This is a genomic window from Cupriavidus plantarum, assembly GCF_905397285.1.
Taxonomy (GTDB): domain Bacteria; phylum Pseudomonadota; class Gammaproteobacteria; order Burkholderiales; family Burkholderiaceae; genus Cupriavidus; species Cupriavidus plantarum.
Genome location: NZ_CAJPUX010000014.1, coordinates 1 through 55,091, shown reverse-complemented (window position 1 = coordinate 55,091; position 55,091 = coordinate 1). Strand labels below are relative to the sequence as shown.

Sequence of the window (55,091 nt, the reverse complement as noted above, 5' to 3'; positions counted from 1 at the left end):
CTGCTGCGTCACGATCGTATTGAAGCTGCCCTTGTACGCCTCGGTCAGCCACGCGCCCAGCACGTTGATGTCATACACCTTCCAGCCTTCGGGCGTCTTCTCGAGGCGGTAATCCATCTGGATCGGCTCGCCCTTGTTGATCACCTGCGTGCGGATGGTGGCGTCGGTGTCGTCGGCGTTGCCGCGGTACGGACGGTATTGCACCGCCTGGTCGCGAATCTGCGCGATCGCGCCGGCGTAGGTACGGATCAGCAGCGTCTTGAACTGCTCGGTGATGGCCTTCTGCTGCTCCGGCGAAGCCTTCGACCAGTTACGGCCCATCGCGATCTGCGTGGTCTTCTCGAAATTCGCGTGCGGGAGGATCTTCTGCTCGACGAGTTGCGTGATCTTGCCGATGTTGCCGGACTGCATGTCCTTGTCGCTCTTGACGGTGTTCATCACGTCGGACACCACGGCCTTGACGAGACCATCCGGAGTCTGGGCGGCATCGGCGGACACCTGTGCGTGGGCCGGCGCGGTGAACGCAGCGCCGGTCAGTGCCATGACGGTGAGGAAGGGGGCCAACAGTCGCTTCAGCATGAGCGTTTTTCCTTTCTATCTAGTGCGGGTCGTAGGGACAACCGGCCTTCGCACGCATTGAAACACAGGCGTCCGGGCAATGCGCCGTGACTCAGGGCTTGGACGCCACTTCCATACAATTTGTTTCCGCCCTCACATCACCTTCACACGTGGGGGACGATCGAGAGCCAGCGAGGCTTAGCGACCGAAACGGAAAGCGGGGCTGCCGGGCACGAGACGCTGCGCCGGCGACGCCGGCAGTGCCTGCTGATCGCCCTGCTCCGAGGAGCTGCCGGGTTCCTCGTCATCGCCGCCGGGCGGGTTACCGTCATAGATCAGGTACTCGCGGCGCTGCAGGTACGAGTCCCGCAGGAAGGCGTAACGGTCGAGCGCGGCGGCGTCGATCAGGCTCGTCGCGGCCAGCAACTGCGAGCGGCCATCGACCACGCGCACGCCCGACACCGCATAACGGGCCCACACGGGATAGATATACGAGGTCGGGTCCATCAGCCGGTCCACCACCATGCCGCCCGTGTCGCGCACCGTGCTCGGCCCGAACAGCGGCAGCACGAGGTACGGGCCCGACGGCACGCCCCACACGCCCAGCGTCTGGCCGAAGTCTTCCTTGTACTTGGGCAGGCCGCCCGGCGTGGCGATGTCGATCAGGCCGCCGATACCGAGAATGGTATTGATGGCCACGCGCATCGTGTCTTCCGCCGCACGCGACGGCTTGCCCTGCAGCAGGTTGTTCACCGCCGAGTAGACGTCGCTGACGTTCGAGAACACGTTGCCGACCGCCGTGCGGATGGGCGACGGCACGTAGTCCGCATAGGTCTGCGCCACGGGCTTCAGCGCGTACTTGTCGATCTCGTCGTTGACCCGCGTCACGCCGCGGTTGAACGGCTCGAACGGGTCTTTCGGGTTGGCGTCGGGGCCAGTCGCACAGCCCGACAGGAAAGCAGCGGCGGCAATCGATGCCGTCGCGATCAGTTTTCGGGAGCGGGCGCGCTTCATTTCGCACCCCCTGCCGTACCCGGCGCGGCCGGCAGCGCCGCACCCGCCGACGCGCCTGCCGAAGCGCCACCCGACGCGCTGCCGCCGGTGTTGCCACCGCCGGCGCCCGAGTCCGCCGCCTTGTTGTACAGGAACTGGCCAATCAGGTTCTCGAGCACTACCGCGGACTGGGTCATTGTGATCTTGCTGTTATCGGCGAGCATCTTCGCGTCGCCGCCGGCTTCGAGGCCGATGTACTGCTCGCCCAGCAGACCCGACGTCAGGATCTTGGCGGATGAGTCCTTGGGGAACTGGTAGCGCTTGTCGATGTTGAGCTCCACCGTCGCCAGATAGCTCTGGTCGTCGAAGCGGATCTCCGCGACACGGCCCACCACCACGCCCGCGCTCTTGACCGGGGCGCGCGCCTTCAGGCCGCCGATGTTGTCGAAGTCGGCCCGCACACGGTAGGTCTGCTCGAACGAGAACGAGCTCAGGTTGCCGGCCTTGAGCGCAAGGAACAGCAGCGCGGCAAACCCCGCCACCACCAGCAGCCCGACCCAGAAATCGAGGGAATTTTTCTTCATGCGATCGTCTTTTCCATTCTGTTCTTCTGTTCTGTAGGTGCTGGCTCAGCTGAACATCAGCGCGGTCAGCAGGAAGTCCAGCCCGAGCACGGCCAGCGAGGCGAGCACCACGGTACGCGTGGTGGCGCGCGACACGCCCTCCGGCGTCGGCCGCGCCTCGAAGCCCTGATACAGAGCAATAAACGTCACGGCCACGCCAAAAATGAAGCTCTTGATGACGCCGTTCAGCACGTCGGCGCGCACATCGACGCCACCCTGCATCTGCGACCAGAACGCGCCCGAGTCCACGCCGATCAGCTGCACACCGACGAGGTAACCGCCGAGGATGCCCACCGCGCTGAAAATCGCCGCGAGAATCGGCATGGCGATGACACCCGCCCAGAAGCGCGGCGCGATCACGCGTTGCAGCGGATTGACGGCCATCATCTCCATCGCGGTCAGCTGCTCGCCCGCCTTCATCAGACCGATCTCGGCGGTCAGCGACGTCCCCGCGCGGCCCGCGAACAGCAGCGCGGACACCACCGGTCCAAGCTCACGCACAAGCGACAGCGCCACGAGCAGGCCGAGCGCCTGCTCGGAGCCGTAGCGATTCAGCGTGTAGTAGCCCTGCAATCCGAGCACAAAACCGACGAACAGGCCGGATACGGCGATGATCACCAGCGAAAGGTTGCCGACGAAGAAGACCTGATCGGTCACGAGCCGCGGGCGGCGCAGCAGCGCGGGCGACAGCGCGAGCATCGACACAAACATGCGCGCGCCGTTGCCGATGCCGGAAATGCCCAGGCGCACAAACGCGCCGATCGCGCTGAAAAACGACACGACGGCGTTCATCGGCGACCTCCGGCAAGAAAGTCGTCGGCGAGCGACGGGCCGCCATAGTGGAATGGCACCGGACCGTCGGCTTCGGCGTGCACGAACTGATGCACGAACGGATCGGTCGAGGCGCGCAGCGCATCGGGCTCGCCCTCGGCGGCGATACGGCCATTGGCGATGAAGTACACGTAATCCGCGATCTGGAAGGTTTCCTGCACGTCGTGCGACACGATGATCGTCGTCGCGCCGAGTGCATCGTTGAGGCTGCGGATCAGCCGCGCCGTCAGGCCGAGCGAGATCGGGTCCAGCCCCGCGAACGGTTCGTCGTACATCAGCAGCGACGGATCGAGCGCGATGGCCCGCGCCAGCGCCACACGTCGCGCCATGCCGCCCGAGATCTGCGCGGGCATCAGGTCGCGCGCGCCGCGCAGGCCGACGGCGTTGAGCTTCATCAGCACGAGGTCGCGGATCATCGAATCCGGAAGATCGGTGTGCTCTCGCAGCGGAAACGCGACGTTGTCGAATACCGACAGATCAGTGAACAGGGCGCCAAACTGGAACAGCATGCCCATCTGCCGCCTCACGGCGTACAGGCCGCGCTGGTCGAGCGCGTCGATATCCTTGCCGGCAAACGTCACTTGCCCGCGCCGCGGACGCACTTGTCCGCCGATCAGGCGTAGCACCGTGGTCTTGCCGCAGCCGGAGCCGCCCATCACGGCAACCACCTTGCCGCGCGGGAAGCGCATGGTCAGGCCCGAAAGGATCGGCTTGTCGCCATCCGCATAGGCGAAGTCGACATCGTCGAGCACGACGATATCTTCGCCCCGCGATCGGCCATGGGGAGCCGTAGCGGGCGTAGGGGCGACGGAAAGGTCGGGAGTGGTAGCGGTCACTTTGTCACCGGATTGGACAGGCGGCTATTATAAGGGCTACCACCTACACGTGCCGGATCGCGTGTGACTGCCGTTACATTTGAAGGAATTGCGCGCTGGGTGGGCGAACTTGCCGCATATTGCGCCTACTTTTACGGTTCACCGCCATTTGACGCCTGCCGCAGGATCACCTGCCACTGGATGGATTCCGATCGAATAGCCGTGGCAAACGCTTCCGGCGAGTCCCGCACGGGAGTCAGGCCGGCCGCCATGAGCCTCGCGCGGACTTCGCGCTCCCCGGTCACGCCGTCCAGTTCCGAGGCCAGACGCGCGACGATCGCGCGCGGCGTCTTCGCCGGCGCCATCACGCCGTACCAGGGCGCGGAGGCATAGCCGTCGATCCCCGACTCCTGCAGCGTCGGCACCTGCGGCGCCAGCGGCGACCGCGTCATTCCCGTCACGGCGAGCAGCTTCAGCCCTCCCGCCCCGCTCTGCCCGCCACTATTGCGCAGATGCGTCTGCACGGCGGCGAACGAGCAGAAGCAGGCACTGATGCGGCCGGCGAGGATCTCCTGCACCACAGCCGTCTCTCCCTTGGCGGCGATCAGCGGCACTCCGTTGGCTAGCCCGCGCACCGCATACTCGGCATAGAGTTGCGAAGGACTGCCCGGCTGGCCGTAGCCATAGCTATATGCCGACGGGTTGGCGCGCACGGCGGTGCTCCACTGCTGCGGGGTCTGCATTGGCAGCCGGCCGTCGATGACCAGAAACAGCGGCATCGTCGCCACGCGGCCGACCGGCGTAAAGTCGCGCACCACGTCATAGGGAACGGGTTCGAGTCCGGGCTGGATCAGCATGTTTGCCTGATGGAACAGCAGCGTATGGCCATCGGAACTGGCCTTGGCCACCACATCGCCCGCCGTCGTGCCCGACGCGCCTGGCCGATTGTCCACCTCGACGGCCACGCCAAGGCGCGCGGAGAGGCGCTCGGCGAGCATGCGCGCGACCGCGTCCGCCACGCCGCCCGCGGGAAACGGCACGATGAGTCGCATCGGCCGTGCCGGATACGACATGGGACGGGACGCAGCGGCGTCCGACGACTGCGCGCGGGCAGGTGCCGGCAGGCCGGTGACAAGCGCCGTGGCGGCGAGTATGGCCGCAAATACGGCCGCGAATATGGCCGCGAATGGGGCCGCAAGCCTTCCACCGCTCGCCTGCAAGTTCGCCAGACCTCGCCAAAGCCGCGTCAGCGTGCGCACTTCGGACATCTGTTTCCTCCGCGCCGCGGCTGAGCCACGGCATCTCGACGGCTGAAAGGATCGCCAGGAGTCGTACGAGAAAATTGTACGAACTCGGTGCGGTTGGGCACAGAGCACGTAAACCATAGCCGGGTGGACCCCAATGGCCCTGCGGGCGGCCGATGGGGCGACCGATGGGGCGGCCTATGGGGCGGCCTATGTGGCGGACCGATGCGGGCAAGCTCCCTATAATCCACGCATGTCCGAACTCGTAATCCGGCGCATGACGCGCGCCGACCTCGCCGGTGTGGCCGCCGTGCAGGCGCAATGCTATGGCGACGGCCTGATCGAATCCGAGGCCGCGCTGGCCAGCCGCATCGCCCTCTCCCCGCAGACCTGTTGGATCGCCCTGGAAGCGGAAAACCACGACCACGATGGCGCCCGGTTTCTCGGCTACCTCCTCACGCACCCATGGACGGCGGCGTCCCTGCCGCCATGGAACGGTCAGCTGCAACGCGACTGGCCCGAACACGCCCCTCTGGTCTGGTTCGTCCACGACATGGCGGTCGCCCCCGCAGGCCGTGGCATGGGGATCGCCATACGGCTCTACGAAGCGGCGCACGCGTCGGCGTTGGAGCAGGGATGGGAAACGTCGCGCCTGATCGCCGTGCAATCGGCGGCGCCGTGGTGGCGCAGGCTTGGGTACGCGCCGATCGACGCGCAAAACGCGTACGCGGCCAAGCTGGCCGCGTACGGGGATACTGCTGTGCTGATGGAAAAGCGGCTGAAACCCTGACGAGGCCTCGGGGTGACAGTTACCGCGCGCTTACCGCACGATTATCGCGGCAGTTCGCTATGGCCCATCAGGAAGGCGTCGACCGAGCGCGCGGCCTGACGGCCTTCGCGGATGGCCCACACCACGAGCGACTGGCCACGACGCACGTCTCCGGCCGCGAACACCTTCGGCACGTTGGTGTAGTACGCGCGATCGCCTTCGGTCGAGGCCTTGGCGTTCTTGCGCGCATCGGTATCGACGCCGAACGCTTCGAGCACCGAACCCACGGGGTTCGTGAAGCCCATCGCCAGCAGCACGAGATCGGCCGGCAGCACGAATTCGCTGTCGGGCACTTCCTGCATGCGGCCATCCTTCCATTCGACGCGGCAGGCCTTCAGTGCCTTGATCTTGCCGTTCTCGCCGATGAACTCCTTCGTCGCCACGGACCAGTCGCGCGAGCAGCCTTCGTCATGGGAGGACGACGTACGCAGCTTGATCGGCCAGTACGGCCACACCAGCGGCTTGTTCTCTTCTTCCGGCGGCTGCGGCAGCAGCTCGAACTGCGTCACCGACGTGGCGCCATGACGGTTCGACGTGCCCACGCAGTCGGAACCCGTATCGCCGCCACCGATCACGATCACGTGCTTGCCGTCGGCGCGGATGTCGTTGAGCGCGTCGCCCGCGACTTCCTTGTTTTGCGGAATCAGGAATTCCAGCGCGTAGTGCACGCCTTGCAGTTCGCGGCCCGGTACCGGCAGATCGCGCGGCACTTCCGAGCCACCGGCCAGCACGACGGCGTCGAACTGGTCCATCAGCGCCTGCGCGCTGATCGTCTCGCGTGCGTAGTTCTTGATGCCAGCGGGCAGATCGCCCTCGGTCACCATCACGCCCGCGCGGAACGTCACGCCCTCGGCCTGCATCTGTTCGATGCGGCGGTCGATCAGCGTCTTCTCCATCTTGAAGTCGGGAATGCCGTAGCGCAGCAGGCCGCCGATGCGGTCGTTCTTCTCGAACACGGTCACGTCATGGCCGGCGCGTGCCAGCTGCTGCGCGGCGGCCAGGCCCGCGGGGCCCGAGCCCACCACGGCGACGGTCTTGCCGGTCTTGTGCTTCGGCACCTGCGGCGCCACCCAGCCTTCTTCCCAGGCCTTGTCGATGATCGCGTGCTCGATCGACTTGATGCCCACCGGCAGCTCGTTGATACCGAGCGTGCAGGCCGCCTCGCACGGTGCCGGGCAGATGCGGCCCGTGAACTCGGGAAAGTTGTTCGTCTGGTGCAGCACCTCGATCGCCGACTTCCAGTCCTGGCGATACACGAGGTCGTTGAAGTCGGGAATGATGTTGTTGACCGGGCAGCCGTTGTTGCAGAACGGAATGCCGCAGTCCATGCAGCGCGCACCCTGGATCTTCGCTTCGCTGTCGGACAGCGCGAACACGAATTCCTTGTAGTGCTTCACGCGCTTGACTACGGTCTCGTAGCCTTCGTTCTGGCGCGGAAATTCGAGAAAGCCAGTCGCCTTACCCATGTTGCGTCCTTGGTCATGCTGCGCGAGGCCAGTTAGCGGACCGGCCTCGCTGTGAGGTCATCTTGTATGCGCCGCGGAGCGTCAACCCGCGCGGCGCGTTCGTTGTGGTGTGGCGCCGGTCAGGCCGCCACCGGCTCGCGATCCGCGTCGCGCGCGGCTTGTTCCTTCTCGAACATCTCGCCCAGCGCGCGCTTGTACTCGGTCGGGAAGACCTTGACGAACTTGCGGCGTGCCGTCGCCCAGTCCGACAGCAGCGCCTTGGCGCGCTCGGAACCGGTGTAGCGGAAATGCTGCTCGATCAGGCCCTTGAGGATCACCTCGTCCAGCACGCGCTTGCCGTTGACCTTGTGCCACTGCGCCTGCGCCTGGCCCTTCTCCTGATCCGCCGAAGCGAGCACCGATTCCAGCGCGACCATCGACGTGTTGCAGCGCTTGTCGAACAGGCCGTCCTCGTCGTAGACGTAGGCCACACCGCCCGACATGCCCGCCGCGAAGTTACGGCCGGTGCCGCCGAGCACGACGATCGTGCCGCCGGTCATGTACTCGCAACCGTGGTCGCCGGTACCTTCCACCACCGCCACCGCGCCCGAGTTACGCACCGCGAAGCGCTCACCGGCCACGCCGTTGAAGAACGCCTCACCCGCGATCGCGCCGTACAGCACCGTGTTGCCCACGATGATGTTGCGCGTCGGATCGCCGCGGAACTCGTGCGGCGTGCGCACGATCACGCGGCCGCCCGACAGGCCCTTGCCCACGTAGTCGTTGCCGTCACCGACCAGATCCAGCGTGATGCCGTGCGCGAGGAACGCGCCGAACGACTGGCCCGCCGTGCCCTGCAGCTGGATGTGGATCGTGTCGTCGGGCAGCCCCTCGTGGCCGTACTGCTTGGCCACCACGCCCGACAGCATCGCGCCGACGGTACGGTTCACGTTCTTCACCGGCTGGATGAACGACACGCGCTCACCCTTGTCGATGGCCGGACGCGCCTTGGCGATCAGCACGTGGTCGAGCGCCTTGCCGGCTTCCACCGACAGACCGTGGTCCTGCACATCCGTATGGAAGCGCGGCACATCGGCGGCGATCGGCGCCTGATAGAAGATGCGGCCGAAGTCGAGGCCACGCGCCTTCCAGTGTTCGATGCCGGCGCGCGTGTCGAGCAGGTCGGCGCGGCCGATCAGCTCGTCGAACGTGCGGATACCCAGTTGCGCCATGATCTCGCGCGCTTCTTCCGCAACGAAGAAGAAGAAGTTCACGACGTGCTCGGGCTTGCCCTGGAATTTCTTGCGCAGCGCCGGATCCTGCGTGGCCACGCCCACCGGGCAGGTGTTCAGATGGCACTTGCGCATCATGATGCAGCCCTCGGCGACCAGCGGTGCCGTGGCGAAGCCGAACTCGTCGGCGCCCAGCAGCGCGCCGATCACGATGTCGCGGCCCGTCTTCATCTGGCCGTCGGCCTGCACGCGAATGCGGTTACGCAGGCCGTTGAGCATCAGCGTCTGCTGCGTTTCGGCCAGGCCGAGTTCCCACGGCGTGCCCGCATGCTTGATCGACGACCACGGCGACGCGCCGGTGCCACCGTCATGGCCCGCGATCACGACGTGGTCGGCCTTGGCCTTGGCCACGCCAGCCGCGATCGTGCCCACGCCCACTTCGGACACGAGCTTGACCGAAATGTCGGAGACCGGATTGACGTTCTTCAGATCGTGGATCAGCTGTGCCAGATCCTCGATCGAGTAGATGTCATGGTGCGGGGGCGGCGAGATCAGGCCCACGCCCGGCACCGAGCAACGCAGCTTGCCGATGTAGTCGGACACCTTGTGGCCCGGCAGCTGGCCGCCTTCGCCCGGCTTGGCGCCCTGCGCCATCTTGATCTGGATCTGGTCGGCCGATGCCAGGTATTCGGCGGTCACGCCGAAACGGCCCGATGCCACCTGCTTGATCTTCGAACGGAGCGAGTCGCCCGCCTGCAGTTCGAGGTCGCGCTCGATTACGCCGTCGCCAAGGAGGCCCTTCAGCGTCTCGCCCTGCTTGATGGGGATGCCGCGCAGTTCGTTGCGATAGCGCTTCTCGTCCTCGCCGCCTTCACCGGTGTTCGATTTGCCGCCAATACGGTTCATCGCCACGGCCAGCGTCGCGTGGGCTTCCGTCGAGATCGAGCCGAGCGACATGGCACCGGTCGCGAAACGCTTGACGATCTCCTTGGCCGGCTCCACTTCCTCGAGCGGAATCGCCCGCGCCGGATCGACCTTGAACTCGAACAGGCCGCGCAGCGTCATGTGACGGCGGCTCTGGTCGTTGATGATGTTCGCGTATTCCTTGTACGTCTGGTACGCGCCCTTGCCGTTGTCGGCGCGGACCGAGTGCTGGAGCTTGGCCACCGAATCCGGGGTCCACATATGCTCTTCGCCGCGGACGCGGTAGGCGTACTCGCCGCCCGTATCGAGCATCGACTCGAGCACGGGATTGCTGCCGAACGCGTCGCGATGCAGGCGCAGCGCTTCCTCGGCGACCTCGAAGATACCGATGCCTTCGACGTTCGACGGCGTGCCGTGGAAATACTTCTGCACGAGTTCGCGCGACAGGCCGATGGCTTCGAAGATCTGCGCGCCCGTGTACGACATGTACGTCGAGATGCCCATCTTCGACATGACCTTGTACAGGCCCTTGCCAATCGCCTTGACGAAGTTCTTCACGGCCTTGTCCGAGGACAGGTCGCCCGACAGGCCCGAGGCCATGTCGGCAAGCGTTTCCATCGCGAGGTACGGGTGCACGGCTTCCGCGCCGTAGCCGGCCAGCAGCGCGAAGTGATGCACCTCTCGCGCCGAACCGGTTTCCACGACGAGGCCGGTAGACGTGCGCAGGCCCTTCTCCACCAGATGGTGGTGGACGGCCGAGGTCGCCAGCAGCGCGGGAATCGCCACATGACCGTCATCGACGCGGCGGTCGGTCACGATCAGGATGTTGTAGCCCGAACGCACGGCGTCCACGGCCTCCGCGCACAGCGACGCCAGGCGCGCCTCGATGCCTTCCTTGCCCCACTGGACCGGATAGCAGATGTTGAGCTCGTACGAACGGAACTTGCCGCCCGTGTAGTGCTCGATGTTGCGGATCTTCGCGATGTCCTTGAAGTCCAGCACGGGCTGGGACACTTCGAGGCGCATCGGCGGATTGATGTTGTTCAGCTCGAGCAGGTTCGGCTTCGGGCCGATGAACGACACGAGCGACATGACCATGTTCTCGCGGATCGGGTCGATCGGCGGGTTGGTCACCTGCGCGAACAGCTGCTTGAAGTAATGGTACAGCGTCTTGTTCTTCGACGACAGCACGGCCAGCGGCGAATCGTTGCCCATCGACCCCGTGGCCTCTTCGCCGGCGATGGCCATCGGCGCCATCAGGAACTTGACGTCTTCCTGCGTGTAGCCGAACGCCTGCTGGCGGTCGAGCAGACGCGCCACCGGCTTCTTCTCGGCGGCCACGTCCTCGGCCTTCGCGTCGATTTCGTCGAGCTTGATGCGCACGGCATCGATCCAGCTCTTGTACGGCTTGGCGTTGGCGAGGTTGTCCTTCAGTTCCTTGTCGTCGATGATGCGGCCCTGCTCCATGTCGATCAGGAACATCTTGCCCGGCTGCAGGCGCCACTTCTGGACCACGCGCGACTCGGGGAACGGCAGCACGCCGGCTTCCGACGCCAGCACGACGATATCGTCCTCGGTCACATAGAAACGCGCCGGACGCAGGCCGTTACGGTCGAGCGTCGCGCCGATCTGGCGGCCATCGGTGAAGCAGATCGCGGCGGGGCCGTCCCACGGCTCCATCATCGCGGCATGGTATTCGTAGAACGCGCGGCGGTTGTCGTCCATCAGCGTGTGCTGTTCCCACGCTTCCGGAATCATCATCATCATCGCGTGGACGAGCGGGTAGCCCGCCATCGTCAGCAATTCGAGGCAGTTGTCGAACGATGCGGTATCCGACTGGCCCGGATAGATCAGCGGCCACAGCTTCGGCAGGTCGTCGCCGAGCACGGGCGAGGAGATGGCGCCGGTACGCGCGTTGATCCAGTTGACGTTGCCCTTCACCGTGTTGATTTCGCCGTTGTGCGCGACCATGCGGTACGGGTGGGCCAGCTCCCACGCGGGGAACGTGTTCGTCGAGAAGCGCTGGTGCACGAGCGCGAGCGCCGACACGGTGCGCGAGTCCTGCAGGTCGAGGTAGTACTCGCCGACCTGGTTCGCCAGCAGCAGGCCTTTGTAGACGACCGTACGCGCCGACATCGACGGCACGAAGTATTCCTTGCCGTGCTTGAGCTTGAGCGCCTGGATGGCGTGGCTCGCGGTCTTGCGGATCACGTAGAGCTTACGTTCCAGCGCGTCCGTGGTCATGATGTCGCGGCCGCGGCCGATGAAGATCTGGCGGATCACGGGTTCCGTCTTGCGGACCGTTGGCGACATCGGCATGTTGCAGTCGACCGGCACATCGCGCCAGCCGAGCACGACCTGGCCTTCCAGGCGGACCGTGCGCTCGAGCTCCTGCTCGCAGGCGAGGCGCGAGGCGTGTTCCTTCGGCAGGAAGATCATGCCGACGCCATATTCGCCATTGGGCGGCAGCGTCACGCCCTGCTTGGCCATTTCTTCGCGATAGAACTGGTCCGGGATCTGGATCAGGATGCCGGCGCCGTCGCCCATCAGCGCATCCGCGCCGACCGCACCCCGGTGATCGAGGTTCTCGAGGATCTTCAGGCCCTGGCTGACGATCTCGTGCGTCTTCTTGCCCTTGATGTGCGCAACCATGCCGACGCCGCAGGCGTCCTTTTCGTTGGTCGGGTCATAGAGGCCCTGCGCCTGCGGAAGCCCGCTTTGTTCGACTTCGATGGGCAGATCGGTGGTGTGTTGCGTTTGGTCCACGGGCAGTAATCCGGTGAAGGCCGCGCTATCAGCAGGGGGACCGTAGGGCTCGGCTGTCGGCATCGCTCTGCATGGCGGATGTCGGGACAGCGGTACCGCTGCGGCGTACACGAGCGTGACGCGCCGCACAATGAATGTGGGTGGAGCAACTATATGAGAATCCCGAATGACTCGCAAAACTTATTAAATGGGGTCAGATCAGATTTAAATCTGCACCATTTTTTGCGGTCATTTAAATGGGGACACATTACGTCGTCGCCACTTCTGCACCGTTTTGACCCGCCTCGCTCCCCTCGTCCGCCTCGTCTCCCGAGGCGGTGTTGGCTTCACGTTTAGGGCGACCCTTGGGCAGTGGCTGCACACGTCGCGATGCCTGACGGCCTAGTTGCGCCAGAAAAGCATCGCTCCCCAGCGGCCACCCGCTGTGCGCATGCTGCCGCAGCGTTTCCAGCGTCCGACCGGACAGCCCATCGGCCATCAGAAGGCGATAGTTCGATTGACGCTCGAACGGTGTATTGCCGAGCGCCCAGTACGCAGGGTGATCGCTTACTAACGGGCTAGCTTCGATGCCGGCGTGGTGTCGGTAGCTGTTCCACCGATCGAGTTCCGGGGATGCCACATCGCCGGCGCGCACGCCGTTGTGCTCCGCATACAGCATGGCCGGTAGCAGCCATGCGTCCGGTTCGAGCACGACCGAGCGGAAACGCCCCTCCCACAACGTCCCGGTCCGCGACGCCACGCGGTTGAAATAGCGCGCATAGCGGCGGCCCACCGCCTGTATCACGAGGCTCAGCGCGTCGGGCCCTTTTGGCGTGGCGACGAGATGGACATGGTTGGGCCGCAGCGCATAGGCGTGCACGGCCAGATCGTGCTCGCGCGCGGCCATGCGAAGGCAATCGAGGTATTCGGCGTAGTCGTCCGGCCCAATAAAAATGGCCTGGCGATTGTTGCCACGCTGCAACACGTGGGCAGGGAGACCGGTCGGGGAAAAACGGGGCAGGCGGGCCATCGGGGGGCATCAACGGAGCGAATCGCGAATGCCCTCATGATAGCCCGATCCCGCCGTTGATCCGTCCCCATTTTTTAGGGGCCCTGCCTTACTCGCTCTCGCTCACGGCAAAGATCCGCCGGTGCTCGCGAATCGCGTACCGGTCCGTCATGCCGGCGATGTAATGCGCAATCATGCGCGGCTGGTCGCCACCGTGCCCCGCCTGATATTGCGGCGGCAGCAGGCGCGGGTCCGACATGAAAGCGGAGAACAGGTCGGAAACGATGCGCTGCGCCTTCGCGGACATCCGCATGACGAGGTAATGGCGATACAGGTGGCGGAACAGGAAGCGCTTGAGCGTAGCGGCTTCTTCATGGACCTTGGGGCTGAAGGCGACGAGCGTGCCGGCCGCGCGCACCGCGTCGATCGACTTCACGTTGGCTGCGGCGATGTTCTGCGTGGTCGTCTCGATCAGATCGACGATCAGCGTGTTGATCATGCGCCGGACCGTTTCGTTGATCGACCGGCGCCCGTTGATGCCCGGAAACGCCTTGGTGACCTCGGCGCGATGACGTACCCACATCGGCACCTCGTCGAGCTGATCCAGCGTCAGCAGGCCCGACCGCAATCCGTCGTCGATATCGTGGTTGTTGTAGGCAATCTCGTCGGCGAGATTGGCCAGCTGCGCCTCCAGCGACGGCTGAGCGCCCTCGAGGAAGCGCCGGCCGAGCTCGCCGAGCGCCGCGGCATTGACCCGCGAGCAATGCTTCAGGATGCCTTCGCGCGTCTCGAACGTCAGGTTCAGGCCGTTGAAGCCGCCATAGCGCTCCTCGAGTTCATCGACGACGAGCAGGCTCTGCAGGTTGTGCTCGAACCCGCCATGGTTCTTCATGCAGGTGTTGAGCGCGTCCTGCCCCGCATGGCCGAACGGCGTGTGGCCCAGGTCGTGCGCGAGCGAGATGGCTTCGACGAGGTCCTCGTTCAGCCGCAGGTTGCGGGCGATGGAGCGCGCGATCTGCGCCACCTCGAGGCTGTGCGTCAGCCGCGTGCGGAACAGGTCGCCCTCGTGATTGACGAAGACCTGCGTCTTGTACTCGAGCCGCCGGAACGCCGTGCTATGGATGACACGGTCGCGATCGCGCTGGAATTCACTGCGGGACGACGACGCGGCTTCGGCGTGAACACGACCGCGCGACTGCGCGGAGCGGGCGGCGTACGGGGCGAGATGGGCTTCGATATCGGTCATGCGGCAATCCGTGGGTCCGGCAGGGGACCGGCATTGGCGTTGCGAGGCATGGCCGTGCGATCAGGCCACGGGCGCCTCGGTCGGGGGTTTCAGGACCGCGTGACGCAATGTGTCGCGCAGATCCGGATCCGGCACGGTGGTGATGAATGCCTCGCCGAGCTTCCGCAGCAGGATGAACTTGATGCTGCCCGCCTCGGCCTTCTTGTCCACCTTCATCAGTTCGATATAACGATCGACGCCGAGGTCCGGCGCCACCACGGGCAGCATCGCCTTCTGCGTCAGCGTGCGGATGCGCGCCAGCGTCTCCACGTCGATAAAGCCGAGCCGGTGCGACAGATCGGCCGCCATCACCATGCCGCAGCCGACCGCTTCGCCGTGCAGCCATTCGCCATAGCCCATGCCCGCCTCGATCGCGTGACCGAAGGTATGGCCGAAATTCAGGATGGCGCGCAGTCCGCCTTCGCGTTCGTCCTTCGCCACCACGGACGCCTTGATCTCGCACGAGCGCCGCACGGCCTCGGCCATCAACGCCGTATCGCACGCGTTGAGCGCCTCGATGTTGGCGGCGATCCATTCGAAGTATCCGGCATCGGCGATCGCGCCATGCTTGATGACTTCCGCCATGCCCGCCGCCAGTTCGCGCGGTGGCAGCGTACGCAGCGCGTCGATGTCAGCGATCACCGCGTTCGGCTGGTGGAACGCGCCGATCATGTTCTTGCCGAGCGGGTGGTTGATGCCCGTCTTGCCGCCCACCGACGAATCCACCTGCGCGAGCAGCGTGGTCGGCATCTGCACGAACGGCACGCCGCGCATGTACGACGCCGCGGCAAACCCCGTCATGTCGCCCACGACACCGCCGCCCAGTGCGATCAGCGTCGTCTTGCGATCGGCGCCCGCGCGTAACAGCGCGTCGAAGATCAGATTCAGCGTGTCCCACTGCTTGAAACGCTCGCCGTCGGGCAGCGTCACCACACGCACGGTCTTGCCGAGCGACGTCAGGGCAGCCTCCACGCGCGCGGCGTAGAGCGGGCCCACCGTCTCGTTCGTGACGATGACCGCGTGCTGGCCGCGAATATGCGGCTGCAGCAGGTCGGCGCGGCCCAGCAGGCCGCCGCCGATATGGATCGGGTAACTGCGCGCCCCGAGGTCGACTTCAAGCGTAATCATGTGTGGGAACCCTGCGCCGGCGCGCTTTCCGCATCGTCGGCGATCGCCGCGCGCGGGAATATGTAGCCGGCCATTTCAAGTTGCATGAGAACCATATTAGCAAGCTGCGACACGGACGGCTTGCCGGTTTCGATGATGAAGTCCGCGACCTCGCGATAGAGCGGATCGCGCTCGGCGAAGAGCGCCTCCAAACGGGCCTTGGGATTCTCGGTCTGGAGAAGCGGACGGTTGCGATCGTGTCGCGTGCGCAGCCACAGATCATGGGGGCTCGCGCGCAGGTACACCACGGTACCGTTGGCCTTCAGCGCCGCGCGATTCTCCGGCCGCAGCACGGCGCCGCCGCCGGTCGCCAGCACGATACCCTGCCGGCTCGTGAGTTCGGCAATCGCCTGCTGCTCGCGATCGCGGAAGCCCGCTTCCCCCTCGCACTCGAAAATCACCGGAATCTTGACGCCACAACGCGCTTCGAGCTCGTGGTCGGAGTCGAAGAAAGGGTAATCGAGGCGCTTGGCCACCATACGGCCCACTGTCGTCTTGCCGGCCCCCATCAGGCCGACAAAGTAAAGATTCGGAGGGAGATTCGGGCGGGGAGCTGCTGTCACTGTCGTTGAGGAGACGAAGTCGGCTTCGCCTCACATGTAAAAAAGGCCGCGTCGATGTGACGCGGCCTGCCAGTCTACTGCATCCAACGGGTGCGGCGCACCCGCGGCCTCATTTCAGCGACACATTGTCGTTGAGAATACGCGGGGTCAGGAATACCAGCAGCTCCGTACGATCGTCCTGCTTCGAATTGTCGCGGAACAGGTAGCCGAGCACGGGAATGTCGCCGAGCAGCGGCACCTTGTTCGAGTTGTTCTTCAGCGTCTGCTGATAGATGCCCCCGATCACGACCGTGCCGCCGTTCTCCACCAGCACCTGCGTCTGCACGTGCTTGGTGTCGATGGCGAAGCCGACCGGCGTCTGAATTCCGGGGCTGTCCTTGTTCACGTCCACTTCCAGCATCACGTTGCCTTCCGGCGTGATCTGCGGCGTCACCTCGAGCTTCAGGTTGGCTTTCTTGAAGCTGACCGCGGTCGCGCCGCTCGACGTCGATTGCTGGTACGGGAACTCGGTACCCTGCTCGATCAGCGCCTTCACGTTGTTGGCCGTGACCACGCGCGGGCTGGAGATGATCTTGCCCTTGCCGTCCGCTTCCAGCGCCGACAGCTCCAGCGCCAGGAACCGGCCCGCGCCCGCATTGAACAGGCTCACCGCGACCGAGGCCGGATTGATCGTGTTGATCGCCGCGGCCGGCAGGCTCACCGCCGGACCGTTATCCCACGTCGCGTCCTGCGTCACCGGGCTGACCACGTTCGTGTACGAGTTGCCGTACCCAGCGCCACTGCGCTGCGAGGCAAACCCGAGCTTCACGCCGAGGTTGCGGCTGAACGTGTCGGAAGCTTCGACGATCCGCGCCTCGATGATGACCTGGCGCACCGGAATGTCGATCTTCTGCAGGAACGCCTGCACTTCCTCGAGCTTGCTGCCGATGTCCGACACGAACAGCTGGTTCGTACGCGGATCCGCGGTCAGCGAGCCGCGCTTGGACAGGATACGGTTGGCCGTCCCGCCACCGACGCCGCCCACCGCGGGCGCCGCGCCGCCGGCGCCGCCCGTCGGCGCGATACCAAGCAGCATACGGCGCACGTCGTCTGCGCGCTGATAGTTCAGCTGGAACACCTGGCTGCGGATCGGCTCGAGTTCCACGATCTGCGCGCGCGCCTCGAGCTCGGCCTTTTCCTTCTCGGCGAGTTCGTTCTTCGGCGCGACCCACAGCACGTTGCCGCTGCGGCGCGACGCCAAACCCTTGGCATCGAGCACGATCTGCAGCGCCTGATCCCACGGCACATCCTTCAGGCGGAGCGTCAGGTTGCCCTGCACGGATTCGCTCGTGATGATGTTGAGGCCCGTGAAGTCCGCGAAAACCTGCAGCAGCGAACGGATGTCGATGTTCTGGAAGTTCAGCGACATGCGCTCGCCACGGAAGCCCTGTCCCGAGATCAGCTTGTTCGGATCATCCTTGACCGGGCGCACCTCGACCACGAATTGCGTGTCGGTCTGGTACGAGCTGTATTCCCAGTTGCCGCGCGGCTCGATGGTCAGGCGCGCGTTACCGGTCGTGTCCGTCGCGCGCATCGCCTGCACGGGCGAGCCGAAGTCGCTCACGTCAAAGCGGCGGCGCAGATCCGCGGGCAACGACGTGCCGAGAAAATCGACCACGAGGTTCTGGCCCTGCTGCGCGATGTTTATGCCCGAATCGCGCGACGACAGGTCGACCACCACGCGGCCGGCGTTGTCGGTGCCGCGGCGGAAATCGATGTTACGCACGCTCGGCCGCGATGCCGCCGCGGCGGCGGCAGCGGTGGCGCTCGGCGCGAACGTCGGTGCCGCCGGCTTGATCGACTGCGACGCGTTCTCGATCAGCACCACGAACTGGTTGCCGCGGATCTCGGTGCGGTACGGCGCCGTGCGCACGAGGTCCAGCACCACGCGGGTACGGTTCCCGATCTGCATCACGTTGGCGCCCTTGAGCACCTTGCCCGCATAGTCGTACTGCGCGCGTCCCGGCGCGAAGCCGGTGTCCATCAGGTCGATGGCGATGCGCGCCGGATTCTGCGTCGTAAAGTCCGCGGGCTTTTCGCGCGGCGCCGTTTGCAGGTCCACCGTGAATACGGTCTGTTCGCCAATCACGTTGGCGTCCACCTGCTTGACCTGGTTTGTCTGAGCCCATGCAGCCGGGGTGGCCAGCACGAGCGCCATCGCCGCGGCGCCAGCAAGCGCGCGGTACCAACGTGCCGTGTTCATGCGGACCCCTCCAGCTTCAGGCTGGTCATTTTCTCTTTCCAATCTGTGACCCCTTCCCGAACCAATTCGCGCAACACGATCTCCTGATCGCTGATGCGGACCACCCGGCCATAGTTCTGGCCGAGATACTGACCCACCTTGATGTGATGGATCTTGTTATCTACGCGTACCACGCCGTAGGTCTCGCCGTGCTTCTTCATCATGCCAAGCATCTTGAAGTTCTCCAGCGGATAGTCTTCAAGCGGCTCGCGTCGCCGGCCGGCCTCCGGCGACTCGGACATCGTCTTGTTCAGCTCGCCGATCTTCGTCTGCGCGAAGGGCTCCGGCGCGCTGCGGCCGCCGTACTCGCGCGGCACGTACGGCGTCACGTCGGGCAGCGGCTCGGGCGGCGGCACACGCGCGGCGCGCGTCGCTGCCATCCACTGCTGCAACTCCTCTTCCTGGCTGCCCCCGCAGCCTCCCAGCGTGACGGTCGTCACGGCCAGCACGGCCAGCAGGAGGCCACGTCGATCGATCGTCGCGATCATTTGGCACCTCCGGCCTTGCCGCCGTTCTTGTTCTTGGCCGCGGCATCCGCGGCGGCGCGGCGCTGCGCTGCCTGCTCGTCGGCGTCGAGCGCGCGGTAAGCCATCGCGATCGCCTCCATCGAGAGCACGCCATCCTTCCCCATCGACAGGTTGAGCCCGCGCATCGACACGATCCGCGACAACGCGGCCACGTCCGCGTTGAACTGCGCGATGTCGTGATAGCGGCCCGTGACCTTGAGGTTGACCGGAATCTCGGCGTAGTACGGCTTGACGGTGGCGGGCTGCGGCTTGAACAGTTCGAACTGCAGCCCGCGCGCCACGCCGGCATGGTTCACGTCGGCGAGCAGCGCGTCCATCTCGGTCTTGTTCGGCAGCTGACGTTCGGCGAGCGCCACGCGCTTCTCCACCTCGACCTTCTGCTCACGCAGCGCGGCGAGGTTGGCCACCTGCGCCACCTTGCTCTTGTAGGCCTGCCGCAGTTGCTGCTGCTCCGCCTGCTTGCGCTCGAGCTCGTCGGACTTGTCGCTCCAGTAGAACTGCCAGCCGAGCGCGAGCACCAGTGCCGCCGAAAGTATCGAGAACACGATGCGCGGCGCGGCCGGCCACGTCTCGGGCTCGTTGAGGTTCAGGCCACGAAACTGCGTCGTAAGGTCCGTCAGCGAGAGATTCAGATTCGGATTGAACGCCATGGTCAGACCTTTCCGCCCTTGATGCCGTTCGCGCCATTGGCGTCGTTGCCAGGCCCCGCGGCGGCACCCTTCTTCTTGTCCGCGGGCACTTCGGGCGCGCGGTAAGAGAAGCGCATGGAGAAGTCGAACAGGCGGCGTTGCTCGCGCAGGTTGTTCGTCATGGTGACGGCCTTCGACTCGCCGAGTTCGGCGCGATCGAGCCAGCCGACCAGGCTCAGGTTGCGGAGCAGTTCGGAGATGCGCTCGTTCGACTGGGCAATGCCCGTCATGACGAAGTTGTCGCCGGTCTGCTTCAGCGTCGACAGATAGACGCCTTCCGGCACCTGGCGGACGAGTTCCTCGAGCAACTGCACGGGCAGGTTGCGTTCGGCCTGCAGGCTCTCGATCGCGCGCTGGCGGTCGAGCAGCGACTCGATGTCTTTCTTCAGCGTGTTGACCTCGCTGATCTTGACATCCATCGCCGCGTTGGCCGACTTCAGCTGCTCGTTGAGCGCCATCTCATCATCGATGCGGCCGTCGATGTACATGCCGCCGATCAGCACGATGAGCGCGCCGGCACCGGCCGCGCCGCCCAACATCGTGTAGACCTTCTTGCGTCGGGCCGCCTTGCGCGCTTCGTGATACGGCAGCAGGTTGACCGACGGGATCGTATTGGTGGACATGCTTCGCCCCCGGTTGGGTTATTGCAGCCCGCGCAATGCCAGTCCCGCGCTGACGATGTAGGCGGGCAGGTCGCGCTGGAGATAGCGCTCGTTGACCTTGCCCGCGGTCGTCATGTTGGCGAAAGGATTGGCCAGCGTGGTCGTGATCTGCGTCTGCTGCTGGATGGCGGCCTGCACGCCGAACAGCGACGCATGGCCGCCCGACAGCAGGATCTCGTCGACCCGGCCCAGGCTCGAACTCGCGATGAAGTTGCCGATCGCACCCTGCACCTCCATTGCCAGCGCCTCGAGCGAGGGCTTGAGCAACTGGGCGCGCCAGGCTTCCGGCAGCGTGTTCTTGCGCTTCTTGATCTCCGCCTTCAGCGCGTCGAGCGTGAACATGCGTGCCGCGCTCTGCGTCAGCTGATCGCCATAGCTGTTGAGCGGCTGCTCGTACAGCTCTTTCCAACCCTGATAGAAAATCGCTTTGGAGCGGCTGCCGCCGAGGTGCACCACGGCAATGACGGGCAGGTCCTTCGCGTCGGCCTCCGTCAGCGACTCGGACACGCCGAGCATCTGCACGATCGAGCGCTGGACGGCGTACTCCTCGACGTCCATGACCTGCGGCTTCAGGCCCGCCATCTCGGCAGCCGTCACACGCTCCTGCACGCGGTCGCTGTTGGCCGCCGTCACGCGGACGCCGATGCCACCTTCGGTCTCGTTCGGACCGATGACCGCGAAGTCGAAATTGACCGCCTGCGATGGCGGATAAAGGCGATGCGCCTCCGATTCGACCTGCGAATAGAGTTCGTCTTCGGACAGGTTGTCCGGCAGACTGACCGTCTGGGATTCGGTCAGCATGGACGGCACGCCGAGGACCACGTCCTTGGTACGGATGCCGGCCTTGCCGAGCGCGCGCTTGAGCGCGATGCCAACGGCCTCGATGTTGATGACGTTGCCATCGGCAACGGCATTGCGATCCAGCAGTTCGCTGGCGCATTTCTCCAGCCGGTAATCGCTCCTGCCCGCACCAACGGACAGCTCGACGACCTTGACGCTGGACGACCCAATATCCACGCCGACCGTAGTCCGGCGCAGAAGACCCGACAAGATGCCCCGTCGCAAGGTGACCCCCTGACATTGAACTCGCACCCGGCATGACTGCTCTAATAGTGCGATTCTGTTTCTTGGATGAAACGTTTCTCTTTATGTTGCGGATTCTCACAAAAAGCCGGGACGGTGGCAATGTGGCCGTTTCAACACGCTTTCTTTTTGTGACCGCGCCCACCAAAGCGTTGCCAAAAACCGACGCTCGCGTGCCCTTCCCCGCCGTCACGGTGATGCCATGCATGGTTGTCTGGTTAGACATCAATCGCGTTACATGCAGATCTGAGCGCCATTACATCTTGTAACAGCGGGATAGCGCCTTTTGCCGCACCGCGCGGCGGATTGCGCCCATTCGCAACGATATAATCCGGGCACTCAGATCACGTAGACCCTCCATGGCCACAGCACAACAGAAGCCGTCCCTTCCCGTTCGCCGCCCCCTCTGGGTGCGCGCGATGTTCTGGTTGGTCGGACTGTTCGTCGCGGGAATCGTCACGGTCGCGCTACTGGTCGGCTATGCGCTGCTGGTCGCCGAGCCGAACCTGCCGTCGCTCGACACGATCACCGATTACCGCCCCAAGATCCCGCTTCGCATCTACACGTCGGATAACGTGCTGATCGGCGAGTTCGGCGAGGAGCGCCGCAACTTCGTGCCCATCGGGGAGATTCCCGACGTGATGAAGAAGGCCGTGCTCGCAATCGAGGACGACCGCTTCTACGAACATGGCGGCGTGGACTTCGTGGGCGTGCTGCGGGCCGGCCTGGCCAACCTGCGGGGCGGCCTGTCGCAGGGCGCGTCGACCATCACGATGCAGGTCGCGCGCAACTTCTTCCTCTCCAGCGAGAAGACGTACACGCGCAAGATCTACGAGATGCTGCTCGCGTACAAGATCGAGGCCAACCTGACGAAGGATCAGATTCTCGAGGTCTACATGAACCAGATCTATCTGGGTCAGCGCGCCTACGGTTTCGCGAGCGCCGCGCGCGTGTACTTCGGCAAGTCGATCAGGGACGTCACGCCGGCGGAGGCCGCGATGCTGGCCGGCCTGCCCAAGGCGCCGTCGGCCTACAATCCCGTGGTCAATCCGCGCCGCGCGAAGGTCCGCCAGGAATACATCCTCCAGCGCATGCGCGACCTGGGCTACATCACGCCCGAGCAATACGACACGGCCGTGCGCGAAGACCTCAAGGTCCGGAACGAGGGCAACGAGTTCTCGACGCACGCCGAGTACGTCGCCGAAATCGTGCGCCAGCTGATGTACGCGCAGTATCGCGAGGAAACGTACACGCGCGGCCTCACGGTCTACACCACGCTCGCCAAGCCGGATCAGGACGCCGCGTACGACGCCGTGCGCGCGAACATCATGGCCTATGAGCGCCGCCACGGATATCGCGGTCCGGAGGCGTTCATCGATCTGCCTTCCGGCGCGGCCGAGCGCGAGCAGGCGATCGACGATGCGCTGGTCGAGCATCCGGGGAGCGACGACATGCGTTCCGCGGTGGTCACGAGTGTCTCGGCCAAGCGCGTGGAAGCCACGCTGCTGTCGGGGGAAGTGGCCGCGATCGAAGGTCAGGCGCTGCGCTTCATCGCGCCGTCCCTCGCCAACAACGCGCAGCCGAAGGTACGCATCCGGCCGGGCGCGATCATCCGCGTCACGCAGGACGAGAAGGACAAGTCGTGGTCGGTCACGCAGTTGCCGGAAGTCTCGGCCGCGTTCGTGTCGATGAGTCCCGAGGACGGGCAGATCCGCGCGATGGTCGGCGGGTTCGACTTCAACCGGAACAAGTTCAACCACGTCACGCAGGCATGGCGTCAGCCGGGTTCGAGCTTCAAGCCGTTCATCTACTCGGCCGCGCTCGAGAAGGGCTTCTCGCCGGCGACCGTCATCAACGACGCGCCGCTCACGATCGGTCCCGACACCGGTGGCCAGGTGTGGGAGCCGAAGAACTATGACGGCAAGTTCGAGGGCCCGATGACGATGCGCCGCGCGCTGGCCAAGTCCAAGAACCTGGTCTCGGTGCGCATTCTCCGCGCGATCGGCACGCAGTACGCGCAGGACTACATCACGCGCTTCGGCTTCGAAGCCGACAAGCACCCGGCCTACCTGCCGATGGCGCTCGGCGCGGGCAACGTCACGCCGCTGCAGATGGCGGGCGCCTACTCGGTGTTCGCCAACGGCGGCTACCGCGTGAATCCGTACCTGATCCAGCGTGTGGTGGACTCGCGCGGCAAGGTGCTGTCGGAAACGCAGCCGCAACGCGCGGGCCAGGACGCCGTGCGCGTGCTCGATGCGCGGACGGCATTCATCGCGGACAGCATGCTGCGTGAAGTCGTGCGCTCGGGTACGGCAAACCCGGCCAAGCAGCGTCTGGGCCGCAACGACCTGGCCGGCAAGACCGGTACGACGAACGATTCGGTCGACGCATGGTTCGCGGGCTATACGCCGAAGCTGGTGGGGATTGCCTGGATGGGTTATGACCAGCCGAAGAGCCTTGGCGCCCGGGAGACCGGCGGCGGCCTGGCCCTGCCGATCTGGACGAGCTACATGAGCAAGGTGCTCAAGGGCGTCCCGGAATCCCCGGACCGCCAACCGCCAGAAGGCGTGGTCATGGTCGCGGGCGACTGGACATTCGAAGAGAATGCCGGCGGCGCCGGCGTGGCATCGGTGGGCCTCGGCGACCCGTGGCCAGGCAAGCCGGATGACAGCGGCCAGCACGCCCCGTCGCCGGAACCCGAATCGGAAAAACGCAAGATTCTGGAAATGTTCGGCGGCGCCTGACCGGCCTGCTTCAGGCCCCTTCTCGCTCGAGGAGGGGCCCGTTCTTCCTTCCGTTCTTCCTTCCGTTCTTCCTTCCGTTCTTCCTTACTTCAGTTCGATTTCCGCCCCGGCCTGCTGGCTCATATACCCGGACAGCGCCGCATACAACTCCCCGCCCCCACGCGTATCCATCCACTTCGCCCCATCATGGCGGAAGTGAAAGCCACCGGCCCGCGCGGCCACCCACAGCTCCTGCATCGGCGCCTGGCTGTTGACGATGATCTTGGAGCCATCCTCGAACTCCAGCTCCATCACGTTACCGGTACGGTTGATTTCGACATCCGCATCGGCCGCATCCGCGGCGGCTTCGATCGCTGCCTCGAGGCGGTCCAGCTCGGCCGTGGCCAGCGTCAGGAACTCGGTTTCACTCAGGGGGGGCATGCTAAACTCCAAGGCCGCCGGACGCATGCGCCCGGCGCTGTTGATTTCAGGGTGTGACGATCGGAATGCTGCCCGCATCGCCGGCCATCCGCCCGCAAAGCCAGAGCCATTCCAGACCATGAAGGACATTCCGATGCTGCGCCAGATTCCGATGCCGCGCCGTGCGATTGTATCGGCGTTTGCGGCCGGCCTCGCGATGACCCTCGCCGGCTGCGGCATTCGCGGGCCGCTGTACATGCCCAGGGTGCCGTCCGCGCCGACCGCGCCGACCGTCCCCGACACCGGCCTCGGAAACCCGAATACACCGATGCCCCCGATGCCGGCCGACAGGTCCGAGACCGCGCCCACCGGTGCATCGTCCTCCGGCACGCCCACCCTCCCGGCGTCCGCCCCCACCGCACGTTGAACATGACCGCATTTTTCCATCGCCAGAACGGCGCGCTCGCCGTCGAGCAAGTCCCGCTCGCCCGCATCGCCGCCGAATTTGGCACGCCGACCTACGTCTACTCGCGCGCCGCGCTGACGACCGCCTACCAGGCCTACGCCGCCGCCTGCAAAGGCCGCCGCGCGCATGTGCAATACGCGATGAAGGCCAACTCGAACCTCGCGGTGCTCCAGGTATTCGCGAAGCTCGGCGCGGGATTCGACATCGTGTCGGGGGGTGAATTGCTGCGCGTGCTGGCCGCCGGCGGCGATCCGCGCAAGGTCGTCTTCTCTGGCGTCGGCAAGACCGAAGCGGAGATGGAGCTCGCCCTGTCGCACGACGTGCGCGGCTTCAACGTCGAATCCATTCCTGAACTGGACCGCCTGAACGCCGTCGCCGGCCGCGTGGGCAAGCGCGCGCGCGTGTCGCTGCGCATCAACCCGGACGTCGACGCCAAGACGCACCCGTACATCTCCACGGGCCTCAAGGGCAACAAGTTCGGCGTGGCCTTCGACGACGTCATGCAGACGTATCGTGCCGCCGCCGCACTGCCGCACCTCGAAGTGACGGGCATCGACTGCCATATCGGTTCGCAGATCACGGAAGTCGCCCCTTACCTCGAGGCGCTCGACAAGGTGCTGGACGTCGTGGAAGCGCTTGCGCGCGAAGGCATCGACCTCGAGCACATCGACGTGGGCGGCGGTCTCGGCATCACGTACGACGACGAAACCCCGCCGGACATTACCGGCTTCGCGACCACCCTGCTCGAGCGCGTGGCCGAGCGCGGCCATGGTCATCGCGAAGTGCTGTTCGAGCCGGGCCGCTCGCTCGTGGGCAACGCGGGCGCGCTGCTGACCACTGTCGAGTTCCTGAAGCCCGGCGAGAGCAAGAACTTCTGCATCGTTGATGCCGCGATGAACGACCTCGCACGTCCGGCGATGTACGAGGCCTACCACCGCATCGAGGCCGTGACGCCGCGCGCGGATAGCGCCGTGACGTACGACATCGTCGGTCCGGTTTGCGAATCGGGAGACTGGCTGGGTCGCGACCGCGCGCTGGCGGTGCAGCCTGGCGACCTGCTCGCCGTGATGTCAGCAGGTGCCTATGGCTTCGTGATGAGTTCGAACTACAACACCCGTGGCCGCGCGGCCGAAGTGCTGGTGGATGGCGATAGCGTGCATCTGGTGCGCGACCGCGAACGGCCGGAAGACCTGTTCCGCGGCGAGCACCTGCTCAAGGCCTGACGGCCACGCGCTTGCGCGCCGCCCACCACGCGCGCAAGCCGAGCAGCACGAACACGACGGCCGCGTAGATCGACACTTCATTGAAGTCGTTCTTGCCGGCCTTGTGCCACCAGTAATGCAGGATGGCGAGCACCGCGACCGCATAGATCGCCTTGTGCAGGATCTGCCAGCGCTTGCCACCCAGTCGCTTCACCATCCCGTGTGTGGACGTGAGCGCGAGTGGAATCATCAGCAGGAACGCCGCAAACCCCACCGTGATGAACGGCCGCTTGGCGACGTCCTCGATCATGTACGCCACATCGAAGCCGCGGTCGACAGCCAGCCACAGCAGGAAGTGCTGCGCGCCGTAGAAGAACGTGAAGAGTCCCAGCGGCCGGCGCAGGCGAATCAGCCAGTTCCATCCCGTCAGCCGCCGTACCGGCGTCACCGCCAGCGTCGCGCACAACAGCACCAGCGTCCACGTCCCCGTCGAGCGGGTCACGAATTCGAGCGGATTCGCGCCGAACTGCGCCGTTGCCCCGAGATACAGCAGCCGCGCAAACGGCAGCAGCGCCAGCACCCACACCACGGTCTTCACCGCACGCAAACGCGCCGGCGACAGCATCGATAACGCGCCGGCGGATGTGGTGCCGCCCGCCGCGCCGGCATTGTTTGCGATCACGTTCCGCTCCCGCGCCATCAAAAGAACTTCTTGAGGTCCATGCCCGCGTACAGCGATGCCACCTGCTGGCCGTAGCCATTGAACGGCAGTGTCTTGCGCTTGGGCGCGAACAACGCGGCAAACCCGCCCGATCCCTTGTCCTCGCCGATCCGCCGCTCGGTCGCCTGACTCCAGCGCGGGTGGTCGACGTCGGGGTTCACGTTCGAGTAGAAGCCGTATTCGCTCGGCGCGGCCAGGTTCCAACTGGTCGGCGGCTGCTTGTCCACGAAGCGGATCTTCACGATCGACTTCGCGCTCTTGAATCCATACTTCCAGGGCAACACCATGCGCACCGGCGCGCCATTCTGGTTCGGCAGCACCTCGCCGTAGAGGCCGAATGTCAGCAGCGCAAGCGGATGCATGGCTTCGTCCATGCGCAGGCCTTCACTATACGGCCACTCCAGCACCGAACTGCCGATACCCGGCATCTGCTTCTTGTCGGCGAGCGTGATGAACTGCACGAACTTGGCCCCGGGCTGCGGCTCCACGCGGCGGATCAACTCCGACAGCGAATAGCCCACCCATGGAATCACCATCGACCAGCCCTCCACGCAGCGCATGCGATAGACGCGCTCCTCGAGCGGCGCGAGCTTGAGCAGCTCGTCGATGTCGTACACCTTGGGCTGCTTCACGAGCCCTTCGACCGACACCTGCCAGGGCCGCGGACGTAACGTGCCCGCATAACGCGCGGGGTCCGACTTGTCGGTCCCGAACTCGTAGAAGTTGTTGTACGTGGTGGCGTCCTCGTACGGCGTCACCTTCTCGGTGATCGCGTAGGCCGTGTTCGGCTTGGCGGCGAGCTTGGCACCGTGTGCCTGGGCCGCGTGCGCCTGTCGCATGAGCCACGGCGACATCGTGGCGCCGGCAGCCCCTGCCGCGGCCATCATCAACAACCGGCGCCGCGATTCGAACACTTCGCGCGGCGTGATTTCCGACGCGGCGATATCGTCGCCACGAAGCCATTTGGGGGAAGGAATCAGCATTTCAGAAACACCTCGGTTCGGCCATGACGGGCATGCCGTAGCGTACCCATTGCAGCGTTGGACTTTCCGCTTCGTCGGTTGGTGCGGGCAATCCTGACAACAATTTTGTATTCCACTGTATCGCCGTAGCCGCCGTGGACGAGCATGCCGATCGGGGTGCGAAGCAGACGCGGCCGTGCCTGGTCCGGACAACGGACCATGCACGGCATCAGTGGGACGGATCAGGGCTTGGCAACGTGCCAGACGTTGTTCAGGTTGTCGCCGGTCTTGTCGCCGGGCTTGGCATCCTTGGCAAAACGGTACAGCGGGCTGCCCTTGTAGGCCCACTGACGCGTACCGTCGTCGCGCGTGATGATGGTGTAGCTGCCGCTCGCGCTCGTGCCGGGGCTGGCCAGCAGCGGCGGCCAGTTGGTCGCGCAGGTCGCGTTGCATACACTCTTGCCGCTATTGGCGGTATCGCGGTCGAACGTGTACAGCGTCAGCCCCTGCGGATCGGTCAGCACGCCATCCGTCACCTTGACGGTGGGGGGCAGGCTACCGGTCGAGCCGCCCATGCCCGCACAGGCGCCGAGCAGGATCGAAGCAGATGCCAGCGCAATGCCAGCCGGGCGGAACAGCGAGTTCAATGCCATGGTGAGTTCTCCTTCTCGTTGTTGGACGCCGACCGCCGGCGCCCGCTTCTCTCAGTAAACACTGGATGTGACGCCTTTATTCCCGCAAGGTGCCACTTTTTTTCGCCGCCAACAAAAAACCCGTCGCAAAATGCGACGGGTTCGTCATATTAAAGAATACCGACCGAGGCGGCGAACGTGATCAAAGCTCACCGTAACTGTGGAGCCCGGAGAGGAACATGTTCACGCCCAAAAACGCGAACGTGGTAACCAGCAGTCCCACCAGCGACCACCACGCCGCCATCGTGCCCCGCAGCCCCTTCATCAGCCGCATATGCAGCCAGGCCGCATAGTTGAGCCACACGATGAGCGCCCAGGTTTCCTTCGGATCCCAGCTCCAGTAGCCGCCCCAGGCTTCCGCGGCCCACAGCGCGCCCAGGATCGTCGCGATGGTGAAGAACGCGAAGCCCACGGCGATCGCCTTGTACATGACGTCGTCGAGGAGTTCGAGCGACGGCAGACGCTCCGCGAGGATGCCGCGCTGCTTGAGCAAATACGCCACCGCGACCATCGCCGCGAGCGAGAACGTGCCATAGCCGATGAAATTCGCCGGCACATGGATCTTCATCCACCAGCTTTGCAGCGCGGGCACCAGCGGCTGAATCTCCTGCGCGTTGCGGCTCACGGTGTACCAGAGCAGGAAACCGACCGCCGCCGAGACCACCAGCATGACGAACGGCCCCAGCGCGCGCGTCGCATAGCGGCGCTCGTAGTAAAGGTAGAACAGCGACGTGATCAGCGTGAACAGCACGAACACTTCGTAAAGGTTCGAGATCGGGATATGGCCGACGTCCGTGCCGATCAGATAGGACTCGTACCAGCGCACGAGCAAACCCGTGAAGCCCAGCACCACCGCGGCCCAGCACAGCTTGCTGCCGATGCTGTACCCCGTGTCCGCGCGCGTGACGAGCCCGACCCAGTAAAACAGCGTGGAAAGAAACACGAGCGCGCTCATCCACAGGATCGCGGACTGGCTCGACAGGAAGTACTTCAGGAAGAAGGCCTGCTCGGCGCGCGCGAGGTCGCCGTGATAAAGCTGGATCGCGCCGATCGACAGCACCGCGAGGCCCGCCATCAGCGGCCGCACGGGCTTCCAGTGCCATCCGAGCAAGGCGAACGTCGGCACCGCGCCGATCAGGATCGCCTTGTCGTAGACGTTCATCCACTGGCCATATTGCGAGAGCGCAACGCCGGCCCCGGCGACCAGCAGCACGGCGTACAGCCAGTCCACCCATGACAGGCGGCGCAGGAATGACGGTTCAAGATAGGCCTCGTCGGCGTGGGCAGCCGTGGCGGGGTTCACATTGGAAGACATGGCATTCCTGCTCTTGTGGTTTCGTGTCGCCTCGAATTCGACCGTCGCGGAGTCGCGGGGATAAGAGGCTGGTTTTTACGACAACAACGGCACGTCCACATCATGGCGCGTGGATGTTGCGAATACCCGTCTATCACGCGTGGTCCGGCTTGCCCTCCGTCGGGTTGGCGCCCGCCGCGCGACCGACGTCGTCGCGCAATGCGGCGAATTCCCGCTCGAAATCGAGGGTCCGGCGTTGTGTGGACATCGCCATCAGTACCTCGCTGCCGTGACCTTCGTGCTTATCCTTGACCCAGATCCATACACGGCGCTCGCGGATGTAGAACATCGCAAAAACGCCAAGTACGAGCAGCAAGCACCCAAGATACACGATGTTTTTGCCCGGCGCACGCGTCATCTGGAACACGCTGGCACGCACTTGCTCGAAATCATCCAGTTGCAGAAAAACCGGTGCGGCGTAGAAAAAACTGTCCGAGAGCGAGTTGACCGCTTGTTGCAGAAAGGCACTGCTCCTGGCATCGTTGGCCACGGCTGGCGCCTTGTCCTTCTCGCGCGACAGCTGCCACAACTCCCACATGCTGCCGTTCAGAATGCGCAGCAGCACATCGGCCGCCTTCTGCTGCTCGGCCGGCGGCACCGTTTTCTCGAGGAACGCGGCAATCGCCGTAAAGCCGCCCGGCGGCGCGTCTGGCTGCGCGCGCGCCGCCCCTGCGAACAGGTCCATCGCGCGCAGCGCGCTCTCGGCCAGCTGGGCGCGCAGCGTCTCCCTGCCCTCGCCGGGCATCGAGATCGCCGCAAACCGGCGCGCGGCCTCGCCACGCATGGCGCGATCCTGCAGCGCGGCGCGCAGGCGCATCCAGTCCGTCACCGAACGCTGGTCGTCGGCCGGAATACGGAGGTAGCGGAAGGGCTCGTCCGGCGCCTCGCGCATGCCCGCCAGGAAGACGAGCTGCCCATCCAGCTCCACGGGCACCATGTAGTTGTTGAACTCGCGCGCCTGGCCGTTGCGGTCGCGCAGCTTGTACTGCACCGAGGGGCCGACGTTGCGGAACTCCTTGGCCTTGTCGAGGTTCGCCGCGGCGCCGAGGTGCTTCTCGAGCGTGGCCCCCATCGACTTGCGCGCCACGCCGCGCGCGTCTGGCTTGCCGGACGCGTCGGTCACGTTCTCCACGTTCATCAGCCGGAAGTCGCTGAACTCCACGGTCAGGCTGTCATCGTCCGCGCCCGTGCCGGTACCGGTCAGCGTGGCGCTGCCGCCAACGGCGCCCGAAAGCGCGAACGTCAAACCGGAGGTGCCGCTCATCGGATAGCCCACAAACTTCAGTTTGGAGCCGCCATCCTCGAAGCTCGACTGGTAGATTGCAATGCCATCGACGATCAGCGGCTCGTTCACCTTGATGGTCGCCGCGGTCTGCTTGCCCGTGACGCGGTCGGTCACGACCACATCCGACGCGAAAAGCTTGGGCATGCCCGTCGAGTAGAAGTCGACGGTGAACTTCTTGAGCGTCAGCGTGAACGGCAGATCCTGCACCAGCGCGCCATCGGCAATATTGAGAATCGCGGTGGACACGGTCGCACCCTCCGGCACGAACGCGTTGCCGCGGAATCCGGGATTGTTGGGCGACAACCGATGTTGCGGCGGCACGTCGGTGATCACGGCATTGCCGTTGATCGGCGTCTTGCCGCCAAACCACATCTGCGCGCGAATCAGCATGTCGCCGTCCAGCAGACCACCGATGCAGATCACGACAATCGCCGTATGGGCGAGGATGTAGCCGAGCTTGTTGAACGCGCCCGCCTTCGCCGCCAGCAGCGTGGCGCCCTCGTGCTCCACCGGCTTGATGCGATAGCCCCGGTTGCGCAGCAGCGCACCCAGACGCGACACGGCGTCCGCGCGCGCCATGCCGCCCTCGAACTCGCCGCGATGGTGGAACGCGCGCAGGCTCCGCTCGCGCACGTGGTCCTTCCACGACCGCATGTCCGCCACCATGCGCGGGCCATTTCGTGCAATGCACAACGACGTCGAGACCACCAGAAACGCGAGGATAAGCAGGAACCACCACGAGCTGTACACCTTCTGCAGCGACAGCGCATGGAACAGATCCGCCCAGAACGGCCCGAACTGGTTCACGTAGTTCGGGTAGGGCTCGTTCTGCTTGAGCACGGTACCGATCACGCTCGCAATGGCGATCACCGTCAGCAGCGTGATCGCAAATCGCATCGAGGACAGCAGCTCGACGGTGTCGCGCAGCACGCGGTGGGAGGTCTTCAGGTGCAGGCCCGAAGTGGAAGCGGTCGACATGACGGGTAACGCCGAGGCAAATCAGCAGGTGCGAGGGATGGAAAACAAAAAAGGGTGGTTCTGCTTTGCAAGCAGGCCACCCTCTTCGATTGCTGGCAGGACGCAGGGTTTCATCGACCAGCGTCCTGCATGACGGTACGGCGGGAGGTCAGCGCACGCCGGCCACGTAGTCGGCAACGGCCTTGATCTCGGCATCCGACATGCGCGCGGCGACGGTGCTCATCACCGAGTTGTTCTTGCGGGCGCCCTGGCGGAACGCGATCAGCTGCGCCTCCGTGTATTCGGCGAACTGGCCGCCGATGCGCGGATACTGCGCCGGAATGCCCGCGCCGGTCGGTCCGTGGCAGGCCGCGCAGGCGGGCACGCCCTTGGCCGCGATACCGGCACGGTAAATCTTCTGGCCGGCTTCGATCGTATCCTTGTTCTTGGCCGTTGCGGGCTTCAGCTGCTGCTTCGCCAGGTACGCGCCGATATCGCGCATTTCCTGGTCGGTCAGCACCGAGGCGTACGGCGTCATGATGGGGTTGTTGCGCGACTTGGACTTGAAGTCTTCAAGCTGCTTGTGCACGTACTCGGCCTGCTGGCCGGCGAGCTTGGGATTGGCGGCCGCGCCGCTATTGCCGGCGGCGCCGTGGCAGCTCAGGCAAGCGGGGACGTTGCGATCGGGAGCGCCTTGCGAATATAGCGTTTCGCCTTTGGCAGGATCGGCCTTCACAGGGGCCTGTTCTGCGGCGGTAGCCATTCCCGTCATGGTCAGCGCAGGGACAGCGAGCGCCATGACAGCCAGAATTTTCGCAATGCGGTTCATTCGCACACCTTGTCAGAATTGTTATGAATACCGAATGCAAGGCCGGCCGACCCGGAGCTCTGGCGGTGGGAACGCCTTCGGCAACGGGCCGTCGCGGCAATTCAACAATTGACCGCCGCGACATGCGTCCTGCGCAGTGGCGGACAGCCATTCGGGAATCGTAGACCTCGAGGATCCGCGCCGATGCCACAAAATGGATGTCACACGTCACCCGCTCAGGAGACCGTAAACCGGCGTATTGTACAATAAATCGCTTTCCGGATTGACGGCTGCACGCCACTGTGACGAGATGCCGCAATGTGCCCCCTGCCGTGTTCGGCAAGTCGCCCGCCGGCCCCGTCACCCGACGCTCCCGCCTCCATTCTTTCGCATGTCGCTTCTACATCAGGCCCGCTTCTTCATTACCGTCAATCACCTGCGAGACCTGCCCGCCACGGCCGTTCCCGAGGTGGCGTTCGCCGGGCGATCCAACGCCGGCAAATCCACGGCCATCAACATCCTCTGCAACCAGAAGCGGCTCGCCTTCTCATCGCGGACGCCGGGCCGCACGCAGCACATCAACTTTTTCTCCGTTGCGCCCGTCAAGGCGCCGGACCCGCTCGCCTTCCTCGTCGACCTGCCTGGGTACGGCTACGCGGAAGTGTCGGGCACGGCCAAGTACCACTGGCAGGGCCTGCTGAGCGATTACGTGCAGACGCGCACGCAGCTGTCCGGGCTGGTTCTGATGATGGACGCGCGCCGCCCGTTCACGGACCTCGATTGCCAGATGGTCGAGTGGTTTCTGCCTACGGGCAAGCCGATCCATGTGCTGCTCACCAAGGCGGACAAGCTGACGAACAGCGAGAACGCCCTGGCGCTGCGCGAGACGCGCAAGGTGCTCGCCGGCTATGCGGCGCAGATGGATGAACCCGTGCCCATGACCGCGCAACTGTTCTCGAGCATCAAGCGCCGCGGCATCGAGGAAGCCCAGCGCGTGATCGCGGGCTGGCTGTCGCTGCCGGAATCGCTGGAGCCGGAAGCACGCGGGGAAGTCGTTGTGGATATGGTTTCGGAAGGAGAGAGCGCCGAAACCGCGGCGCCGAGGGCTGTGGCGAAGGAAGCGCCAGCCAGAAAAGCTCCCGCAAAAAAGGCACCCAAGCATCGCATCCCGAAAGCTCTGCGCCCGAAGATCGCGCAGCCTTCGAAAGCGAAATCGAAGATCTAGAGCCGGTACAAAAAAAGCCCCGTTGCGTGGCAACGGGGACCAACTTCCCGCCGGTTGGGGCGGGTACCCGCTCAGGGAGGAGTAGCGGGGGACACCGCGCCGCACGAAGCAACACAGAGTGTCCGCGAGTATGATAGCGGGCACGCACAAAAGTTTAGTTTTTCTTTCCACGCGATCTGACGCACTGCAACGGGATGCGTGCCACGCCATAGTAGCGTCACCTCCAGCGTCAAACATGATCGCGCCGACTCCCCCGGAACTGCACATGTCTACGTTTCCCGAATATCGTCCCCGCCGCATGCGCCGTGACGATTTCTCGCGCCGCATGATGCGCGAAAACCGCCTCTCCCCCGACAACCTGATCTACCCCGTCTTCATCCTCGACGGTCAGAACCAGCGCCAGACCGTGGCATCGATGCCGGGTGTGGAACGCGTGTCGGTGGACCTGCTGCTGCCCATCGCCGAAGACTGCGTGAAGCTCGGCATTCCCGTCATCGCGCTGTTCCCGGTGATCGACCCGTCGCTGAAGACGCCCGACGGCATCGAGGCCACGCGCGCCGAAGGCCTCGTGCCGCGTGCGGTACGCGCGCTCAAGGACCGCTTCCCCGAGCTGGGCATCCTCACCGACGTGGCGCTCGATCCGTACACGAGCCACGGCCAGGACGGCGTGCTCGACGACAACGGCTACGTGATCAACGACATCACCGTGGAGATCCTGGTCAAACAGGCGCTGACTCAGGCCGAGGCTGGCGTCGATATTGTCGCGCCCTCGGACATGATGGACGGCCGTATCGGCGCCGTGCGCGCCGCGCTCGAAGAGAATCATCATATCCACACGCGCATCATGGCGTACTCGGCCAAGTACGCCTCGGCGTTCTACGGTCCGTTCCGCGATGCCGTCGGCTCTGCCGCCAATCTCGGCAAGGGCAACAAGATGACCTACCAGATGGACCCGTCGAACACCGACGAGGCACTGCGTGAAGTGGCGCAGGACATCATGGAAGGCGCGGACATGGTCATGGTCAAGCCCGGCATGCCGTACCTCGACATCGTGCGCCGCGTGAAGGACGAATTCCGTTTCCCGACCTACGTGTATCAGGTCAGCGGCGAGTACGCGATGCTGAAGGCCGCCGCGCAGAACGGCTGGCTCGACCACGACAAGGTCATGATGGAATCGCTGCTCGCATTCCGTCGCGCGGGTGCCGACGGCATCCTGACGTACTTCGCGCGCGACGCCGCGCGCCTGTTGCGGGGCTGATCCCGGCCGATGCAACTGCTCGGTTTTTCGGCCAGCCAGGTCCATCCCCTGGCCACGCTCGAGGCGGCGCGCGAGTTTCTCGCCGGCAATGCGGCGGCGCGATTCGTGTGGGCGGACTTCGACACCGAAGAGGTCGCGCCCGCGCCGTCCGCATGGCGTGACAGCCTCACGCCGCTGACCGGCGCGCCCATCCTCGACCTGCATCTGGTGGACGCGACCAATGCCGCCCATCCGTCGTTCTTCGATACGACGAATGCGTACGATATGGTCATCTTCCGCAAACTCACGTTCGAGACGAGCCGCCTCTTCGCGGAAGCGGAAGCAGACGCCTCACACGCCGCAACAGCAGGGGCTGCCGTGCCAACCGGTGCGCCAGCGACGGTTCCTGCCACGGCGCATCCCTTCGCACCGCCCTCGCCCGCGTCGCCACCGGCCTCGGCACAAAAGCCGGCACGCAAATATCCGCCGGGCTTCCTGCCGGCCCTGGCCCGCATCGACACACAGCCCGTCACGTTCTTCGTGTTCGACACGGTGCTCATCACCGTGCGCCCGGGCCCCTCGCGCACGCTGGATCAGGTACGGCAGCGCCTGCTCGATCTCTGCCAGGCACCCCGCCCGGCCGGCGTCGCGGGCACCAATGGACAAGCCGCGCTGATCCACGGCGTCCGTCCGCCGACGCGGCCCGAGGACCTGATGCTGCGGCTACTCAACGCGATGGTGGACCGCTACCTCGAACTGCGGTCGCCGCTTACGCGCCAGCTCGATCGCTGGCAACGCGCGCTGCTGAGCGCGCGCCGCAGTTTCTCGAGCTGGGAAGGATTGCTCGATGCCCGCATCCAGTTGCGGAGGCTCGAGCATCTGAGCGAGGAACAGCGCGACGCGCTGCAGGAGTTCCGCGACAGCCTGCTCGACAACCGCTACAGCAGCGAAGAAGACGGCGCGACGCTACCGTCGCCGGCCAGCCGGGACGAGGTCCTGCTCGTCCGGCTGACGGACCTGATGGAACATATCCAGCGCGTACTCGCGCACGCGCGACGTCTCGAGGACTCGATCGAATCCGCGGTCCAGATCCACTTCTCCGCGGTCGCGCATCGGACCAATCGCACGATGCGCACGCTCACGATCCTCACCGCGCTGTTTATGCCGCTGACGCTCATCACGGGCATCTTCGGCATGAACTTCGACCGCATGCCATGGCTGCATGCGCCAGATGGATTCTGGTGGTCGATCGGACTGATGGGCGGCGTGGTCGCCGCCATTGGCGCGCTGTGGGCGCTTGGCCGCTGGCTGGATCGCTAACCTGTATCGTCGTTAGCGCGACGCCACGCTGGACGTCCCGAACGCGCGCTCGAGGCTATCCAGAAACCGGTCCGCGGACTGGTACCCGATGACCCGCACCGGCCGCTCCTTGCCATCCGTGCCAAACAAGATGATCCCCGGCGGCCCGAATAACCCAAAGCGCTTCAACAACGCACGATCGTCGGCATTGTTGGCGGTCACGTCCGCCTGCAACAACGTCAACTGCGCCATGCGCGCACCCACCTTCGCATCGGAGAACGTGAACTTCTCCATTTCCTTGCAGCTCACGCACCAGTCCGCATAGAAATCGAGCATCACAGGACGCCCAGCCGCCGCGGCCGCGGCCACGCGGGCGTCGAGATCGGCCACGGTGCGAATCCGCTCGAACCGCACCGCGTCCTTCGCCCCCGCACCTGCCGGGTTGCCTGCCCCATCAAAGCTCAAGTGCGACAGCGGCTGCAACGGATCCCGCCCACCGGAAGCCAGCCCCACCAGCACAATGGCCCCGGCCAGCGCGGCAAGAATACCCAGTCCCTTCCCGAGCCGCGACAATCCGCGCGCGTCTGCCCCCAGTGCATCGAACGCACCGAGATACACGGCGCCCACGAGTAGCAACGCCGCCCAGGCCACCATCACGATCCACGCGGGCAGGACTGGCGTCACCATCCAGATCGCCACGCCGAGCAGCAGAAAACCGAAGAAGCGCTTGGTCGCTTCCATCCAGCGCCCCGCGCGCGGCAGCAGATTGCCAGCGCCGAGGCCGACGAGCACGAGCGGCACGCCCATGCCGATGGCCATCGCAAACAGCGCGCTGCCGCCCGTCACCGCATCGCCCGTCTGCGCGATATAGGCCAGTGCACCCGCGAGCGGCGCCGTCACGCAGGGCCCCACGATCAGGGCCGAGATCGCGCCCATGACGGCGGCCCCGGCAATCTGCCCGCCCTGCCGCTTGTTCGACGATTCGGTCAGCCGCGTCTGCCAGCGCTGCGGCAACTGCAGCTCATAGAGCCCGAACATGGACAATGCGAGCGCGACCATCAGCACAGCGAACGCACCGAGCACCCACGGCGTCTGGAGCGCCGCCGCCAGGCCCTCGCCGATCAGCCCCGCCGCGACACCGATCGCCGTGTAGACCACGGCCATGCCCAGTACGTACGCGATCGACACCGTGAAAGCACGCCCACGCGTGACATGCTCGCCCACCACGATAGACGACAGAATCGGCACCATCGGCAGCACGCACGGCGTGAAGGTCAGCAGCAGTCCAAGTCCGAAGAACAGCGCGGCGATGACGCCAACATTACGGCTGGCCAGCGCGCGCGCGATCCGATCTCCATCATCGGGCACGGCCAACGCAGGGGCGGGAGCCAAGGTGGCGGGCGGCGCCGCGCTTGACGTGGCCGCCGGCGCACGATCGCCGAACAGATTCGCCAGCGGCGCCCCGCCCACGCGGAACACATGCTCCTGCGGCGGATAGCACAACCCCTTGTCCGCACAGCCTTGCGACGTCACCGTCAGCGCCCACTTCCCGTCGGGCGGCCCGGCTTCCACCGGCACGCGTATCGTCACGCTGCCGCGGTACGTCTCCATCTCCTTGTTGAAGGTCTCGTCGAACTTGACCTTCCCATGCGGAAACTCCGGTATACCCAGCTTGACCGACGCAGGCTGCGCCGCAAACGCAAAGCGCTCCCGATACAGGTAGTAGCCATCGGCTACGTCGAAACGCACCTCGATGGTCCGATCGTCGAGCTGCCGCGCGGCAAACCTGAAGGCCTGCTCGGGCGGCAGAAAGTCGTCCTCGCTCGCGGCCCGCGCGGTGCCCTGCGACAGCAGTAGCCCCAACAGGGCGAGCAGCAACACCGCCGCCAGCCGCCACGCGGCGTTGCCCCATCTGCGCGCGCCAACATCGATGGCGCCCGATCGGATCCCCAGCTGGACCTGCATACCCGTCGATTCCTGTTCTGTTTTACGTTGCAGAGCCCGCCCCAGCCTCTGCCCGCACCCAATCGAGATACGGCCCATGACCTGCCGCTACTGGCCACGCCACAAGCTCCGGAACATCGTAGGGATGCACCGCCCGCAACGCAGCCTCCAGCGCGCCATACTGGCCCGCCGTGGTCTTGATCAACAGCGGCCACTCCTCGGCCTGCTCGAGCTTGCCCTGCCACCAGTACTCGGACTGGCACGGCGCCAGCCGGTTCACGCACGCGGCCACCCGCGCCTCCAGCAGCGCGCGCGACACACGGGTCGCGGTCGCTTCGTCCGGCAGCGTGGTCATGGCCACGATCACCGCCTCGGGGGGCAGGGTCCCAACCGTCATTGCATGGTTCCTTGAAAGCCCGGCGTCCAAAACAAAAGAGCCAGGCAAAAGCCTGGCTCGATTGTAAGCGCTACGTGCGAGCCCGTCGTGAGACAGGCTGCCGCAGGTCCGATACCTTATTCCGCAGCTTCTTCAGCCGGGGCTTCGGTGATTTCCGGACGGTCGACCAGTTCGACCAGCGCCATCGGCGCGTTGTCGCCCTGACGGAAACCGAACTTCAGGATGCGGGTGTAGCCGCCCGGACGCGCGTTGTAACGCGGGCCCAGTTCCGTGAACAGCTTGGTCACGATGTCGCGATCGCGCAGGCGGGCAAATGCCAGGCGACGGTTCGCCACGGTGTCCTTCTTGGCCAGCGTGATGAGGGGCTCGACGACCTTGCGCAGTTCCTTGGCCTTCGGCAGGGTGGTCTTGATCAGCTCGTGTTGGAACAGCGAGTTGGACATGTTGCGCAGCATCGCGAGACGGTGCGACGAGGTGCGGTTCAGCTTCCGCAGGCCATGACGGTGACGCATGATGATTCCTTTCGATAACAGTGTTTGACCAGCTCTTCTATCGCCACGCCGTCATGCAGACGGACATTGCGCGGGCCGGTAGTGCTTCCATGTCGCCGGCACCATTGCCGGCGGCAGACTCGACAGGCGGGACCCCGTTGCCGGGCTCCCGCCATGCGAATTACTTCTCCAGACCTGCGGGCGGCCAGTTCTCGAGCTTCATGCCGAGCGTCAGGCCACGGGAGGCGAGGACTTCCTTGATCTCGTTGAGCGACTTGCGACCCAGGTTCGGGGTCTTGAGCAGTTCGTTCTCGGTACGCTGGATCAGATCGCCGATGTAGTAGATGTTCTCGGCCTTCAGGCAGTTGGCCGAGCGCACGGTCAGTTCGAGGTCGTCGACCGGGCGCAGCAGGATCGGATCGATCTGCGGCGTACGGCTCGAAGCCGCCTCGGCGGCCGACTCGGTGCCTTCCAGCGCGGCGAACACGGACAGCTGATCGACCAGGATGCGAGCCGACTGGCGGATCGCTTCCTCGGGCGAGATCACGCCGTCGGTTTCGATGTTCATCACGAGCTTGTCGAGGTCGGTACGCTGTTCCACACGCGCGGATTCCACGGCGTACGACACGCGACGCACCGGCGAGAACGACGCGTCCAGCACGATGCGGCCGATAACCTTGCCCGCTTCGTCACCGAACTTGCGCACGTTGCCCGGCACATAGCCGCGGCCTTGCTCGACCTTGATCTGCATGTCCAGCTTGCCGCCGGCAGACAGATGGGCGATCACGTGATTCGGATTGATGATCTCGACGTCGTGCGGCAGCTCGATATCGGCAGCCGTGACCACGCCTTCGCCATCCTTGCGCAGCGACACCGTGACTTCGTCGCGGTTGTGCAGCTTGAAGACCACACCCTTCAGGTTCAGGAGCAGGTTGACCACGTCTTCCTGCACACCGTCGATGGTGGAATACTCGTGCACCACTCCAGCGATCGTGACCTCGGTCGGCGCGTAGCCGACCATCGACGACAGCAGCACGCGACGCAGCGCGTTACCGAGCGTATGGCCGTAGCCGCGCTCGAACGGCTCCATCACGACCTTGGCGTGATGGTCGCCAAGCGGTTCGACGGCGATGATTTTTGGCTTGAGGAGTGCTGTTTGCATTAGGTTGTCCTTTTCAATACCCTCGGCTCGTTACACCGATAAGGCTGACGTTTGGAACCTGAAAAAACCCATCGCATGATGGGCAATAAGCCCGACCGCGCGTGGAGCGCGTCGGGCTGATAACGAGGCGTTGCGGGAGACGCAAGCGCGGGAACCGTTTCGCGGATCGATGGGTTCGATTAACGCGAATACAATTCGACGATCAGGCTCTCGTTGATGTCGCCGGAAATGTCGGCGCGATCCGGGGCTTGCTTGAAGGTGCCTTCGAACTTCTTCGAATCCACGGCCACCCAGGTCGGGAAACCCGACTGCTCGGCCAGCGACAGCGCTTCAGCGATACGCACTTGCTTGCGCGATTGTTCACGCACGGTGACCACGTCGCCCGACTTGATCTGGGCCGACGGCACGTTCAGTGCAATGCCGTTCACCAGGATCGCCTTGTGCGACACCAGCTGACGTGCTTCAGCGCGCGTCGAGCCGAAGCCCATGCGGTACACAACGTTGTCCAGACGCGATTCCAGCAGTTGCAGCAGGTTTTCACCCGTGTTGCCCTTGCGGCGGTCGGCTTCGGCGAAATAGCGGCGGAACTGACGCTCGAGCACGCCGTAAATGCGCTTGACCTTCTGCTTTTCGCGCAGCTGGTTGCCGTAGTCGGACGTACGGGCACCCGAGGTGCGGCCGTGCTGACCGGGCTTGCTGTCCAGCTTGCACTTGTCGGCCAGTGAGCGGCGGGCGCTCTTCAGGAACAGATCGGTGCCTTCGCGGCGGGAAAGTTTGGCCTTCGGGCCGGTATAACGTGCCACTTTATCTTCCTTTGATCGATCGCGGCGCCGCCTCGCGAAGCGCCGAACCATCGGTTCGCTCCGGGCACGCCGCGAGTCCGTCAGTGAATCTGACGGACGGTGGGCTTATTGGCATCCGTGGCGCCGAAACACCGCGGAGTAACGCAAAAGCATGAGACGCAAAACGAAAACCTGCCGCAACAGGTTGCAGCAGGTCAACGCGCGATACTACCACATCGAAGAAACATCGGCATCGCGCCAAATTATTTCGGCACGATGTCGACGTCGATTGTCGATGCTTAGATACGACGACGCTTCGGCGGACGGCAGCCGTTGTGCGGCACCGGCGTCACGTCTTCGATCACGGCGATCTTGATGCCGAGCGCGTTCAGCGCGCGGACAGCCGATTCGCGGCCAGGACCGGGGCCCTTGATGCGCACTTCCAGGTTCTTGATGCCCTGGTCTTGCGCCACGCGGCCGGCGTTCTCGGCAGCAACCTGGGCAGCGAACGGGGTCGACTTGCGCGAACCCTTGAAGCCCTGGCCACCGGCGGTCGCCCACGACAGGGCGTTGCCCTGACGGTCGGTGATCGTGATGATGGTGTTGTTGAACGAAGCGTGAACGTGCGCAATGCCGTCGGCAACGTTCTTCTTGACCTTCTTACGCGCGCGCTGGGCGGCGTTGTTCGGACCTTTTGCCATGTGTCTGTTCCTATGCCTTCGGCTTTACTTCTTCAGAGCCACGCCGGCCTTACGCGGACCCTTGCGGGTGCGGGCGTTGGTGCGGGTACGCTGGCCGCGGAGCGGCAGACCCTTGCGGTGGCGGACGCCACGATAGCAACCAAGGTCCATCAGACGCTTGATGTTCATCGTGTTTTCGCGACGCAGGTCACCCTCAACCGTAACCTTGCCCACTTCGTCACGAAGCTTTTCCAGGTCGGCGTCGGTCAGATCCTTGACCTTCTTGTCAAACGGAACACCGGTGGCCTCGCAAATCTTACGAGCGCGCGAGCGGCCAACACCGTAGATAGCCGTCAGGCCGATCTCGGTATGCTTGTGGTTGGGGATGTTAACCCCTGCGATACGTGCCATTCGTCAATCCTCTTTCCGATTAGCCTTGGCGTTGCTTGTGGCGGGGATCCGACGAGCAGATCACGCGCACCACACCGTTGCGCTTGATGATTTTGCAGTTGCGGCAAATGCGCTTCACAGAAGCCAGCACTTTCATGATTTTCCTCTTCCTTCAATTCCTGTTCGCTTCACTTCGTCCGGAAGACGATGCGCGCGCGTGACAGATCATATGGCGTCAATTCAACGGTCACCTTGTCACCCGGAAGAATCCGGATGTAGTTCATTCGCATCTTGCCGGAGATGTGGCCCAGCACTACATGGCCATTTTCGAGCTTGACGCGGAACGTCGCGTTGGGGAGATTTTCCAGGACCTCCCCTTGCATCTGGATGACGTCGTCTTTTGCCATACCTAGAGCCTGGTCCCACCCCGCTTCATCGCACGGTGAGGTTACCCTTGAAATTCGCCTTCTTCAGCAGGGACTCATACTGCTGCGACATGACGTACGACTGCACTTGCGCCATGAAGTCCATCGTGACGACCACGATGATCAGCAACGAGGTTCCGCCGAAATAGAACGGAACGTTCCAGCGCAGCACCAGGAATTCAGGCAGCAGGCAGACCAGCGTGATGTAGATCGCGCCAGCCAGCGTGAGTCGCACCAGAATCTTGTCGATGTAGCGCGTCGTCTGCTCGCCCGGACGAATACCCGGAATGAAGGCACCGCTTTTCTTCAGGTTGTCTGCGACTTCCCGGCTGTTGTACACCAGGGCCGTATAGAAGAAGCAGAAGAAAATAATTGCAGCCGCATACAGCAGGATGTACACCGGCTGACCCGGCGACAGCGTGGCGGCGAGGTCCTTGATGAACCGGCCAACCGAGCCTGTCGAGTCAGACGTGAACCAGCCCGCGATCGTCGCCGGGAACAGGATGATCGACGACGCGAAGATCGGCGGAATCACCCCGGCCATGTTCAGCTTCAGCGGCAGGTGCGACGACTGACCGCCGTACACCTTGTTGCCGACCTGACGCTTGGCATAGTTCACGAGGATCTTGCGCTGACCGCGTTCGATGAACACCACGGCGAAGGTCACACCCACGATGATCGCCACGATCAGGATCGCCGCGATGATGCTCATGGAACCCGTACGGACCAGTTCGAACAGTCCGCCGATCGCATTGGGCAGGCCCGCCGCGATACCACCGAAGATGATGATCGAAATCCCGTTGCCCAGTCCGCGTTCGGTGATCTGCTCACCGAGCCACATCAGGAACATCGTGCCGGTCACCAGCGTGATCACCGCCGTTGCGCGGAACATCAGGCCCGGATCGATGACCAGACCCGGCTGCGACTCCAGCGCGACTGCGATCGACAGCGCCTGGAAGGTGGCCAGAACCACCGTGCCGTAGCGCGTGTACTGCGTGATCTTCCTCTGGCCCGCCTGCCCTTCCTTCTTCAACGACTCCAGCTGCGGCAGCACGATCGTCAGCAATTGCATGATGATCGACGCCGAGATGTACGGCATGATGCCGAGCGCGAAGACGGTGAAGCGCGACAGCGCACCGCCCGAGAACAGGTTGAACATCCCTAGGATGCCACCCGACTGACTCTGGAAAAGCTTCGCCAGCTGGTCCGGATCGATTCCCGGCACCGGAATATGCGCACCGATGCGGTAGACGATCAGGGCCAGCACCAGGAACATCAGACGGCGCTTGAGATCGCCGTACTTTGCGGTGTTCCTGGCTTGCGTGCTTGCGTTAGGTTTCGCCGTGGCCAAACGATGCTCCGACTATGACTCGCGTCCTGCTGCGATGACTGCTGGTAATTACTCGGCGATCTGGCCGCCAGCGGCTTCGATCGCGGCCTTGGCACCAGCGGTGGCGCCCAGACCCTTGATCGTGACCTTGCGGGTCAGCTCGCCAGCCTTGATCACCTTCGCGGTCTTGACCAGTTCGCCAACGAGGCCGGCCTGCTTCAGGACCAGCAGGTCCACTTCGGCAGCTTCCAGGCGCTCGATGTCGCGCAGGGTCACTTCGGCGGTGAACGCCTTCGTCAGCGAGGTGAAACCACGCTTCGGCAGACGACGATACAGCGGCATTTGACCGCCTTCGAAACCCACCTTGTGGAAGCCGCCCGAACGCGACTTCTGACCCTTGTGACCACGACCGGCAGTCTTGCCCAGGCCGGAGCCGATACCGCGGCCGACGCGACGCTTGGCGTGCTTCGAACCGGCAGCCGGTTTCAGGTTGTTCAGTTGCATGTTGCTCTCCGAGTTCCCGGTATCAGGCCAGAACCTTGACCAGGTACGAGACCTTGTTGATCATGCCGCGCACGGCGGGCGTGTCCTGCAGTTCCGACACCGAATTGATTCGGCGCAGGCCCAGGCCACGGACGGTGGCGCGATGATCCTCGCGCGTACCGATCAGGCTGCGCACGAGTTGCACTTTTACGGTTTTCTGCGACATGTCGTTCACCTTAACCGAGGATGTCTTCGACCGACTTGCCACGCTTCGCAGCGATCTCGCTCGGCGTGCTCATCTTCTGCAGGCCGTCGAGGGTAGCGCGAACCATGTTGTACGGGTTCGTCGAGCCGTGGGACTTGGTAACGACGTTCGTCACGCCCATCACTTCGAAGATGGCGCGCATCGGGCCGCCGGCGATCACGCCGGTACCTTCCTTCGCGGGCATCATCAGCACCTTGGCGGCGCCATGCTTGCCAACCACTTCGTGTTGCAGCGTGCCGTTCTTCAGCGAAACCTTGACCATCTTGCGACGGGCTTCGTCCATCGCCTTCTGCACGGCCACGGGCACTTCCTTCGCCTTGCCCTTGCCCATGCCGATGCGGCCATCGCCATCACCAACCACGGTCAGCGCGGCGAAACCGAGGATACGGCCGCCCTTCACCACCTTGGTGACGCGGTTGACCGAGATCATCTTCTCGCGGAGGCCGTCGTCGCGTTCGTCCTGCTGGACTTTTGCTTGCATCTTTGCCATGACGTATCTCTCTCTCGCTTAGAACTTGAGGCCGGCTTCGCGCGCAGCGTCAGCCAGTGCCTTCACGCGGCCGTGGAAACGGAAACCGCCGCGATCGAACGCAACGACTTCCACGCCGGCTGCCTTCGCCTTCTCGGCGACGCGCTTGCCAACCACGGTGGCGGCGGCGACGGTAGCACCGCTGCCGGTCAGTTCCTTGCGCACTTCTGCTTCGGCCGTCGAAGCCGACGCCACCACCTGGGTGCCGCACGGCGAGTAGACCTGAGCGTAGATATGCGAATTCGTACGGAACACGGTCAGACGATTGACTTTCATCTCCGCGATTTTGGCGCGGGTCTGACGTGCACGGCGCAAACGAGCGTCTTTCTTGTTCATCATTGCACCCCTTACTTCTTCTTGGTTTCCTTCAGGATGACGCGCTCGTCGGCGTAGCGAACACCCTTGCCCTTATAGGGCTCAGGCGGACGGTACGCGCGGACTTCCGCGGCAACCTGACCGACTTTCTGCTTGTCCGCACCCTTGATGATGATCTCGGTCTGCGTCGGCGTTTCCGCCTTCACGCCGGCCGGCATCTCATGGATCACGTCGTGCGAGAAACCAAGCTGGAGCTTCAGCGCGGTACCTTGGAGCTGGGCACGATAGCCCACGCCTACCAGGGTCAGCTTGCGCTCGAAACCGGTGGTCACGCCCTTGACCATGTTGGCCGCGAGGGCGCGCATGGTGCCTTGCAGGGCGTTAGCTTCACGCGACTCGTCTGCCGGAGCAAACGTCAGCGTGTCATTTTCGACATTGGCCTTCACCAGACCATGGATCGGTTGCGACAGCGTACCGAGCGGGCCCTTCACGGAGAGCACGCCGCCTGCCACATTCACTTCCGCGCCTTTCGGCAGCGCGATGGGAGCCTTACCTACACGGGACATGGTTCCTCCTTAAGCGACGTAGCAAAGAACTTCGCCGCCCACGCCGGTGGCACGTGCCTTGCGGTCGGTCATCAGACCCTTGGGGGTCGAGATGATCGCCACGCCGAGGCCGTTCATCACCTGGGGAATGTCGGTACGGCCCTTGTATACGCGCAGACCGGGCTTCGAGACGCGTTCGATGCGCTCGATAACCGGACGGCCGGCGTAGTACTTGAGACCGATGGTCAGTTGTGCCTTGCCGCCATCTTCCTGGACGGCGAAGTCATCGATATAGCCTTCGTCCTTCAGGACCTTGGCGATCGCTGCTTTCAGCTTCGACGAGGGCATGACAACGGACGCCTTCTGCACGCCTTGAGCGTTGCGGATGCGCGTCAGCATATCGGCGATCGGATCGCTCATGCTCATACTGTTTCTCCTGTAGCCTGTGCGTAATTACCAGCTGGCTTTCGTCAGACCCGGGATTTCGCCCTTGAAGGCGATTTCGCGGATCTTGTTACGCGCCAGGCCAAACTTGCGGAAGGTGCCGCGGGGACGACCGGTGATCGCGCAACGGTTGCGCTGACGGGTCGGGTTCGCGTTGCGCGGGAGCTGTTGCAGCTCGAGACGCGCCAGATAACGCTCTTCTTCCGACTTTTCTTGGTCGTCGATGATGGCCTTGAGGGCTGCGCGCTTCGGGGCGAACTTCGCCACGAGCTTTGCGCGCTTCTTCTCACGTTCAATCAGAGCCAGTTTAGCCACGGTTACCCCTTAATTACGGAACGGGAACTTGAACGCACCGAGAAGCGCCTTGGCTTCTTCGTCGTTCTTCGCCGTCGTCGTGATGCTGATGTTCAGACCACGCAGTGCGTCGATCTTGTCGTACTCGATTTCGGGGAAAATGATCTGCTCTTTCACACCGATGTTGTAGTTGCCACGACCGTCGAACGAACGGCCCGACACACCACGGAAGTCACGGACGCGCGGCAGTGCCACCGTCACGAAACGATCGAGGAATTCGAACATGCGCTCACCGCGCAGGGTCACCATCGCACCGATGGGGTAGCCCTGGCGAATCTTGAAGCCGGCGATAGCCTTCTTGGCCTTCGTTACCACGGGCTTCTGACCAGCGATCTTCGTCAGGTCGCCGACTGCCAGTTCAATGACCTTCTTGTCATTGATGGCTTCGCCAAGACCCATGTTCAGGGTGATCTTGGTGATGCGCGGCACTTCCATGACCGACTTGTACCCGAATTGCTCGATCAGCTTCGGTACAACCTTCTCTTTGTAAAACTCTTGCAGACGTGCTGCCATGCTCAACTCCTATCCGTGCCCAGAATCAAGCGGCGACGACGGCGCCGGTGGTCTTCAGGAAGCGCACGCGCTTACCGTCTTCCACCTTGAAGCCGACGCGCGACGGCTTGCCATTGGCATCCACGAGCGCAACGTTGGAAATATGCAGCGGCATGACCTTGTCGACCACGCCACCAGTGGTGCCCAGCATCGGGTTCGGGCGAGCGTGCTTCTTCGCGACGTTCACGCCTTCCACGGCGACCTTCTCGCCGAGAACGGCTTGCACGGTACCGCGCTTGCCCTTGTCCTTGCCAGTCAGCACGATGACTTCATCGCCCTTGCGAATCTTGTTCATGGCGGCTCCTTACAGCACTTCCGGTGCGAGCGACACGATCTTCATGAAGCGCTCGGTACGGAGTTCACGAGTCACCGGCCCGAAGATGCGGGTGCCGATCGGCTCGAGCTTGTTGTTCAGCAGGACGGCGGCGTTGCCGTCGAACTTGACGAGCGAACCGTCCGCGCGACGCACGCCCTTGGCGGTGCGCACGACAACGGCGTTATAGATGTCGCCCTTCTTCACGCGACCGCGCGGCGCTGCGTCCTTCACGGTCACCTTGATGATGTCGCCTACGCTCGCATAGCGGCGCTTGGACCCACCCAGCACTTTGATGCACAGCACTTCGCGCGCACCAGTGTTATCGGCCACTTCGAGCCGGCTTTCTGTCTGAATCATGGTGTTATCTTCCCAACTTAATCCGCCAGGCGAGCCTGTCGGTCAGTCTTGGTCCCGTCGGTCCAAGGCTTTGCGCCAGAACCGCTTGGGTTGATCAACTTTGAAGTCGGTAGTCACCAGACGACGCGATCCGCGAATAGCTACGGGGTACATCATCTGGGCGGGGTTCGCCTTACAGGTCCGTCTGGTTGGCACTGCTAAGACGGGCGCAATAAAGCGGAAGTCCAGGATTATAGCAACATAACCCTGGACCTTGCAAGTCAACTTGAGAACGTTGTTCTTAGATGACGCGCGCCGCTTCTACCAGCCGGGAAACCACCCAGGACTTGGTCCGCGAGAGCGGACGCGTTTCCTGGATTTCGACCTTGTCGCCTTCCTTGTACTGGTTGGCTTCGTCGTGTGCGTGGTACTTCTTGGAACGCAGCACGTACTTGCCGTACAGAGGATGCTTGACGCGGTTTTCGATCAGGACCGTAACGGTCTTGTCCATCTTGTCGCTTACAACACGGCCAACCAGAGTGCGGCGAAGCGACGATTCCGTTTTTGCAGCTTCAGTCATTTCGAGCTCGCCTTCTCGTTCAGCACGGTTTGCACCCGCGCGATGTCCTTGCGCACCTTCTTCAGCTGGCTGGTGTTCTGCAGCTGTTGGGTGGCCTTTTGCATGCGCAGGCTAAATTGGGCCTTCAGCAGCTCGGAGAGCTCCTGGTTCAGCCCGGCGGCGTCCTTGCCGCGAAGTTCGGATGCTTTCATCCCTGCTCTCCTTACGTCCCGACCTGACGCACAACGAAGTTCGTGGCGATCGGCAGCTTGGCCGCGGCAAGGCGGAACGCCTCACGTGCCAGCTCTTCACTCACGCCATCCATTTCGTACAGCATCTTGCCCGGCTGAATCTCAGCCACGTAGTACTCCGGATTGCCCTTACCGTTACCCATACGGACTTCAGCGGGCTTCTTCGAAATCGGCTTGTCCGGGAAAATCCGGATCCAGATGCGGCCGCCACGCTTGATGTGACGGGTCATCGCACGACGTGCCGATTCGATCTGGCGCGCGGTCAGACGACCACGGCCCATGGCCTTCAGGCCGAATTCGCCGAAAGACACGGCGTTGCCACGGGTAGCCTTACCCGTGTTGCGGCCTTTCTGCTCCTTGCGATACTTTCTGCGCTTGGGTTGCAGCATCGTTATTCTCCACTCTTCGCATCTGCGCCAGGCGCAGCGCGGCGACCGGCACCACCGGCGCCACCGCGACGGTTGCCCGACGGACGGCCACCTTCGCCATCACGGCGACGGCCTTCCGGACGGGCCGGGCGACGGCGACGTTCGTCTTGCGGCTCTTCCACCACGGGCGCTTCATTGCGGCCCAGGTGATCCCCCTTGTAGACCCATACCTTGACACCGATGATGCCGTAGGTGGTTTCTGCCTCGGAGAAGCCGTAGTCGATGTCAGCGCGCAGCGTGTGCAGGGGCACACGGCCTTCGCGGTACCACTCGGTACGGGCGATTTCGATGCCGTTCAGACGACCCGAGCTCATGATCTTGATACCTTGAGCACCGAGGCGCATCGCGTTCTGCATCGCGCGCTTCATGGCGCGACGGAACATGATGCGGCGCTCGAGCTGCTGGGTGATCGAGTCGGCGATCAGCTGCGCATCGGTTTCCGGCTTGCGGATTTCCTCGATGTTCACGTGCACGGGCACACCCATGCGGCGTTGCAGCTCGGCCTTGAGCAGTTCGATGTCCTCACCCTTCTTGCCGATCACCACGCCCGGACGCGAGCTGTAAATGGTGAGACGTGCGTTGCGGGCGGGGCGCTCGATCACGACGCGGCCAACCGATGCGTTCTTGAGCTTCTTCTTCAGGAAGTCACGAACTTCGATGTCTTCTTTCAGCATGCCGGCGAACTTCGTGTTGTTGGCGTACCAACGCGAAGCCCAGTTACGGCTGACGGCCAGACGGAAGCCAGTCGGATGAATCTTCTGTCCCATCGTGACTCCTTAGTTGCCGAGCGTCACAGTGATGTGACAGGTTTGTTTCTCGATGCGGTTGCCGCGGCCCTTTGCCCGTGCCGTGAAACGCTTGAGCGAGGTTGCCTTGTCGACGAAGATCGATTTGACCTTGAGTTCGTCGATGTCAGCGCCTTCGTTGTGCTCGGCGTTGGCGATGGCCGATTCGACCACCTTCTTCACAATCCCGGCAGCCTTTTTCGGGCTGAACGTCAGGACGTTGAGCGCGCGCTCGATCGGCAGACCACGGATCTGGTCAGCGACCAGACGCGTCTTCTGGGCGGAGATGCGGGCACCGCGATGAATCGCTTTCACTTCCATGATGGCACCTTACCTCTTCGCTTTCTTGTCAGCCGCGTGGCCCTTGAACGTACGCGTGAGCGCAAATTCACCGAGCTTGTGGCCAACCATGTTTTCCGTCACGTACACCGGCACGTGTTGACGGCCGTTGTGCACGGCGATCGTCAGACCGATGAAGTCCGGCATGATGGTCGAGCGGCGCGACCACGTCTTGATGGGCTTCTTGTCCTTGCCGCTGACTGCAGCTTCCACCTTCTTCAGCAGGTGGGCGTCGCAGAACGGACCCTTTTTTGCGGAACGAGTCATATCTTTAGCTCCTACCTACCGATTAACGCTTGTGGCGCTTCTGCACGATCATGCTGGCAGTGCGCTTGTTGCTGCGGGTACGGTAGCCCTTGGTCGGGGTACCCCACGGCGAAACCGGATCGCGACCAGCGGCGGTACGACCCTCACCACCACCGTGCGGGTGGTCGACCGGGTTCATCACCACACCGCGGACGGTCGGGCGAATACCGCGCCAACGCGTTGCACCGGCCTTGCCGATAACACGCAGGCTGTGCTCTTCGTTGCCTACTTCACCGATGGTGGCGCGGCATTCGATATGCACGCGACGCACTTCACCGGAGCGCAGACGCACCTGGGCGTACACGCCTTCGCGGGCCAGCAGCACGGCGGAACCGCCAGCAGCGCGCGCAACTTGCGCACCCTTGCCCGGCAGGATTTCGACGTTGTTGATCGTGGTACCGACAGGAATGTTGCGGATCGGCAGGTTGTTACCGGCCTTGATCGGCGCTTCCGAACCGTTCAGCAGTTGCTGACCGGCGGTCATACCCTTGGTAGCGATGATGTAACGGCGCTCACCGTCGGCGAACAGCACCAGCGCGATGTTCGCGCTGCGGTTCGGATCGTATTCCAGGCGCTCGACCTTGGCGGGGATACCGTCCTTGTCGTTACGCTTGAAGTCGACCACACGGTAGTGGTGCTTGTGACCACCGCCCTTGTGACGGGTGGTGATGTGGCCGTTGTTGTTACGACCCGACTTCTGGAATTGCTTTTCCAGCAGCGGAGCGTGCGGGGCGCCCTTGTGAAGGTCCTTGTTGACGACCTTCACCATCGAGCGACGACCCGGCGAGGTCGGCTTGGTCTTGACGAGTGCCATGATTACTTGGCCTCCGCTTCGAAATTGATTTCCTGACCCGGCTTCAGCGAAACGTAGGCCTTCTTCACGTGGTTACGACGACCCATGAAGCGACCGAAACGCTTTTGCTTGCCCTTCTGGTTCAGGATCTGAACGGACTGCACCTCGACCTTGAACAGCAGTTCGACGGCGGCCTTCACCTCGAGCTTGTTAGCATCGCGGGCCACTTCGAACACAACCTGCTCATTCTTGTCGGCGACCAGGGTTGCCTTTTCGGAAACCACCGGCGCGAGCAGCACCTGCATCAAACGATGATCGTTCTTGGCTACTTGCGTCATTTGAGCAACTCCTCGATCTGCGCGACAGCCGCCTTGGTCACGAGCACCTTCTTGTAGTGCACGAGCGAGAGCGGGTCTGCCTGGCGCGGCTCGACAACTGCCACGTGCGGCAGGTTGCGCGAAGCCAGGTAGAGGTTTTCGTCGAGGCTGTCGGTGATGATCAGCACCGAGTCCAGGCCCATGGCCTTGAACTTGTCGGCCAAGAGCTTGGTCTTGGGCGCGTCGACAGTGAAACCGTCCACCACGTTGATACGACCTTCACGTGCGAGCTGCGAGTAAATCGAGCGCATACCGGCACGGAACATCTTCTTGTTGACCTTCTGGCTGAAGTTCTCTTCCGGCGAATTCGGGAAGATACGGCCGCCCCCGCGCCACAGCGGCGAGGAAGACATACCGGCACGAGCACGGCCCGTACCCTTCTGGCGCCACGGCTTCTTGGTCGTGTGCTTGACCTCTTCACGATCCTTCTGCTTACGGTTACCGCTACGCGCGTTAGCCTGGTAAGCAACTACGATCTGGTGAACGAGGGCTTCGTTGTAGTCACGGCCGAACACTTCCGGCGAGGCGGTCACGCCGGCGCCGATCTGGCCATTGTCCTGGAGGAGCTTGAGTTCCATTGATGCGCTCCTTAAGCTTTGGCTTTGGCCTTGACGGCCGGGGTAACGATGACCTTGCCGCCCTTCGAACCCGGGATGGCACCCTTGACCAGCAGCAGCTTGCGCTCTGCGTCGATCTTGGCGATCTCGAGGTTTTGAACGGTACGGGTGACATCACCCAGATGGCCCGTCATGCGCTTGCCGGGGAACACACGGCCCGGATCCTGCGCCATACCGATGGAACCCGGCACGTTGTGCGAACGCGAGTTACCGTGGGTGGCACGACCCGACGCGAAGTGGTAGCGCTTGATGGTACCGGCGTAGCCCTTACCGATGCTCACGCCTTGAACGTCGATCTTCTGACCGACTTCGAAGAGGTCGACCGACAGCGCGGCGCCGGCTTGCAGCTCGGCAGCCTTTGCGGCATCGATACGGAACTCTTTGATGACTTCACCGGCTTCGACGCCGGCTTTGGCGAGGTGACCCGCCAGCGGCTTGGTGACGCGGCTTGCGCGTCGGCTGCCGAAGGTGACTTGAACCGCAGTATAACCGTCGGTCTCGTCCGTCTTGATTTGCGTCACGCGGTTGTCGCCGACCTCGACCACGGTAACGGGAATCGAATCACCGTCGTCCGTGAAAATACGGGTCATGCCAACCTTGCGACCTACAAGGCCAAGGCTCATGGTTTGCTCCATTCCCAGCTGCGATTGGCCGGGGCTGATTGATACACGAAAACTGTGTGAGCGGGTTGCGCGAAGAAGATTGCGCACGGCCAAAATGACCACCCACTACCCGAAGAAACGGGTAGCCTTACACTATATCTCAGTACTTTGGAAAGAACAACAACCATCTCGCATATTTCTCGATGATGGTGTGCGTTCGGCGCGCGTAGACGTCGCGAATGCGACAGGAAGCGGCGGGAGGGATACTTGATCGGCTTCAAAAAGCAAAACGGCGAACCGAGGTTCGCCGTTTCGAGCCGATCACGAGCGACTGGCGTCGCCCGGGTCATGCTTACACCTTGATTTCGACGTCCACGCCAGCCGGCAGGTCGAGCTTCATCAGCGCGTCCACGGTCTTGTCGGTCGGATCGACGATATCCATCAGGCGCTGGTGCGTGCGGATTTCGAACTGATCGCGGCTGGTCTTGTTGACGTGCGGCGAACGCAGGATGTCGAAGCGCTGGATGCGGGTCGGCAGGGGCACGGGACCCTTGACGATCGCGCCGGTACGCTTGGCGGTATCCACGATTTCGGCGGCCGACTGGTCGATCAGGCGATAGTCGAAAGCCTTCAGGCGGATACGGATCTTCTGGTTCTGCATGTTTGTTCCTTAAAGAGCGATGGGCCAGCGGCCCGGGATAAAGGGGTCATGCCCGAAGGCATGCCCCGGAAGGATGCTTAGTCGAGGATCTTTGCCACGACGCCGGCGCCGACGGTACGGCCGCCTTCGCGGATAGCGAAGCGCAGACCTTCTTCCATGGCGATCGGGGCGATCAGCTTGACCGTGATCGACACGTTGTCACCCGGCATCACCATTTCCTTGTCCTTCGGCAGCTCGATCGAGCCGGTCACGTCGGTCGTACGGAAGTAGAACTGCGGGCGGTAGTTGTTGAAGAACGGCGTGTGACGGCCACCTTCGTCCTTCGACAGAATGTAGACCTCACCCGTGAAGTGCGTGTGCGGCTTGATCGAGCCCGGCTTGCACAGAACTTGACCACGCTCCACGTCTTCGCGCTTCGTGCCGCGCAGCAGCAGACCTACGTTGTCACCGGCCTGGCCCTGGTCCAGCAGCTTGCGGAACATTTCCACGCCCGTGCACGTCGTCTTCACCGTCGGGCGGATACCCACGATTTCGATTTCTTCGCCGACCTTCACCACGCCGCGCTCGATACGACCCGTCACCACGGTACCGCGGCCCGAGATCGAGAACACGTCTTCCACCGGCATCAGGAACGTACCGTCAACCGCGCGCTCCGGCGTCGGGATATACGTGTCCAGCGCTTCGGCCAGGCGCATGATCGCTTCTTCGCCCAGGTCGCCCTTGTCGCCTTCCAGCGCCAGCTTGGCCGAACCCTTGATGATCGGCGTGTCGTCGCCC

At 63.9% G+C, this 55,091-nt stretch carries 62 protein-coding genes and 1 pseudogene (1 of these 63 running past the window's edge); 7 read left to right on the top strand and 56 right to left on the bottom strand.

The annotated features are described in order from the left end of the window. The 6 genes from KHP16_RS27280 to KHP16_RS27255 form a co-directional block, all read right to left on the bottom strand. A protein-coding gene (locus tag KHP16_RS27280; protein ID WP_109585126.1) for an MlaC/ttg2D family ABC transporter substrate-binding protein crosses the window boundary here: on the bottom strand, positions 1-579 show its 5' portion. It extends 63 nt beyond the left edge of the window; only the first 579 of its 642 coding nucleotides appear in the window; the start codon lies at positions 577-579; the stop codon falls past the left edge of the window. A 177-nt stretch (positions 580-756) separates the two neighbouring features. Further along, the gene (locus KHP16_RS27275; protein WP_211961551.1) at positions 757-1,572 is read right to left on the bottom strand and encodes an MlaA family lipoprotein; all 816 of its coding nucleotides are present in this window, start codon (positions 1,570-1,572) and stop codon (positions 757-759) included. After that, positions 1,569-2,135, bottom strand: a complete 567-nt coding sequence (mlaD, locus tag KHP16_RS27270; RefSeq protein ID WP_109585124.1) for an outer membrane lipid asymmetry maintenance protein MlaD — start codon at positions 2,133-2,135, stop codon at positions 1,569-1,571. Before mlaD ends, KHP16_RS27275 begins: the two co-directional genes overlap by 4 nt. 45 nt (positions 2,136-2,180) lie before the next feature. After that, on the bottom strand, positions 2,181-2,966 hold the full coding sequence (gene mlaE, locus KHP16_RS27265; protein WP_109585123.1) for a lipid asymmetry maintenance ABC transporter permease subunit MlaE: 786 nt from the start codon (positions 2,964-2,966) through the stop codon (positions 2,181-2,183). Continuing rightward, complete coding sequence (locus tag KHP16_RS27260; RefSeq protein WP_109585222.1) at positions 2,963-3,763, bottom strand: ABC transporter ATP-binding protein; 801 nt, start codon at positions 3,761-3,763, stop codon at positions 2,963-2,965. The genes mlaE and KHP16_RS27260 overlap by 4 nt, the downstream gene beginning before the upstream one ends. Before the next feature lie 209 nt (positions 3,764-3,972). Further along, positions 3,973-5,088, bottom strand: a complete 1,116-nt coding sequence (locus tag KHP16_RS27255; protein ID WP_109585122.1) for a tripartite tricarboxylate transporter substrate binding protein — start codon at positions 5,086-5,088, stop codon at positions 3,973-3,975. Positions 5,089-5,317: 229 nt separating this feature from the next. Between KHP16_RS27255 and KHP16_RS27250 the strand changes: the two genes are divergently transcribed. Next, positions 5,318-5,854: a GNAT family N-acetyltransferase gene (locus KHP16_RS27250; protein ID WP_211961550.1), complete on the top strand. Its 537-nt coding sequence runs from the start codon at positions 5,318-5,320 to the stop codon at positions 5,852-5,854. 41 nt (positions 5,855-5,895) lie between these two features. Here the strand turns inward: KHP16_RS27250 and KHP16_RS27245 are convergent, their stop codons facing one another. The 11 genes from KHP16_RS27245 to pilM form a co-directional block, all read right to left on the bottom strand. Then, on the bottom strand, positions 5,896-7,359 hold the full coding sequence (locus KHP16_RS27245; RefSeq protein WP_109585120.1) for a glutamate synthase subunit beta: 1,464 nt from the start codon (positions 7,357-7,359) through the stop codon (positions 5,896-5,898). A gap of 119 nt (positions 7,360-7,478) precedes the next feature. Next, positions 7,479-12,146, bottom strand: coding sequence for a glutamate synthase-related protein (locus KHP16_RS27240; protein WP_244214871.1), 4,668 nt, complete (start codon positions 12,144-12,146; stop codon positions 7,479-7,481). Positions 12,147-12,507: 361 nt separating this feature from the next. After that, a complete protein-coding gene (locus tag KHP16_RS27235) occupies positions 12,508-13,269 on the bottom strand; it encodes a transposase (RefSeq protein ID WP_211961549.1) in 762 nt (253 codons plus the stop codon). Positions 13,270-13,357: 88 nt separating this feature from the next. Continuing rightward, the gene (locus tag KHP16_RS27230; RefSeq protein WP_109585118.1) at positions 13,358-14,494 is read right to left on the bottom strand and encodes a deoxyguanosinetriphosphate triphosphohydrolase; all 1,137 of its coding nucleotides are present in this window, start codon (positions 14,492-14,494) and stop codon (positions 13,358-13,360) included. Between the two features lie 60 nt (positions 14,495-14,554). Further along, positions 14,555-15,661, bottom strand: coding sequence for a 3-dehydroquinate synthase (gene aroB, locus KHP16_RS27225; protein WP_211961548.1), 1,107 nt, complete (start codon positions 15,659-15,661; stop codon positions 14,555-14,557). Beyond that, entirely contained in the window at positions 15,658-16,179 is a 522-nt protein-coding gene (locus tag KHP16_RS27220) for a shikimate kinase (protein ID WP_244836082.1), read from the bottom strand. Before KHP16_RS27220 ends, aroB begins: the two co-directional genes overlap by 4 nt. Positions 16,180-16,372: 193 nt before the next feature. Then, positions 16,373-18,505, bottom strand: coding sequence for a type IV pilus secretin PilQ (gene pilQ / locus KHP16_RS27215; RefSeq protein ID WP_109585115.1), 2,133 nt, complete (start codon positions 18,503-18,505; stop codon positions 16,373-16,375). Continuing rightward, complete coding sequence (locus tag KHP16_RS27210; RefSeq protein ID WP_109585114.1) at positions 18,502-19,032, bottom strand: pilus assembly protein PilP; 531 nt, start codon at positions 19,030-19,032, stop codon at positions 18,502-18,504. The genes pilQ and KHP16_RS27210 overlap by 4 nt, the downstream gene beginning before the upstream one ends. Next, positions 19,029-19,721 carry a type IV pilus inner membrane component PilO gene (locus tag KHP16_RS27205; RefSeq protein ID WP_109585113.1) on the bottom strand — a complete coding sequence of 231 codons (693 nt, stop codon included), beginning with the start codon at positions 19,719-19,721 and terminating at the stop codon, positions 19,029-19,031. The genes KHP16_RS27210 and KHP16_RS27205 overlap by 4 nt, the downstream gene beginning before the upstream one ends. A gap of 2 nt (positions 19,722-19,723) precedes the next feature. After that, positions 19,724-20,383 carry a PilN domain-containing protein gene (locus KHP16_RS27200; protein ID WP_109585112.1) on the bottom strand — a complete coding sequence of 220 codons (660 nt, stop codon included), beginning with the start codon at positions 20,381-20,383 and terminating at the stop codon, positions 19,724-19,726. Between the two features lie 18 nt (positions 20,384-20,401). Next, positions 20,402-21,472, bottom strand: coding sequence for a type IV pilus assembly protein PilM (gene pilM / locus KHP16_RS27195; protein WP_179594853.1), 1,071 nt, complete (start codon positions 21,470-21,472; stop codon positions 20,402-20,404). 392 nt (positions 21,473-21,864) lie between these two features. Between pilM and KHP16_RS27190 the strand changes: the two genes are divergently transcribed. Beyond that, positions 21,865-24,249, top strand: a complete 2,385-nt coding sequence (locus KHP16_RS27190; RefSeq protein ID WP_109585110.1) for a penicillin-binding protein 1A — start codon at positions 21,865-21,867, stop codon at positions 24,247-24,249. An 84-nt stretch (positions 24,250-24,333) separates the two neighbouring features. Here the strand turns inward: KHP16_RS27190 and cyaY are convergent, their stop codons facing one another. Beyond that, positions 24,334-24,669 (bottom strand): iron donor protein CyaY, encoded by a 336-nt coding sequence (gene cyaY / locus KHP16_RS27185; protein WP_109585109.1) that lies wholly within the window; start codon positions 24,667-24,669, stop codon positions 24,334-24,336. A gap of 118 nt (positions 24,670-24,787) precedes the next feature. Here cyaY and lptM point away from each other — a divergent pair, with 118 nt between their 5' ends. Further along, positions 24,788-25,075: an LPS translocon maturation chaperone LptM gene (gene lptM / locus KHP16_RS28725; protein WP_283445853.1), complete on the top strand. Its 288-nt coding sequence runs from the start codon at positions 24,788-24,790 to the stop codon at positions 25,073-25,075. Positions 25,076-25,077: 2 nt separating this feature from the next. Beyond that, positions 25,078-26,337, top strand: a complete 1,260-nt coding sequence (lysA, locus tag KHP16_RS27175) for a diaminopimelate decarboxylase (protein WP_121492950.1) — start codon at positions 25,078-25,080, stop codon at positions 26,335-26,337. Here lysA and msrQ read toward each other — a convergent pair. The 6 genes from msrQ to KHP16_RS27145 all read right to left on the bottom strand — a co-directional run bounded on the left by msrQ (position 26,327) and on the right by KHP16_RS27145 (position 33,116). Then, positions 26,327-27,016 carry a protein-methionine-sulfoxide reductase heme-binding subunit MsrQ gene (msrQ, locus tag KHP16_RS27170; protein WP_211961546.1) on the bottom strand — a complete coding sequence of 230 codons (690 nt, stop codon included), beginning with the start codon at positions 27,014-27,016 and terminating at the stop codon, positions 26,327-26,329. The genes lysA and msrQ overlap by 11 nt on opposite strands. After that, on the bottom strand, positions 27,016-28,020 hold the full coding sequence (gene msrP / locus KHP16_RS27165) for a protein-methionine-sulfoxide reductase catalytic subunit MsrP (protein ID WP_109585106.1): 1,005 nt from the start codon (positions 28,018-28,020) through the stop codon (positions 27,016-27,018). Before msrP ends, msrQ begins: the two co-directional genes overlap by 1 nt. A 221-nt stretch (positions 28,021-28,241) precedes the next feature. Then, positions 28,242-28,652 carry a COG4315 family predicted lipoprotein gene (locus KHP16_RS27160; RefSeq protein ID WP_109585105.1) on the bottom strand — a complete coding sequence of 137 codons (411 nt, stop codon included), beginning with the start codon at positions 28,650-28,652 and terminating at the stop codon, positions 28,242-28,244. 181 nt (positions 28,653-28,833) lie between these two features. After that, on the bottom strand, positions 28,834-30,006 hold the full coding sequence (gene ccsB / locus KHP16_RS27155) for a c-type cytochrome biogenesis protein CcsB (RefSeq protein WP_121492953.1): 1,173 nt from the start codon (positions 30,004-30,006) through the stop codon (positions 28,834-28,836). A 133-nt stretch (positions 30,007-30,139) separates the two neighbouring features. Next, positions 30,140-32,308, bottom strand: coding sequence for a cytochrome c biogenesis protein ResB (locus KHP16_RS27150; protein WP_211961544.1), 2,169 nt, complete (start codon positions 32,306-32,308; stop codon positions 30,140-30,142). A gap of 148 nt (positions 32,309-32,456) precedes the next feature. After that, positions 32,457-33,116: a c-type cytochrome gene (locus KHP16_RS27145; RefSeq protein WP_109585102.1), complete on the bottom strand. Its 660-nt coding sequence runs from the start codon at positions 33,114-33,116 to the stop codon at positions 32,457-32,459. A gap of 370 nt (positions 33,117-33,486) precedes the next feature. Between KHP16_RS27145 and yihA the strand changes: the two are divergent. From yihA to KHP16_RS27130, 3 genes and pseudogenes are all read left to right on the top strand, one after another. After that, a pseudogene (gene yihA / locus KHP16_RS27140) lies at positions 33,487-34,140 on the top strand (ribosome biogenesis GTP-binding protein YihA/YsxC); the annotation flags it as partial. Between the two features lie 445 nt (positions 34,141-34,585). Beyond that, on the top strand, positions 34,586-35,578 hold the full coding sequence (gene hemB, locus KHP16_RS27135; RefSeq protein WP_109585101.1) for a porphobilinogen synthase: 993 nt from the start codon (positions 34,586-34,588) through the stop codon (positions 35,576-35,578). Positions 35,579-35,587: 9 nt separating this feature from the next. Continuing rightward, complete coding sequence (locus KHP16_RS27130; protein WP_179594856.1) at positions 35,588-36,877, top strand: magnesium transporter CorA family protein; 1,290 nt, start codon at positions 35,588-35,590, stop codon at positions 36,875-36,877. Between the two features lie 12 nt (positions 36,878-36,889). Here KHP16_RS27130 and dsbD read toward each other — a convergent pair whose 3' ends face one another. From dsbD to KHP16_RS26970, 32 genes are all read right to left on the bottom strand, one after another. Then, the gene (dsbD, locus tag KHP16_RS27125) at positions 36,890-38,821 is read right to left on the bottom strand and encodes a protein-disulfide reductase DsbD (RefSeq protein WP_211961542.1); all 1,932 of its coding nucleotides are present in this window, start codon (positions 38,819-38,821) and stop codon (positions 36,890-36,892) included. 22 nt (positions 38,822-38,843) lie between these two features. Further along, entirely contained in the window at positions 38,844-39,197 is a 354-nt protein-coding gene (gene cutA / locus KHP16_RS27120) for a divalent-cation tolerance protein CutA (protein WP_147306235.1), read from the bottom strand. 116 nt (positions 39,198-39,313) lie between these two features. After that, positions 39,314-39,709 carry a 50S ribosomal protein L17 gene (rplQ, locus tag KHP16_RS27115; RefSeq protein ID WP_029043791.1) on the bottom strand — a complete coding sequence of 132 codons (396 nt, stop codon included), beginning with the start codon at positions 39,707-39,709 and terminating at the stop codon, positions 39,314-39,316. A gap of 160 nt (positions 39,710-39,869) precedes the next feature. Continuing rightward, complete coding sequence (locus KHP16_RS27110) at positions 39,870-40,850, bottom strand: DNA-directed RNA polymerase subunit alpha (RefSeq protein WP_109585098.1); 981 nt, start codon at positions 40,848-40,850, stop codon at positions 39,870-39,872. 179 nt (positions 40,851-41,029) lie between these two features. Then, positions 41,030-41,653 carry a 30S ribosomal protein S4 gene (gene rpsD, locus KHP16_RS27105; protein ID WP_109585097.1) on the bottom strand — a complete coding sequence of 208 codons (624 nt, stop codon included), beginning with the start codon at positions 41,651-41,653 and terminating at the stop codon, positions 41,030-41,032. Between the two features lie 278 nt (positions 41,654-41,931). Then, positions 41,932-42,333 (bottom strand): 30S ribosomal protein S11, encoded by a 402-nt coding sequence (gene rpsK / locus KHP16_RS27100; protein ID WP_008642963.1) that lies wholly within the window; start codon positions 42,331-42,333, stop codon positions 41,932-41,934. A 24-nt stretch (positions 42,334-42,357) separates the two neighbouring features. Further along, positions 42,358-42,723, bottom strand: a complete 366-nt coding sequence (rpsM, locus tag KHP16_RS27095) for a 30S ribosomal protein S13 (RefSeq protein ID WP_109585096.1) — start codon at positions 42,721-42,723, stop codon at positions 42,358-42,360. A 19-nt stretch (positions 42,724-42,742) separates the two neighbouring features. Continuing rightward, positions 42,743-42,859, bottom strand: coding sequence for a 50S ribosomal protein L36 (gene rpmJ / locus KHP16_RS27090; RefSeq protein ID WP_008642959.1), 117 nt, complete (start codon positions 42,857-42,859; stop codon positions 42,743-42,745). Positions 42,860-42,890: 31 nt separating this feature from the next. Further along, on the bottom strand, positions 42,891-43,109 hold the full coding sequence (gene infA, locus KHP16_RS27085) for a translation initiation factor IF-1 (RefSeq protein ID WP_010812378.1): 219 nt from the start codon (positions 43,107-43,109) through the stop codon (positions 42,891-42,893). A gap of 25 nt (positions 43,110-43,134) precedes the next feature. Beyond that, complete coding sequence (gene secY / locus KHP16_RS27080) at positions 43,135-44,478, bottom strand: preprotein translocase subunit SecY (RefSeq protein WP_109585095.1); 1,344 nt, start codon at positions 44,476-44,478, stop codon at positions 43,135-43,137. Between the two features lie 48 nt (positions 44,479-44,526). Beyond that, complete coding sequence (gene rplO / locus KHP16_RS27075) at positions 44,527-44,961, bottom strand: 50S ribosomal protein L15 (protein WP_109585094.1); 435 nt, start codon at positions 44,959-44,961, stop codon at positions 44,527-44,529. A 22-nt stretch (positions 44,962-44,983) separates the two neighbouring features. Beyond that, on the bottom strand, positions 44,984-45,166 hold the full coding sequence (rpmD, locus tag KHP16_RS27070; RefSeq protein WP_010812381.1) for a 50S ribosomal protein L30: 183 nt from the start codon (positions 45,164-45,166) through the stop codon (positions 44,984-44,986). 10 nt (positions 45,167-45,176) lie between these two features. Further along, complete coding sequence (gene rpsE / locus KHP16_RS27065) at positions 45,177-45,695, bottom strand: 30S ribosomal protein S5 (RefSeq protein WP_011299302.1); 519 nt, start codon at positions 45,693-45,695, stop codon at positions 45,177-45,179. Positions 45,696-45,713: 18 nt separating this feature from the next. Further along, complete coding sequence (gene rplR, locus KHP16_RS27060) at positions 45,714-46,070, bottom strand: 50S ribosomal protein L18 (protein ID WP_109585218.1); 357 nt, start codon at positions 46,068-46,070, stop codon at positions 45,714-45,716. An 11-nt stretch (positions 46,071-46,081) separates the two neighbouring features. After that, positions 46,082-46,615 (bottom strand): 50S ribosomal protein L6, encoded by a 534-nt coding sequence (gene rplF / locus KHP16_RS27055; protein WP_109585092.1) that lies wholly within the window; start codon positions 46,613-46,615, stop codon positions 46,082-46,084. A gap of 9 nt (positions 46,616-46,624) precedes the next feature. Next, positions 46,625-47,020, bottom strand: coding sequence for a 30S ribosomal protein S8 (gene rpsH / locus KHP16_RS27050; protein ID WP_109585091.1), 396 nt, complete (start codon positions 47,018-47,020; stop codon positions 46,625-46,627). Positions 47,021-47,047: 27 nt separating this feature from the next. Next, complete coding sequence (gene rpsN / locus KHP16_RS27045) at positions 47,048-47,353, bottom strand: 30S ribosomal protein S14 (protein ID WP_109585090.1); 306 nt, start codon at positions 47,351-47,353, stop codon at positions 47,048-47,050. 9 nt (positions 47,354-47,362) lie between these two features. Continuing rightward, positions 47,363-47,905 (bottom strand): 50S ribosomal protein L5, encoded by a 543-nt coding sequence (gene rplE, locus KHP16_RS27040; protein WP_109585089.1) that lies wholly within the window; start codon positions 47,903-47,905, stop codon positions 47,363-47,365. A 25-nt stretch (positions 47,906-47,930) separates the two neighbouring features. Next, positions 47,931-48,239 carry a 50S ribosomal protein L24 gene (rplX, locus tag KHP16_RS27035; RefSeq protein ID WP_109585088.1) on the bottom strand — a complete coding sequence of 103 codons (309 nt, stop codon included), beginning with the start codon at positions 48,237-48,239 and terminating at the stop codon, positions 47,931-47,933. A 9-nt stretch (positions 48,240-48,248) separates the two neighbouring features. Next, on the bottom strand, positions 48,249-48,617 hold the full coding sequence (gene rplN, locus KHP16_RS27030; RefSeq protein ID WP_006576237.1) for a 50S ribosomal protein L14: 369 nt from the start codon (positions 48,615-48,617) through the stop codon (positions 48,249-48,251). 280 nt (positions 48,618-48,897) lie between these two features. Continuing rightward, on the bottom strand, positions 48,898-49,176 hold the full coding sequence (rpsQ, locus tag KHP16_RS27025) for a 30S ribosomal protein S17 (protein WP_109585087.1): 279 nt from the start codon (positions 49,174-49,176) through the stop codon (positions 48,898-48,900). Beyond that, positions 49,173-49,367: a 50S ribosomal protein L29 gene (gene rpmC / locus KHP16_RS27020; RefSeq protein ID WP_109585086.1), complete on the bottom strand. Its 195-nt coding sequence runs from the start codon at positions 49,365-49,367 to the stop codon at positions 49,173-49,175. The genes rpsQ and rpmC overlap by 4 nt, the downstream gene beginning before the upstream one ends. A gap of 11 nt (positions 49,368-49,378) precedes the next feature. Further along, positions 49,379-49,795, bottom strand: a complete 417-nt coding sequence (gene rplP, locus KHP16_RS27015) for a 50S ribosomal protein L16 (protein WP_006576240.1) — start codon at positions 49,793-49,795, stop codon at positions 49,379-49,381. A 2-nt stretch (positions 49,796-49,797) separates the two neighbouring features. Next, on the bottom strand, positions 49,798-50,601 hold the full coding sequence (gene rpsC / locus KHP16_RS27010; protein WP_109585085.1) for a 30S ribosomal protein S3: 804 nt from the start codon (positions 50,599-50,601) through the stop codon (positions 49,798-49,800). Between the two features lie 9 nt (positions 50,602-50,610). Then, a complete protein-coding gene (rplV, locus tag KHP16_RS27005) occupies positions 50,611-50,940 on the bottom strand; it encodes a 50S ribosomal protein L22 (RefSeq protein WP_010812393.1) in 330 nt (109 codons plus the stop codon). Positions 50,941-50,949: 9 nt separating this feature from the next. Continuing rightward, the gene (gene rpsS / locus KHP16_RS27000; protein WP_109585084.1) at positions 50,950-51,225 is read right to left on the bottom strand and encodes a 30S ribosomal protein S19; all 276 of its coding nucleotides are present in this window, start codon (positions 51,223-51,225) and stop codon (positions 50,950-50,952) included. A 22-nt stretch (positions 51,226-51,247) separates the two neighbouring features. Beyond that, positions 51,248-52,078, bottom strand: a complete 831-nt coding sequence (gene rplB, locus KHP16_RS26995) for a 50S ribosomal protein L2 (protein ID WP_115955546.1) — start codon at positions 52,076-52,078, stop codon at positions 51,248-51,250. Positions 52,079-52,080: 2 nt separating this feature from the next. Then, complete coding sequence (gene rplW, locus KHP16_RS26990; RefSeq protein ID WP_109585082.1) at positions 52,081-52,395, bottom strand: 50S ribosomal protein L23; 315 nt, start codon at positions 52,393-52,395, stop codon at positions 52,081-52,083. Then, on the bottom strand, positions 52,392-53,012 hold the full coding sequence (gene rplD, locus KHP16_RS26985; protein WP_109585081.1) for a 50S ribosomal protein L4: 621 nt from the start codon (positions 53,010-53,012) through the stop codon (positions 52,392-52,394). The genes rplW and rplD overlap by 4 nt, the downstream gene beginning before the upstream one ends. A gap of 11 nt (positions 53,013-53,023) precedes the next feature. Next, positions 53,024-53,674 carry a 50S ribosomal protein L3 gene (rplC, locus tag KHP16_RS26980; RefSeq protein WP_115955550.1) on the bottom strand — a complete coding sequence of 217 codons (651 nt, stop codon included), beginning with the start codon at positions 53,672-53,674 and terminating at the stop codon, positions 53,024-53,026. Between the two features lie 331 nt (positions 53,675-54,005). Beyond that, positions 54,006-54,314: a 30S ribosomal protein S10 gene (rpsJ, locus tag KHP16_RS26975; protein ID WP_006160488.1), complete on the bottom strand. Its 309-nt coding sequence runs from the start codon at positions 54,312-54,314 to the stop codon at positions 54,006-54,008. A gap of 77 nt (positions 54,315-54,391) precedes the next feature. Next, positions 54,392-55,091, bottom strand: a 700-nt coding sequence (locus KHP16_RS26970) for an EF-Tu C-terminal domain-related protein (RefSeq protein WP_244836080.1), incomplete at its 5' end; no start/stop codon positions are given.

Bases quoted from the DNA above. Each gene is read 5' to 3' on its own strand.
- KHP16_RS27275 (WP_211961551.1), bottom strand. From the start codon at position 1,572: ATGAAGCGCGCCCGCTCCCGAAAACTGATCGCGACGGCATCGATTGCC.
- mlaD (WP_109585124.1), bottom strand. From the start codon at position 2,135: ATGAAGAAAAATTCCCTCGATTTCTGGGTCGGGCTGCTGGTGGTGGCG.
- mlaE (WP_109585123.1), bottom strand. From the start codon at position 2,966: ATGAACGCCGTCGTGTCGTTTTTCAGCGCGATCGGCGCGTTTGTGCGC.
- KHP16_RS27255 (WP_109585122.1), bottom strand. From the start codon at position 5,088: ATGTCCGAAGTGCGCACGCTGACGCGGCTTTGGCGAGGTCTGGCGAAC.
- KHP16_RS27250 (WP_211961550.1), top strand. From the start codon at position 5,318: ATGTCCGAACTCGTAATCCGGCGCATGACGCGCGCCGACCTCGCCGGT.
- KHP16_RS27245 (WP_109585120.1), bottom strand. From the start codon at position 7,359: ATGGGTAAGGCGACTGGCTTTCTCGAATTTCCGCGCCAGAACGAAGGC.
- KHP16_RS27240 (WP_244214871.1), bottom strand. From the start codon at position 12,146: ATGGTTGCGCACATCAAGGGCAAGAAGACGCACGAGATCGTCAGCCAG.
- KHP16_RS27235 (WP_211961549.1), bottom strand. From the start codon at position 13,269: ATGGCCCGCCTGCCCCGTTTTTCCCCGACCGGTCTCCCTGCCCACGTG.
- KHP16_RS27230 (WP_109585118.1), bottom strand. From the start codon at position 14,494: ATGACCGATATCGAAGCCCATCTCGCCCCGTACGCCGCCCGCTCCGCG.
- aroB (WP_211961548.1), bottom strand. From the start codon at position 15,661: ATGATTACGCTTGAAGTCGACCTCGGGGCGCGCAGTTACCCGATCCAT.
- KHP16_RS27220 (WP_244836082.1), bottom strand. From the start codon at position 16,179: ATGGTGGCCAAGCGCCTCGATTACCCTTTCTTCGACTCCGACCACGAG.
- pilQ (WP_109585115.1), bottom strand. From the start codon at position 18,505: ATGAACACGGCACGTTGGTACCGCGCGCTTGCTGGCGCCGCGGCGATG.
- KHP16_RS27210 (WP_109585114.1), bottom strand. From the start codon at position 19,032: ATGATCGCGACGATCGATCGACGTGGCCTCCTGCTGGCCGTGCTGGCC.
- KHP16_RS27205 (WP_109585113.1), bottom strand. From the start codon at position 19,721: ATGGCGTTCAATCCGAATCTGAATCTCTCGCTGACGGACCTTACGACG.
- KHP16_RS27200 (WP_109585112.1), bottom strand. From the start codon at position 20,383: ATGTCCACCAATACGATCCCGTCGGTCAACCTGCTGCCGTATCACGAA.
- KHP16_RS27190 (WP_109585110.1), top strand. From the start codon at position 21,865: ATGGCCACAGCACAACAGAAGCCGTCCCTTCCCGTTCGCCGCCCCCTC.
- cyaY (WP_109585109.1), bottom strand. From the start codon at position 24,669: ATGCCCCCCCTGAGTGAAACCGAGTTCCTGACGCTGGCCACGGCCGAG.
- lptM (WP_283445853.1), top strand. From the start codon at position 24,788: ATGAAGGACATTCCGATGCTGCGCCAGATTCCGATGCCGCGCCGTGCG.
- lysA (WP_121492950.1), top strand. From the start codon at position 25,078: ATGACCGCATTTTTCCATCGCCAGAACGGCGCGCTCGCCGTCGAGCAA.
- msrQ (WP_211961546.1), bottom strand. From the start codon at position 27,016: ATGGCGCGGGAGCGGAACGTGATCGCAAACAATGCCGGCGCGGCGGGC.
- msrP (WP_109585106.1), bottom strand. From the start codon at position 28,020: ATGCTGATTCCTTCCCCCAAATGGCTTCGTGGCGACGATATCGCCGCG.
- KHP16_RS27160 (WP_109585105.1), bottom strand. From the start codon at position 28,652: ATGGCATTGAACTCGCTGTTCCGCCCGGCTGGCATTGCGCTGGCATCT.
- ccsB (WP_121492953.1), bottom strand. From the start codon at position 30,006: ATGTCTTCCAATGTGAACCCCGCCACGGCTGCCCACGCCGACGAGGCC.
- KHP16_RS27150 (WP_211961544.1), bottom strand. From the start codon at position 32,308: ATGTCGACCGCTTCCACTTCGGGCCTGCACCTGAAGACCTCCCACCGC.
- KHP16_RS27145 (WP_109585102.1), bottom strand. From the start codon at position 33,116: ATGAACCGCATTGCGAAAATTCTGGCTGTCATGGCGCTCGCTGTCCCT.
- hemB (WP_109585101.1), top strand. From the start codon at position 34,586: ATGTCTACGTTTCCCGAATATCGTCCCCGCCGCATGCGCCGTGACGAT.
- KHP16_RS27130 (WP_179594856.1), top strand. From the start codon at position 35,588: ATGCAACTGCTCGGTTTTTCGGCCAGCCAGGTCCATCCCCTGGCCACG.
- dsbD (WP_211961542.1), bottom strand. From the start codon at position 38,821: ATGCAGGTCCAGCTGGGGATCCGATCGGGCGCCATCGATGTTGGCGCG.
- cutA (WP_147306235.1), bottom strand. From the start codon at position 39,197: ATGACGGTTGGGACCCTGCCCCCCGAGGCGGTGATCGTGGCCATGACC.
- rplQ (WP_029043791.1), bottom strand. From the start codon at position 39,709: ATGCGTCACCGTCATGGCCTGCGGAAGCTGAACCGCACCTCGTCGCAC.
- KHP16_RS27110 (WP_109585098.1), bottom strand. From the start codon at position 40,850: ATGCAAACAGCACTCCTCAAGCCAAAAATCATCGCCGTCGAACCGCTT.
- rpsK (WP_008642963.1), bottom strand. From the start codon at position 42,333: ATGGCAAAAGGTCCGAACAACGCCGCCCAGCGCGCGCGTAAGAAGGTC.
- rpsM (WP_109585096.1), bottom strand. From the start codon at position 42,723: ATGGCACGTATCGCAGGGGTTAACATCCCCAACCACAAGCATACCGAG.
- rpmJ (WP_008642959.1), bottom strand. From the start codon at position 42,859: ATGAAAGTGCTGGCTTCTGTGAAGCGCATTTGCCGCAACTGCAAAATC.
- infA (WP_010812378.1), bottom strand. From the start codon at position 43,109: ATGGCAAAAGACGACGTCATCCAGATGCAAGGGGAGGTCCTGGAAAAT.
- rplO (WP_109585094.1), bottom strand. From the start codon at position 44,961: ATGCAACTGAACAACCTGAAACCGGCTGCCGGTTCGAAGCACGCCAAG.
- rpmD (WP_010812381.1), bottom strand. From the start codon at position 45,166: ATGTCGCAGAAAACCGTAAAAGTGCAACTCGTGCGCAGCCTGATCGGT.
- rpsE (WP_011299302.1), bottom strand. From the start codon at position 45,695: ATGGCAAAGATGCAAGCAAAAGTCCAGCAGGACGAACGCGACGACGGC.
- rplR (WP_109585218.1), bottom strand. From the start codon at position 46,070: ATGAACAAGAAAGACGCTCGTTTGCGCCGTGCACGTCAGACCCGCGCC.
- rplF (WP_109585092.1), bottom strand. From the start codon at position 46,615: ATGTCCCGTGTAGGTAAGGCTCCCATCGCGCTGCCGAAAGGCGCGGAA.
- rpsH (WP_109585091.1), bottom strand. From the start codon at position 47,020: ATGAGCATGAGCGATCCGATCGCCGATATGCTGACGCGCATCCGCAAC.
- rplE (WP_109585089.1), bottom strand. From the start codon at position 47,905: ATGGCAGCACGTCTGCAAGAGTTTTACAAAGAGAAGGTTGTACCGAAG.
- rplX (WP_109585088.1), bottom strand. From the start codon at position 48,239: ATGAACAAGATTCGCAAGGGCGATGAAGTCATCGTGCTGACTGGCAAG.
- rplN (WP_006576237.1), bottom strand. From the start codon at position 48,617: ATGATTCAGACAGAAAGCCGGCTCGAAGTGGCCGATAACACTGGTGCG.
- rpsQ (WP_109585087.1), bottom strand. From the start codon at position 49,176: ATGACTGAAGCTGCAAAAACGGAATCGTCGCTTCGCCGCACTCTGGTT.
- rpmC (WP_109585086.1), bottom strand. From the start codon at position 49,367: ATGAAAGCATCCGAACTTCGCGGCAAGGACGCCGCCGGGCTGAACCAG.
- rplP (WP_006576240.1), bottom strand. From the start codon at position 49,795: ATGCTGCAACCCAAGCGCAGAAAGTATCGCAAGGAGCAGAAAGGCCGC.
- rpsC (WP_109585085.1), bottom strand. From the start codon at position 50,601: ATGGGACAGAAGATTCATCCGACTGGCTTCCGTCTGGCCGTCAGCCGT.
- rplV (WP_010812393.1), bottom strand. From the start codon at position 50,940: ATGGAAGTGAAAGCGATTCATCGCGGTGCCCGCATCTCCGCCCAGAAG.
- rpsS (WP_109585084.1), bottom strand. From the start codon at position 51,225: ATGACTCGTTCCGCAAAAAAGGGTCCGTTCTGCGACGCCCACCTGCTG.
- rplB (WP_115955546.1), bottom strand. From the start codon at position 52,078: ATGGCACTCGTCAAGACCAAGCCGACCTCGCCGGGTCGTCGCTCGATG.
- rplW (WP_109585082.1), bottom strand. From the start codon at position 52,395: ATGACGCAAGTAGCCAAGAACGATCATCGTTTGATGCAGGTGCTGCTC.
- rplD (WP_109585081.1), bottom strand. From the start codon at position 53,012: ATGGAACTCAAGCTCCTCCAGGACAATGGCCAGATCGGCGCCGGCGTG.
- rplC (WP_115955550.1), bottom strand. From the start codon at position 53,674: ATGAGCCTTGGCCTTGTAGGTCGCAAGGTTGGCATGACCCGTATTTTC.
- rpsJ (WP_006160488.1), bottom strand. From the start codon at position 54,314: ATGCAGAACCAGAAGATCCGTATCCGCCTGAAGGCTTTCGACTATCGC.